The sequence below is a fragment of the Siphonobacter sp. SORGH_AS_0500 genome (assembly GCF_031453245.1).
Classification (GTDB): Bacteria; Bacteroidota; Bacteroidia; order Cytophagales; family Spirosomataceae; genus Siphonobacter.
In genome coordinates this window covers 4,756,200-4,813,870 of sequence record NZ_JAVIYT010000001.1, presented here as the reverse complement: position 1 = coordinate 4,813,870, position 57,671 = coordinate 4,756,200, and the positions used below count along the sequence as shown (strand labels likewise).

53 protein-coding genes and 1 tRNA gene (2 of these 54 cut by a window edge) are annotated in these 57,671 nt (G+C 44.6%); 23 read left to right on the top strand and 31 right to left on the bottom strand.

All coding sequences use genetic code 11. From position 1 onward, the window contains the following. Nucleotides 1-811: the 5' portion of a DUF3089 domain-containing protein gene (locus QE357_RS20200; RefSeq protein ID WP_309711269.1), read on the bottom strand. The gene continues 245 nt to the left of window position 1, outside the view; only the first 811 of its 1,056 coding nucleotides appear in the window; its start codon is at nt 809-811; its stop codon lies beyond the left edge, outside the window. A 162-nt stretch (nt 812-973) separates the two neighbouring features. Here QE357_RS20200 and QE357_RS20195 point away from each other — a divergent pair, with 162 nt between their 5' ends. Next, nucleotides 974-3,991 carry a TonB-dependent receptor gene (locus QE357_RS20195; protein WP_309711267.1) on the top strand — a complete coding sequence of 1,006 codons (3,018 nt, stop codon included), beginning with the start codon at nt 974-976 and terminating at the stop codon, nt 3,989-3,991. A 78-nt stretch (nt 3,992-4,069) separates the two neighbouring features. Here the strand turns inward: QE357_RS20195 and QE357_RS20190 are convergent, their stop codons facing one another. The 5 genes from QE357_RS20190 to QE357_RS20170 form a co-directional block, all read right to left on the bottom strand. After that, nucleotides 4,070-4,951, bottom strand: a complete 882-nt coding sequence (locus QE357_RS20190; protein ID WP_309711263.1) for a MerR family transcriptional regulator — start codon at nt 4,949-4,951, stop codon at nt 4,070-4,072. A 280-nt stretch (nt 4,952-5,231) separates the two neighbouring features. Next, nucleotides 5,232-5,307: transfer RNA gene (locus QE357_RS20185), tRNA-His, on the bottom strand. Between the two features lie 107 nt (nt 5,308-5,414). Beyond that, on the bottom strand, nt 5,415-6,023 hold the full coding sequence (locus tag QE357_RS20180; RefSeq protein ID WP_106637080.1) for a superoxide dismutase: 609 nt from the start codon (nt 6,021-6,023) through the stop codon (nt 5,415-5,417). Between the two features lie 112 nt (nt 6,024-6,135). Next, nucleotides 6,136-6,576: a nucleoside deaminase gene (locus QE357_RS20175; protein WP_369804162.1), complete on the bottom strand. Its 441-nt coding sequence runs from the start codon at nt 6,574-6,576 to the stop codon at nt 6,136-6,138. 11 nt (nt 6,577-6,587) lie between these two features. After that, on the bottom strand, nt 6,588-7,490 hold the full coding sequence (locus QE357_RS20170) for a hypothetical protein (RefSeq protein WP_309711260.1): 903 nt from the start codon (nt 7,488-7,490) through the stop codon (nt 6,588-6,590). A gap of 127 nt (nt 7,491-7,617) precedes the next feature. Between QE357_RS20170 and QE357_RS20165 the strand changes: the two genes are divergently transcribed. Next, nucleotides 7,618-9,114 (top strand): DUF4301 family protein, encoded by a 1,497-nt coding sequence (locus QE357_RS20165; protein ID WP_106637077.1) that lies wholly within the window; start codon nt 7,618-7,620, stop codon nt 9,112-9,114. 73 nt (nt 9,115-9,187) lie between these two features. Here QE357_RS20165 and QE357_RS20160 read toward each other — a convergent pair whose 3' ends face one another. The 13 genes from QE357_RS20160 to tilS all read right to left on the bottom strand — a co-directional run bounded on the left by QE357_RS20160 (nt 9,188) and on the right by tilS (nt 20,635). Then, nucleotides 9,188-9,574, bottom strand: coding sequence for a RidA family protein (locus tag QE357_RS20160; protein WP_106637076.1), 387 nt, complete (start codon nt 9,572-9,574; stop codon nt 9,188-9,190). A gap of 99 nt (nt 9,575-9,673) precedes the next feature. After that, complete coding sequence (locus tag QE357_RS20155; RefSeq protein ID WP_309711255.1) at nt 9,674-10,324, bottom strand: SCO family protein; 651 nt, start codon at nt 10,322-10,324, stop codon at nt 9,674-9,676. Between the two features lie 17 nt (nt 10,325-10,341). After that, a complete protein-coding gene (locus QE357_RS20150) occupies nt 10,342-10,740 on the bottom strand; it encodes a hypothetical protein (RefSeq protein WP_106637074.1) in 399 nt (132 codons plus the stop codon). 33 nt (nt 10,741-10,773) lie between these two features. Next, entirely contained in the window at nt 10,774-12,429 is a 1,656-nt protein-coding gene (gene recN, locus QE357_RS20145; protein ID WP_106637073.1) for a DNA repair protein RecN, read from the bottom strand. A 60-nt stretch (nt 12,430-12,489) separates the two neighbouring features. Beyond that, the gene (locus QE357_RS20140; protein ID WP_106637072.1) at nt 12,490-12,711 is read right to left on the bottom strand and encodes a hypothetical protein; all 222 of its coding nucleotides are present in this window, start codon (nt 12,709-12,711) and stop codon (nt 12,490-12,492) included. Next, entirely contained in the window at nt 12,692-13,141 is a 450-nt protein-coding gene (locus QE357_RS20135; RefSeq protein ID WP_106637071.1) for an N-acetyltransferase, read from the bottom strand. The genes QE357_RS20140 and QE357_RS20135 overlap by 20 nt, the downstream gene beginning before the upstream one ends. 33 nt (nt 13,142-13,174) lie before the next feature. Further along, nucleotides 13,175-14,098, bottom strand: coding sequence for a DUF4835 family protein (locus QE357_RS20130; protein WP_307141556.1), 924 nt, complete (start codon nt 14,096-14,098; stop codon nt 13,175-13,177). A gap of 22 nt (nt 14,099-14,120) precedes the next feature. Continuing rightward, the gene (coaBC, locus tag QE357_RS20125) at nt 14,121-15,320 is read right to left on the bottom strand and encodes a bifunctional phosphopantothenoylcysteine decarboxylase/phosphopantothenate--cysteine ligase CoaBC (RefSeq protein ID WP_309711246.1); all 1,200 of its coding nucleotides are present in this window, start codon (nt 15,318-15,320) and stop codon (nt 14,121-14,123) included. Between the two features lie 69 nt (nt 15,321-15,389). Next, on the bottom strand, nt 15,390-15,710 hold the full coding sequence (locus QE357_RS20120; protein ID WP_106637069.1) for a DNA-directed RNA polymerase subunit omega: 321 nt from the start codon (nt 15,708-15,710) through the stop codon (nt 15,390-15,392). A 54-nt stretch (nt 15,711-15,764) separates the two neighbouring features. Next, a complete protein-coding gene (locus QE357_RS20115) occupies nt 15,765-16,676 on the bottom strand; it encodes an outer membrane protein assembly factor BamD (RefSeq protein ID WP_106637068.1) in 912 nt (303 codons plus the stop codon). A gap of 304 nt (nt 16,677-16,980) precedes the next feature. After that, entirely contained in the window at nt 16,981-17,916 is a 936-nt protein-coding gene (locus QE357_RS20110) for a D-2-hydroxyacid dehydrogenase (protein WP_309711242.1), read from the bottom strand. Nucleotides 17,917-18,026: 110 nt separating this feature from the next. Beyond that, a complete protein-coding gene (locus QE357_RS20105) occupies nt 18,027-19,211 on the bottom strand; it encodes an aldose epimerase family protein (protein ID WP_106637065.1) in 1,185 nt (394 codons plus the stop codon). A gap of 98 nt (nt 19,212-19,309) precedes the next feature. Beyond that, a complete protein-coding gene (gene tilS, locus QE357_RS20100; protein ID WP_309711239.1) occupies nt 19,310-20,635 on the bottom strand; it encodes a tRNA lysidine(34) synthetase TilS in 1,326 nt (441 codons plus the stop codon). Between the two features lie 29 nt (nt 20,636-20,664). On the opposite strand from tilS, the gene QE357_RS20095 reads away from it, so the two are divergent. The 3 genes from QE357_RS20095 (at nt 20,665) to QE357_RS20085 (ending at nt 25,000) form a co-directional block, all read left to right on the top strand. Beyond that, the gene (locus QE357_RS20095; RefSeq protein WP_157830360.1) at nt 20,665-22,278 is read left to right on the top strand and encodes an OstA-like protein; all 1,614 of its coding nucleotides are present in this window, start codon (nt 20,665-20,667) and stop codon (nt 22,276-22,278) included. Between the two features lie 177 nt (nt 22,279-22,455). Continuing rightward, nucleotides 22,456-23,082: a T9SS type A sorting domain-containing protein gene (locus QE357_RS20090; RefSeq protein ID WP_106637062.1), complete on the top strand. Its 627-nt coding sequence runs from the start codon at nt 22,456-22,458 to the stop codon at nt 23,080-23,082. A 196-nt stretch (nt 23,083-23,278) separates the two neighbouring features. Then, nucleotides 23,279-25,000, top strand: a complete 1,722-nt coding sequence (locus QE357_RS20085) for a D-alanine--D-alanine ligase (RefSeq protein ID WP_309711234.1) — start codon at nt 23,279-23,281, stop codon at nt 24,998-25,000. Nucleotides 25,001-25,101: 101 nt separating this feature from the next. On the opposite strand, the gene QE357_RS20080 is transcribed toward QE357_RS20085, so the two are convergent. Beyond that, nucleotides 25,102-26,055, bottom strand: coding sequence for a hypothetical protein (locus QE357_RS20080; RefSeq protein WP_106637061.1), 954 nt, complete (start codon nt 26,053-26,055; stop codon nt 25,102-25,104). Nucleotides 26,056-26,467: 412 nt separating this feature from the next. On the opposite strand from QE357_RS20080, the gene QE357_RS20075 reads away from it, so the two are divergent. Continuing rightward, on the top strand, nt 26,468-28,225 hold the full coding sequence (locus QE357_RS20075) for a phospho-sugar mutase (protein WP_309711230.1): 1,758 nt from the start codon (nt 26,468-26,470) through the stop codon (nt 28,223-28,225). A gap of 70 nt (nt 28,226-28,295) precedes the next feature. Further along, a complete protein-coding gene (locus QE357_RS20070; protein ID WP_307141548.1) occupies nt 28,296-28,742 on the top strand; it encodes a transcription elongation factor in 447 nt (148 codons plus the stop codon). A 91-nt stretch (nt 28,743-28,833) separates the two neighbouring features. Here QE357_RS20070 and atpH read toward each other — a convergent pair whose 3' ends face one another. From atpH to QE357_RS20045, 5 genes are all read right to left on the bottom strand, one after another. Then, nucleotides 28,834-29,373 carry an ATP synthase F1 subunit delta gene (atpH, locus tag QE357_RS20065; RefSeq protein ID WP_307141547.1) on the bottom strand — a complete coding sequence of 180 codons (540 nt, stop codon included), beginning with the start codon at nt 29,371-29,373 and terminating at the stop codon, nt 28,834-28,836. 55 nt (nt 29,374-29,428) lie between these two features. Beyond that, nucleotides 29,429-29,923, bottom strand: coding sequence for a F0F1 ATP synthase subunit B (gene atpF, locus QE357_RS20060; protein ID WP_106637058.1), 495 nt, complete (start codon nt 29,921-29,923; stop codon nt 29,429-29,431). 169 nt (nt 29,924-30,092) lie between these two features. Next, the gene (gene atpE / locus QE357_RS20055) at nt 30,093-30,350 is read right to left on the bottom strand and encodes an ATP synthase F0 subunit C (RefSeq protein WP_106637057.1); all 258 of its coding nucleotides are present in this window, start codon (nt 30,348-30,350) and stop codon (nt 30,093-30,095) included. An 82-nt stretch (nt 30,351-30,432) separates the two neighbouring features. Beyond that, nucleotides 30,433-31,497, bottom strand: coding sequence for a F0F1 ATP synthase subunit A (gene atpB, locus QE357_RS20050; protein ID WP_309711225.1), 1,065 nt, complete (start codon nt 31,495-31,497; stop codon nt 30,433-30,435). Nucleotides 31,498-31,962: 465 nt separating this feature from the next. Further along, the gene (locus tag QE357_RS20045) at nt 31,963-32,172 is read right to left on the bottom strand and encodes an AtpZ/AtpI family protein (protein ID WP_106637054.1); all 210 of its coding nucleotides are present in this window, start codon (nt 32,170-32,172) and stop codon (nt 31,963-31,965) included. Nucleotides 32,173-32,278: 106 nt separating this feature from the next. Here QE357_RS20045 and QE357_RS20040 point away from each other — a divergent pair, with 106 nt between their 5' ends. The 3 genes from QE357_RS20040 to QE357_RS20030 all read left to right on the top strand — a co-directional run bounded on the left by QE357_RS20040 (nt 32,279) and on the right by QE357_RS20030 (nt 35,944). Further along, on the top strand, nt 32,279-34,447 hold the full coding sequence (locus QE357_RS20040) for a tetratricopeptide repeat protein (RefSeq protein WP_309711221.1): 2,169 nt from the start codon (nt 32,279-32,281) through the stop codon (nt 34,445-34,447). Between the two features lie 571 nt (nt 34,448-35,018). After that, on the top strand, nt 35,019-35,474 hold the full coding sequence (locus QE357_RS20035) for a hypothetical protein (protein ID WP_309711217.1): 456 nt from the start codon (nt 35,019-35,021) through the stop codon (nt 35,472-35,474). A 47-nt stretch (nt 35,475-35,521) separates the two neighbouring features. Next, complete coding sequence (locus tag QE357_RS20030) at nt 35,522-35,944, top strand: hypothetical protein (protein WP_309711214.1); 423 nt, start codon at nt 35,522-35,524, stop codon at nt 35,942-35,944. A 45-nt stretch (nt 35,945-35,989) separates the two neighbouring features. Here the strand turns inward: QE357_RS20030 and ettA are convergent, their stop codons facing one another. Then, nucleotides 35,990-37,657, bottom strand: a complete 1,668-nt coding sequence (ettA, locus tag QE357_RS20025) for an energy-dependent translational throttle protein EttA (RefSeq protein ID WP_309711212.1) — start codon at nt 37,655-37,657, stop codon at nt 35,990-35,992. Between the two features lie 86 nt (nt 37,658-37,743). Between ettA and QE357_RS20020 the strand changes: the two genes are divergently transcribed. Together QE357_RS20020 and QE357_RS20015 are read left to right on the top strand one after the other, a co-directional pair. After that, nucleotides 37,744-39,045, top strand: coding sequence for a DUF349 domain-containing protein (locus QE357_RS20020; RefSeq protein WP_106637050.1), 1,302 nt, complete (start codon nt 37,744-37,746; stop codon nt 39,043-39,045). Between the two features lie 151 nt (nt 39,046-39,196). Then, nucleotides 39,197-40,540: a S41 family peptidase gene (locus QE357_RS20015; RefSeq protein WP_309711209.1), complete on the top strand. Its 1,344-nt coding sequence runs from the start codon at nt 39,197-39,199 to the stop codon at nt 40,538-40,540. Nucleotides 40,541-40,618: 78 nt separating this feature from the next. On the opposite strand, the gene QE357_RS20010 is transcribed toward QE357_RS20015, so the two are convergent. Together QE357_RS20010 and QE357_RS20005 are read right to left on the bottom strand one after the other, a co-directional pair. After that, a complete protein-coding gene (locus QE357_RS20010) occupies nt 40,619-41,266 on the bottom strand; it encodes a porin family protein (RefSeq protein WP_307141539.1) in 648 nt (215 codons plus the stop codon). Between the two features lie 256 nt (nt 41,267-41,522). After that, entirely contained in the window at nt 41,523-42,464 is a 942-nt protein-coding gene (locus tag QE357_RS20005; protein WP_307141538.1) for a GDP-L-fucose synthase, read from the bottom strand. Nucleotides 42,465-42,624: 160 nt separating this feature from the next. Between QE357_RS20005 and QE357_RS20000 the strand changes: the two genes are divergently transcribed. The 10 genes from QE357_RS20000 to QE357_RS19955 all read left to right on the top strand — a co-directional run bounded on the left by QE357_RS20000 (nt 42,625) and on the right by QE357_RS19955 (nt 51,654). Further along, nucleotides 42,625-43,665 carry a toxin-antitoxin system YwqK family antitoxin gene (locus QE357_RS20000; RefSeq protein WP_307141537.1) on the top strand — a complete coding sequence of 347 codons (1,041 nt, stop codon included), beginning with the start codon at nt 42,625-42,627 and terminating at the stop codon, nt 43,663-43,665. 155 nt (nt 43,666-43,820) lie between these two features. After that, the gene (locus QE357_RS19995) at nt 43,821-44,375 is read left to right on the top strand and encodes a DUF177 domain-containing protein (RefSeq protein WP_309711204.1); all 555 of its coding nucleotides are present in this window, start codon (nt 43,821-43,823) and stop codon (nt 44,373-44,375) included. A 95-nt stretch (nt 44,376-44,470) separates the two neighbouring features. Next, entirely contained in the window at nt 44,471-44,665 is a 195-nt protein-coding gene (rpmF, locus tag QE357_RS19990; protein WP_106637043.1) for a 50S ribosomal protein L32, read from the top strand. Nucleotides 44,666-44,814: 149 nt separating this feature from the next. Further along, nucleotides 44,815-45,750 carry a phosphate acyltransferase PlsX gene (plsX, locus tag QE357_RS19985; protein WP_106637098.1) on the top strand — a complete coding sequence of 312 codons (936 nt, stop codon included), beginning with the start codon at nt 44,815-44,817 and terminating at the stop codon, nt 45,748-45,750. Nucleotides 45,751-45,812: 62 nt separating this feature from the next. Next, nucleotides 45,813-46,799, top strand: a complete 987-nt coding sequence (locus QE357_RS19980) for a beta-ketoacyl-ACP synthase III (protein WP_106637042.1) — start codon at nt 45,813-45,815, stop codon at nt 46,797-46,799. 148 nt (nt 46,800-46,947) lie between these two features. Continuing rightward, nucleotides 46,948-47,511 (top strand): elongation factor P, encoded by a 564-nt coding sequence (gene efp / locus QE357_RS19975; RefSeq protein WP_106637041.1) that lies wholly within the window; start codon nt 46,948-46,950, stop codon nt 47,509-47,511. A gap of 95 nt (nt 47,512-47,606) precedes the next feature. Beyond that, the gene (accB, locus tag QE357_RS19970) at nt 47,607-48,077 is read left to right on the top strand and encodes an acetyl-CoA carboxylase biotin carboxyl carrier protein (RefSeq protein ID WP_309711197.1); all 471 of its coding nucleotides are present in this window, start codon (nt 47,607-47,609) and stop codon (nt 48,075-48,077) included. A 70-nt stretch (nt 48,078-48,147) separates the two neighbouring features. After that, nucleotides 48,148-49,488 carry an acetyl-CoA carboxylase biotin carboxylase subunit gene (accC, locus tag QE357_RS19965; protein ID WP_106637039.1) on the top strand — a complete coding sequence of 447 codons (1,341 nt, stop codon included), beginning with the start codon at nt 48,148-48,150 and terminating at the stop codon, nt 49,486-49,488. Between the two features lie 183 nt (nt 49,489-49,671). Next, entirely contained in the window at nt 49,672-51,117 is a 1,446-nt protein-coding gene (locus QE357_RS19960; protein WP_309711193.1) for an amino acid permease, read from the top strand. 105 nt (nt 51,118-51,222) lie between these two features. Beyond that, nucleotides 51,223-51,654: a DUF2846 domain-containing protein gene (locus QE357_RS19955; protein WP_106637037.1), complete on the top strand. Its 432-nt coding sequence runs from the start codon at nt 51,223-51,225 to the stop codon at nt 51,652-51,654. A 461-nt stretch (nt 51,655-52,115) separates the two neighbouring features. Here the strand turns inward: QE357_RS19955 and QE357_RS19950 are convergent, their stop codons facing one another. From QE357_RS19950 to QE357_RS19940, 3 genes are all read right to left on the bottom strand, one after another. Beyond that, nucleotides 52,116-54,095, bottom strand: a complete 1,980-nt coding sequence (locus QE357_RS19950; RefSeq protein WP_309711188.1) for a T9SS type A sorting domain-containing protein — start codon at nt 54,093-54,095, stop codon at nt 52,116-52,118. A gap of 172 nt (nt 54,096-54,267) precedes the next feature. Continuing rightward, nucleotides 54,268-55,494, bottom strand: a complete 1,227-nt coding sequence (rocD, locus tag QE357_RS19945; protein WP_309711183.1) for an ornithine--oxo-acid transaminase — start codon at nt 55,492-55,494, stop codon at nt 54,268-54,270. A gap of 57 nt (nt 55,495-55,551) precedes the next feature. After that, entirely contained in the window at nt 55,552-55,725 is a 174-nt protein-coding gene (locus QE357_RS19940; RefSeq protein ID WP_157830358.1) for a hypothetical protein, read from the bottom strand. A 533-nt stretch (nt 55,726-56,258) separates the two neighbouring features. On the opposite strand from QE357_RS19940, the gene QE357_RS19935 reads away from it, so the two are divergent. Continuing rightward, nucleotides 56,259-57,671 carry the 5' portion of a TonB-dependent receptor gene (locus tag QE357_RS19935; RefSeq protein ID WP_309711180.1) on the top strand. The gene runs 927 nt beyond the window's last position, so the window shows 1,413 of its 2,340 coding nt (coding positions 1-1,413); its start codon is at nt 56,259-56,261; its stop codon lies off the right edge, out of view.

Here is a 57,671-nt window from a genome sequence, read left to right as displayed (position 1 = left end):
CAGATGTATTCCAGAGTAAAGGATTCGTTGAAATAATAGTTGGACCTTCCTGAAAGAAGCCTTTTTCGGGGTGATACCCTTTTTTAAAGGTGCACCAACTTGCAAAAGTCCCGGCCTGGCCTGGCGTTTCAATTGGAGAGATGTACTTGAAAGTTCCTTTGGAAATCGGGCGACCAATTAAGTACGCTGCCACTAATTGAGCTTGTAACTCTTTCCCATCAAAAAAATCCTGAATCAATCGAATCGCGTGAATAGAGCCCTGGCTATGCGAAGCAATAATAATAGGCCGATTCTTATTGTAGTGTCTCAAATAATATTCAAAAGCCTTTTTTACGTCTGAATAAGCTAATGCCAGAGCCTGGTCGCGGGCTGCTGTGTCTTTCGTTACAAAAACGGAATAATGAGCCTGACGGTAACGCGGACTATAAATACGTCCTGAACCATTGAAAACCGTGGCCTGATTAATAATCGAATTACTATCCACACGGGCGTTAATCCGAGCATCATTTACATCCGCATTCCAAGACTGATTACCTTCGGGTTTAGCCGCGTAAAGTGTTGGATGAATAAAGAATACGTCAACTTTAGAGGTGGACTGCTGATCGATATACGCGGATTTTCTGGGGATAAAATCCGCCGCATCCTGCCGATCCGGGAGCGTAGCCCAGTGAGCGGAATTGGAGTAATCAGGAGCGTTAGGTTGCTGATCCATGGAATAGGCTGATTCGATCAAGTAACGTTTAGGACGGAAACACCCGGTGAAAATCAATAGTAATGAGGGTATTAGGATGATCCGAATCAGTGCGTACATGATTGATTAACAATTTAGATTTAAAAGTGTTTCAGAGGGATTGCAACCCTTTCGGTAGTGGTAAATCTTTTAGAAGGAATCCATAAAAAAACGTAAGATTATCAGCTACTTTGTAGATACCTCAGCCTTATTTTATTCCTTCATTATGTATTCACCACTGGTATGAAGCATTTTTTTACGTATTCTTCTCCTATTCTATTTGGGCTAGGGCTTGCTTTGCTTCCTTTTTTCCTACAGGCTCAAATTCTCCTTTCTGGCCAGGTAATAGATTCGGTTACTAAAGAAGCCTTGGCCGGCGTTAGTATAACGATTGTTGGACAGGTAAATGGAACCATTACTAATACCAAAGGGGAGTTTCAGTTGGTGGCTAGTCAAAAGCCCCCCCTTCAACTGAAAGTTTCCAGCGTGGGTTACGCTACTCAGATTGTGGAAGTGAACCCTACGCAAACCTTTCTCCCTATTGCCTTACAAGAACAGGCCCTTTTGGGAGATGAAGTGATTGTTTCGGCTTTCCGAATAGAAGAAAATGTGTTAAAATCACCTGTGACGGTGGAAAAAATGGATATGCGAACGATTCAGTCCACGCCAGCCGCCAGCTTTTACGACGCTTTACGAAATTTGAAAGGAGTAGACATCTCTACGCAATCGCTTACGTTTAGCTCGATCAATACCCGTGGGTTTGCAGGAAATGGAAATACGCGGGTCGTTCAGATGGTAGATGGAATGGACAATCAGGCTCCCGGCCTTGGTTTCGCCGTCGGCAACATGGTGGGGCTATCAGAATTGGACGTTGAAAGCGTAGAGTTATTACCGGGAGCTGCTTCGGCCTTGTATGGCCCCAATGCAACGAATGGCTTATTGTTAATGAACAGTAAAAATCCCTTCACTTCTCAGGGAATCAGTGCTTCGGTAAAAACCGGAATTATGCACGCGGCTAACCGAACTATGGCTACAACGCCTTTTTATGATGTCTCGGTCCGTTACGCTAAGGTTATTCATCCTAAACTTGCCTTAAAACTCAATGTGAGTTACTTAACCGCTAAAGACTGGCAGGCTACGGATTACCGGGATCAAAGTTTTGGTTTAAGTCAGGATGATGCTCGATACCCTGGCTTCAATCGAACTGTTGCTGATAATCAGAATTATAATGGGGTTAATGTGTATGGGGATGAGAATTCTTCCAACGTCAATCTGGCCAGTTTTCGTCCGTATTTTGAAAGTTTCATGCAGTTACCCCAGGAGCAACTGGCCGCGATTGACCCCCGACTGGTAGGGGTAGTTAACGGCGTTCGAAACTTGGCAGCCCTTACCAACCAGTCTGCTTCAACGATTATTAATACCCTTATTTTACCCAATCAGCTTGTGGCTCGTACGGGTTATGCTGAAAAAGATCTGGTGGATTATCGTACTCAGAGTTTAAAAGTCGGCGGGGCTCTGCATTACCGGATTACTCCCAAACTGGAAGCCATTTTGCAGGGAAACTGGGGTTTGGGAACTACGGTTTATACTTCAACAGATCGGTATTACATCAAAGATTTTATTCTGGGACAGTATAAACTTGAGCTTAAAGGCGATGATTTTTTCATTCGAGGGTATACCACGCAGGAACGTTCGGGTAATGCTTATGCGGCGGGCGTGTTGGCGAGTTACCTCAATGAAGCTGGTAAACCCAGTCTGAACGCTGCCAATCTGGGCGGTTCCTGGTATCCCCAATACGCCTTTACCTACGGAGGTGGGGCGTTATCATTTTTCAATCAGGCTTTTCAGTCGGCTATTAATGCGGGTCAAGCTCCTCAGTCAGCTTATGAATCTGCTCTACAGGCGGTTCAGCTTAACAGCGGTTTTCTACAGAATCTGGCTCGTAGCACGGCGGATCAGGGAAGGTTAATGCCAGGAACACCGGAATTCAATGCTGCTGCCCAAGAGATAAAGTCCACGGCTATTCCCAGCGGAGCCAAGTTTATGGATCGGACGAATTTGTATCACGCCGAAGGTATGTATAATCTGAGAAAATGGATTGCTCCAGAGGTGCTTGAACTGTTAGTGGGCGGAAATTACCGAATCTATGATCTAAATTCTCAAGGTACTATCTTTCTGAAAAAGCCTAATTCCAATGCGGAGTATAACATTCAGGAGTGGGGCGGCTATGTACAGGCGTCCAGGTCATTTGCCAGTATTTTGAAACTAACGGCTTCTCTACGGCACGATAAGAATGAAAACTTCAAAGGCCAGTGGAGTCCACGACTTTCAGGCGTATTGACACTGGCCAAACAGCATAACCTTCGGGCTAGTTATCAGACGGGTTTCCGTATTCCCACCGCTCAGCATCAGTACATTAATTTAGAAACGCCCGTTTCATTATTGGTGGGTGGATTAGCCATTACCCGAGATCGGTACCATTTGAACAATTACGCTTTATACACCTATGATGATCGTTATTTAGCTCATCCAACGGACCCTTCCCAGTGGAACAGACTGCAACTCAATCCCCTGAAGCCGGAACGGGTATTAACTTATGAAGTGGGCTATAAAGGATTGGTGCTGAACCGTCTGGTGATTGATGCCTATTATTACCATAGTCTGCTACAGAATTACATTGGTGGTATGGTCTTTGTAACCCCAGAAAATCCATTGATTGGGACAAGAACGGTTTCGACCACAACAAACTATAACGAAGGCATTCGATACCAGGGTTTTGGCTTGGGCTTGGATTATCAGTTAATGAAAAACCTAGTGGTGAGTGGTAACCTTTCTAATACGACCTTACCAACAAAAAACGTAAGCTTATTCAACGGATCGCCTAATCATAATGTTCTGGACGATGGCTTTCAGGTGGGGTTCAACACGCCGAAGTATCGGTATAATCTTTCCCTGACGCGTGCTATTTCGGCTAATAGTGATTGGGGTTTTAACGTAACCTACCGCTACCAAACCAGATTTTATTGGAATGATCTGATTCTACCTGCTCAAGCCCGCACAGCGGTGAACAGCCAGCAAATTGTTATACCGGCTTATGGCACCCTGGATGCTCAGGTAAGCCTTAAAATGAAAAGCATTAAGTCCGTTCTTAAAGCAGGAGCTAATAATCTGCTTAATCAGGCGTATACCACGGCCTGGGCTAACCCGCAGATTGGAAGTATGTATTACGTCGGCTTGACTTTTGACGAATGGTTACGATAATAAAACACCAAAGATCGTTCAACTCGAACTAGTAGTGTAAAATTGAACAAGGCGTTCCTTTCGGGGAACGCCTTGTTTTTAGTATTCAGCAATGCTAATTAAATCCTGAATTCCTCCCACCAACTGAATATTGTCCGGGATGCGAATTCGGTTGTGAGAAGTATGAAGATTACAAATGATTAATATCTGGGCCTGGGGAAAATTCGCCGAAAGTCGTTCGAGATAAGCCTGAAACTCTCCACAGTCAAGAGCGGACTTAAAAATGGTTAGTAAGTAATTAGGCTTGTGCAGATTATAGGCAAACGATAGCTCTTCGAAGGGCAAACTTTGACCAAGATAGACTACCTTATTCTGACGCGAACGAATGACATAATCCGCAAAAAGTAAAATCAGCTCCTGAAGTTCACCTTCGGGTAAAAACAGAATGAATTTTTTAGAGCCTTCCCGCTGCTTATTTAACTGACCATCAATAGCTACAATGATCTTCTGACGAATGAGATTCGCAATGAAATGTTCCTGAGCGGGGCCGATGCTGCTCGTCATCCAAAGCGTACTGATGCGATTCAGAAAGGGATAGATGATATTGATAATCAGGGCTTCAAAACCCAGCTTGATGATATTGGTAGTAATAATTTTCTCGAACTGATCTTCATCAAGGTCGAGCATGGCGAAGGTAAGAGCGTGAATTTGTTCAGGGTAACTAATCTGACTTTCAGAAATGGCATTAACCCGCTGATGGATTTCTTCCGTCTTCATTTTAGCAATTTCTGAAATCTTCAGGCCATGCTCTTTCAGCAGGGCAATATTAAGTACCAGCTTTAATTCCTGTTCGTCATAAGTTCTAATATTGCTGAAGGTACGCTGGGGCTTTAGAATAGCGTATCGTTGCTCCCAAATGCGGAGCGTATGTGCTTTAATTCCTGATAATTGTTCTAAATCTTTAATCGAGTAGGTACTCATGGCTATAAATAGATCACGGAGGGCTGAAGCATACGTTCAAACTCAATACGCAACGTATCAATTAAGGGGGTGGACTTAGTTTATCGTACGGAGAGAGATAGTATAAACCCAATTTCATCCAGTCGGGCTGCTTTATTAAACCGTAGCCGTTTACTATTTGTTTAATAAAAAATACTTATCTCTGATTAATGACTCCTGAGTGCGATCTAATGAAAAAGAGGAAAGGAGAGGGAATAAAAGAAAAAAACCTGACAAGCGACGCTTATCAGGTTTGACAGGAGGGAGAAAGACGGGGTTCGAACCCGCGACCCCCAGAACCACAATCTGGTGCTCTAACCAGCTGAGCTACATCCTCCGTTTCGAGCTACAAATATACTGCAATCAGAAAGCAAAAAGCAAGTGCTTTTGAAAGAAGGGAAGAAGAAAAGTATAAAAAAGTCTTTACCTCTTCCCTGTTTTAACCTTACTTGGCTGATTGATAGTTGGTTTCAGCCACGTCCCAGCTTACTACATTCCAGAAGGCATCTACGTAATCAGGGCGTTTGTTCTGATACTTCAGGTAATAGGCGTGTTCCCACACATCAAGACCTAAAATAACCTTACCTTTTTTCTCGGCAACGTCCATTAAAGGGTTGTCCTGATTAGGCGTAGAGGAAATGGCTAATTCGCCATCTTCTCCTACAATTAACCAGGCCCAGCCTGAACCGAAACGAGCGGCGGCGGCTTTCTTGAATTCGTCTTTGAATGCATCGAATGAACCGAATTTGGCATCAATCGCAGCAGCTAAATCGCCTTTAGGAGCACCGCCTCCGCTGGGAGAAAGGATATTCCAGAAAAAAGTATGATTCCAGTGACCGCCACCGTTGTTACGAACGGCTACGGGCAATTGACCTACATTTTTGAGAAGATCTTCCAGTGTCTTTCCTTCGAGTTCGGTACCGGCAACGGCATTGTTCAAATTCGTTACGTAGGTTTGATGGTGACGGTCGTGGTGGATCGTCATAGTCTGAGCATCGAAGTGAGGCTCTAATGCATCTGCCGCATAGGGGAGAGGAGCAAGTTCAAAAGCCATAGCTGGTTGAATATTATAGAATTTAGAAATAGTAAATGAGTGACTACTCGTTTTAAAAAGGTGTTCCAAGGTCCAAAGGTTCCTTAAACCGATTGCAATATTAAAGAAAGGCTTAGTTCCGTCGTAATTTTCTGAAAAAATCGAGTAGCTGCTGCTCGGTTTCAGCGGCCATAATGCCCGAGGTAACCCGGGTTTTAGGGTGTAATAAAGAGCCCGATTGGGAAAACCCCCGTTTTAAATCACTGGCTCCGTAAACCAAACGCCCCAACTGAGCCCAGTATAAAGCTCCCGCACACATCACGCAGGGTTCAAGCGTGACGTAGAGGGTGCAATCGCGAAGGAATTTGGAGCCGAGGTAATGGCTAGCAGCCGTCAGGGCAATAATTTCGGCGTGGGCCGTTACGTCACGTAATTCTTCAGTCTGATTTCGACCTTTACCAATGATTCGGTTTTGGGATACCACCACGGCACCCACGGGAATTTCGCCCACTTCAGCGGCCTGCTGGGCCAGCTCGTAGGCTACGGCCATAAAGTATTCGTCACTTAACGTCACACGTGTTCGGGTTATCTGCGGGGGTAAAAATACAAATGTCCGCGAATACCGGAACGATCTTCACTAAGGGTAAAATAACCGGAGTTATCCGTAGCAAAGGCAATTGCCTCACCTTGAGGCTCTGGGAAATAGGGCATCACGCGGGGGGAACGTTTCATCATCTGGGCGATGCTCTCGCCGCTATTACGCTTCCAGTAAAAAACCGTTAGGTAATCTTTGATGAGTAACTCCTGCCCATTGGGTGAGAGATCTGCCGCTGTGATGGTAGTTTGGGCAAGGTCTTCTACTACTTCGGCGGTAATAACGCTCTGTGTTGATTGTGGATAAGGCAAACGATAGAGCTTGGTAGCAGAGCTAACTTTGGAAATGATGTAAATATCCTGCGTCTCGTGATCTATAAAGAAGCCCTCTGAATCCCATTGCCCATCGGGATAACGATAGGTAATCCGGTCAATAGCCGAGGATGCTACCGAAGTTTTTCCCGATAATTTGGTAGCGTCTGGTTCGGCAAAACGGTAAATAATATGCGTGGCATACTGGTTGAGGTTGTCTCCCGTATCGCCTACGTATAAAGTCGGAACGCCGTCGCGGATGGAGGCCGCCATGTCCTCCCAATCATTATTAACGGCTCCTTCAAGTACTAAGGTAGCTTTCCATTTTGCATTGGTATCATCGAGCAGATAAATCTCGTTGGGATTACCCGAGTCGTTGTGTGTCCATATAAGATTAGGGCTATAACGACTAACAGCCAGCCCCGACGCTTCAGTTATATCTGGGTTGTCAAGTACCCCTCGATTTTGGGCCGAGCCGAAAGAAGCCGTCTCCGGTTTCTCGGGAAATAGCTTATCACAGGCGGTGGCACCCGTGAGTAAACCTAAAAAAATAATCAATCGATAAGAAGTGTGATAGTTCATGGCTTTTTATAAACTTTAAGTAAAGATTGAAGTTAGTTCTTCTAGAAAATGCTCTAATTTTAAAACAGAATTAAAAACTAACTATCCACTTAACGAAGGAATTTCAGCCTCAACATTACTGTTTATTATGTTCTCTCAAAAGGATTTAGAACAAATTGAAGCCAAAGGTATTGAGATACAAACGGTCAAAGACCAGATTCAGTACTTTATTGATGGATTTCCATGGATGAACCTAACCCGTGCCGCTACGCCGGAGGATGGTATTCTTCAATTAACCGATGAGCAAATTCAGGAAGCTCTCGATACTTACGAAGAATACGTGCCAACGCTTCGGATCGTTAAGTTTGTTCCTGCTTCGGGAGCCGCCACCCGTATGTTTAAATCCTTATTTGCTTTTCTCGAAGCTGGAAAATCGGACTCATCCGTGGAGCAATTCTTCGAGAGAATCCGTGAATTTGCGTTTTATGATGACCTGAAAGCTGTTTTAGCTAAAGACGGATTTGACATCGAAACGGCTGACCGATTAACCATTGCTGAGTATTTTCTGACGGACAAAGGTCTGGGCTACGGTTCTTTACCCAAAGGTTTGCTGAAATTTCACCGTTACGAAAACGAAAATCGTACGCCTGTGGAAGAGCACCTGGTGGAAGGAGCCAGTTATGCCCGCTCGAAAGGCGAAGTCGCTATTCACTTTACCGTGTCGCCGGAGCATAAGGCTAAATTCACGGAATTAATCGAAGAAAAAGCGGCTGAGTACGCGGAGCGTCATAACCTCGGCTTCGGAATTGATTTCTCCGAACAAAAATCTTCAACGGATACAATCGCTGTAAACCTCGATAACACACCGTTCACTGACAAAAACGGTTCGCTGCTCTTCCGTCCTGCGGGTCACGGAGCTTTACTGGCTAACCTGAATGATGTAGAGGCTGATCTGGTGTTTATCAAGAATATTGATAACGTTGTTCCTGATCGTTTAAAGAACACGACAACGATTTACAAACGAGCCATCGCCGGAACGTTGCTGCAAACACGTCAACGGTTATTTGATTACCTCAAGCGGCTTGATAGCGGCGATACCAGTCAGGAATTAATGGCTGAAATCGACGAGTTTTTACGTCGCGTGCTGTGCGTAGAACCCGTTGAAGGTTTCTACGAATGGCCGGTAGAAAAAGTAGTTGAGTACTTCCGTACCAAACTCAATCGTCCAATTCGGGTGTGCGGAATGGTTAAAAACGTAGGTGAGCCAGGCGGCGGACCTTTCTGGGCGAAAAGTTCAGATGGCACGAGTCAGCTACAGGTGGTAGAATCCGCTCAGGTTGACATGGACGATCAGGTACAGAAAGACAAATTCCTGAAAGCTACCCACTTCAATCCCGTCGATTTAGTTTGTTCCTGGACGGACTACACGGGCAAAGCTTTTGACCTTTTGAAATTCCGCGATCCGCAGACGGGCTTTATTACCCAAAAATCCAAAGACGGAAAAGACCTGAAAGCTCAGGAATTACCCGGTCTCTGGAATGGCTCGATGTCGGATTGGAATACCTTATTCGTGGAAGTTCCCCTGATTACGTTTAATCCGGTAAAAACGGTTAATGATTTGCTTCGTGATGAACATAAAGGATAATCAGGAAGTGATTTTATAAAGAAAAAGTCCCGCTGTTTTGATTGACAGCGGGACTTTTTTATAGTACCAATGATTAAGCCAGAACGGCCGTAAATTCAATTTCAATCAGGTACTCTGGACTAACGAGTTTACTGATTTCGTAAATAGCCGTAACGGGTTTGATATCCTTGAAAAACTCACCGTGTGCCCGGCCAATTTCGTCAAACTTTGTTAGATCCGTGGTAAACATCCGCGTACGAACCACGTCTTTCAGGCTGGCTCCGGCTTCTTCAAGCACTTTTTCAATGCGTTCGATGATATTTTTGGTTTGAGCGTAGCCATCATCAGCCTTTACTTTTTCGCCGTCTACGATGGCTACTGTGCCAGCGACTTCAATCAAATTACCGATGCGTACGGCCCGGCAGTAACCTACTTTATCTTCCCAGGGCGAGCCCGAAAGGATGGTTTGACGTTGGGACATGATTTAATTACAGTTGTCAGGTTTACAGTTTTCAGTGAGGGGAACGGAAATACTTTACTAGGTAAGGATTGTCGAAAGTAACCTGGCCCTAAGTTTTGATTACTTTCCCGCCTCGTTCTTTAATAAGGTAATGGCTTCACTTACTTCGCCTACTACTTCATCCCGTGTGCCGTCGTAAATGCCACGGATGTGTTTCTGAGGGTCAATGATAATGAAAGCTCCGCTGTGGAGAATACCGCCGGGCTCGTCGCTGTCTTCCTTAGCAGAAACAAAGTAGGCATTCTGTCCAATATCAAAAATTTCCTTGCGATCACCCGTTACAAAGTACCAGCTCTTTTGCCCAAATACGCCCAAATCAGTTGCGTATTGCTTCAAACGTCCCACACTATCGCGTTTGGGATCAATCGAGTGGGAGAGAAACATGACCTGCGGATCGTCCTTGTATTTCTCGTATAACTTCCGCATTTCCATCGTCATTTTAGGACAGATGGTGGGACAAGTCGTAAAGAAAAAGTCAGCGACGTAGATCTTCCCTTCGAAATTTTTCTGGGTAATGGTATCGCCGTACTGACTGGCAAAAGCAAAATCCGGAATCTGATGATAAAGGGTATCAGTTACTTCTTTCCCGTCTACTACTTTCGTTGAAACCCCCTGCCGTGGCCCCAAAATGGGCAAACGAGCTGGTTCTGATTCACAGGCAGATAAGCCTACCAGTGAAAGTAATAGTACAGATAGTTTTATTATTTTCATGGAAATTTCAATCAGTATTATTTCTTCAAAAAGGCCTTGGCGGCGGCTACACTGCTGCTGGTTTGTTGCTCAACAGCGGTAACTTTTGCTTTCTCAGCTTCTAAATACGCCTTGCCTTTTTCGGGAGATAAATCCAGCAGGGTATCGCCGTTGTAGCTACCCATCCATTCGTCCATTCCTTTTTCGGCTTTCCCCAGAGCTTCAATCAAACTATCGCCCTGAGCTCGTTGTGTGGTATCCTTGGCTATTTGCTGACGGATTTCTTCCTGTAAATCGGCAATCTGCATGTAAGGACCCATGATTTTGTCGTGCATTCCTTCTACTTCTTTCTGAAATTTAGTCAAATCTTCTTTGGGAGGATTCTGACAAGCAGTTAATGCAGCAATGAATAAAAGGGGTAAGCAACCTGTTTTCATAACTATTGGGGGTTTATTAGGAATGAAGCGAATTTAGGACTGACTCAGTAATTCCCGGGCGTTTTCAATCACAGCCGAAGAGGGCTTGGCTCCTCCAATCATTTGAGCAATCTCAAGCACCCGTTCTTCCGTTGAAAGCTGCCTGATGCGGGAAACCGTTCGGTCGGAAGAATGATCTTTATAAACAAAATAATGAGCATCGCCTTTGGCGGCAATCTGATGAAGGTGACTAATTGCAATGAGCTGATGGCCCTGAGCCATGTCTTTCATCATGTTCCCCACCTTAATGGCGATTTCGCCGGAGATACCCGTATCAATTTCGTCAAAGACAATCGTCGGCAACGACCGCTTATTAGCCAGAATGTATTTCACCGCCAGCATTAAGCGACTGAATTCTCCGCCGGAAGCTACTTCCCGAAGCTGCCGGGGTTGAATGCCTTTGTTCGCCGAAAAGAGAAAATTAACCGTATCAATGCCCTGACTGCTAGGTTTGCCCAGTTGCATGTCCACGACTAAACGGCCATTGGGAATACCCAGATCGCTTAACAAGCCCGATACCAGATCTTCAATTTCCGAAAGAACGGCCTTGCGGGAATCTGAAAGTTTGCGAGCTACTTGTTCGAGTTTTTCCCAGGATTTATGAGCGGCTTTTTCAGCCGCAGCCAGATCATCATCCAGATTGAGAACTTTGGATACTTTCGTTTCCAACTCAGCCTGAATACCTAATAATTCGGCTACGGTGGTGACATTATGCTTTTTCTGTAAATTATAAAGCATACTTAACCGCTCCTGAAGCAAAACAATTTTCTCGTCGTCCAGCTCCACGGAATCGCCTTCCGACTCCAGTTCCACGACGACATCTTTAAGCTCAATCAAGCAGCTTTGCACGCGATCCCGCAGGGAAGCGTAAACGGAGTTATAGCCACTGATGGTATTGAGATGGCCAACTACGCTCTGCATCCAACCCAGAATGCTTTGCTCGGGATCGTTGAGGTAACCAGTGGCCGCAATTAACTTTTGCTTGATTTCTTCGGCGTTTTCCAGCGTGGTTAACTCTTTCTCTAGTTCACTCTGTTCGTTTTCCTGAAAACGGGCTTTGGAAAGCTCTTCCAGCAAAAAGGAGTTATAGTCAAATTCTCTCCGAATATCCTTAGCTTCTGCCTGAAGCCGATCGTAGGCTTCGCGTTTTTTTCGGAAATCGCTGAATTGCGTTTTGTAAGCCTCTAGCAAAGAACTGTTCTGAGCGTAGGTATCTACCAGTTGTAGCTGATATTCCTGCGAACCCAGCAAAATAGAATCGTGCTGCGAGTGAACGTCCATTAACTCCGAGCCAATCCGGCGGAGGGTTTCCAGGTTAACGGGCGTATCATTGACAAAAGCCCGGGATTTACCCGAAGGACTAATCTCCCGGCGAATGATGCACGTAGTGTCGTAATCGATTTCTTCTTCTTCAAAAATCGACTTAATAAAGTAACCCGAAATATCAAATTGACCTTCAATGATACATTTCTGGTTGGGATCCCAGAGCACTTTCGTGTCGGCCCGATTGCCCCGAAGCATGCCAATGGCTCCCAGTAAAATGGACTTTCCCGCTCCGGTTTCACCAGTAATGATATTTAAACCTCCGCTGGGCGAAAGTTCAAGGGTTTCAATAAGTGCGTAATTCTGTATAAGCAGATTGGAAAGCATGAGTAGGAATAAGGGTCACCTTCAAAGGTACAAAAGGATACGAGGCGGCGTATGCCAAAATTAAAAGGCAGCGTTTATATCGTAAACAATTTCCTCAATCTGCTGTAGCGGATAGCGGCGTTCACGCTGTAAACCATCTTCCAGAGTAATCACCTGATTTTCTTCCGAAATGAAGCGACCAAAATAAGTAACGCCGTTTCGCAACACCAGGTTGAGATGAATGCCTTTCAGGCCCGAAAGGGCTTCTGACGTAGCCGGAATTCTAACGATTCTTTTCCCCATGATAGGTCATAACGTAATGATGCTTAATCTCGCCCGTACAGCTTAGGCCGTGGCGTTCGTAAAAACGGCGGGCGGCTTGATTAACCTGTAAAACGGTAAGTTGCAAAGGTAAGTTCTGTTGCTGAGCTTCGGTCTTTAATTCTTCCAATAATAAAGACCCAATGCCTCGATTCTGGAAGGGGGGCAAGATATAAATTTCCGAAAGAAATATTTCCTGATCCCGCCGTTCTACGCGGAGTATGCCAGCGGGTTGCTCGTCATAATAGATGATCTGAATGACGGATTCCTGAAAAGTCTCATCAAAGAAGTTTCGCTGGACTTTTTCGTACCAAGCTCCCCAGGTAGCCACTACGTACGAACCCAGCGTTTTTTTCTTAACCCAATAGATCCAATCTCGGTCTTTAGTGGTGGCAGGGCGTAGCGAAATCATAACTAAAAGGTCTAAAAGCTTTATTCCAGAAGCTTACTTGACGAGTTGTCGGTATGAATCGGCTTTGGTTGGATCGAGTTGGGAAAGAACCTGATAGACCTGATTTTTCTCGGCAGCCGTTCCGCGGGAAAAGACCTGGATTAACTCGTTGGATTTGGCATCAAAAAAGCTGTTAATTACTAACGAAGAAGGCTTGAGCTGAACAACCTGACGAATGTTATTTAAAACGCCGAGGATATTTTTACGGGCCTCATCGGGCTGATCACCAAAGGTATCCAGGGCCAGACGGTGATACGTATAAAGGCCCTCACGGAAAGGAATCAACTGCTGATTCTGAAGATTTTCCACCAGCCAATACCGGCTCCGTTGGTCGCCACGTTGATCCCAGCCGATAAAACCGCCCGTCGAAGCCAAATTGGCTACGTTATACGCCCGCTGAATCCACTGTTCGCCGCCGCGTTTTCCGAAAGAATCATAATCCAGAGCCAGAGCGATGTAACTGTAATAAGCCAGGAGCGATGTCAGGTTATCTGAAAAGACATTATCATTAAAATTCAGCGGATTTTCGGGTAAATACCTGAAAGAAAAGGACCGGTCTACGTACCGCAGCAGTACGCTTTCATAACTGGAATTATAAATGGGACGATAGACCTGAATAACGGCCTGAGCGTCGTAATCGCCCTGAGCGGTGGCCTTCTGAAAGGTTAATGAAATATCCAGTCGAATTTTTTCTTCTTCCCGAAACTGATCGTTTGTCCAGCGACGACCATTTACAAATTCGGTCATCACCCGTTGCAGCTCTCCAAAAACCTGCTGCCCATTATTAGATTGCTGATTTACCCGCATCTGATCGGTCCGCAGCGTGACGGTGCAGGCAATTTCCTGAGCTTTAATGACTGGGTTAATCAGCAAAAGGCAGGAAAAGCATAACCCAAGTTTCTGTAAAAAGCTTTTCATAACGTATCGGGGATGGATGGCATTATAAATACGCGGCAATAGCTTCGAGAATATCCGTTGCCACTGCCGTTTTCGATTTTAATTCATAAGAAAGCAAACGCTGCTGCCGATCAATAATACTGATCTGGTTGGTATCGTGTCCAAAGCCTGCTCCGGCGTTTTGAAGCGAATTAAGAACAATCAAATCCAGGTTTTTCTTCAGAAGCTTCTGCGTCGCATTTTCTACTTCATTATTGGTTTCCAGGGCAAAGCCAATCAATAATTGACCAGGTTTTTTCTGACTGCCCAGGGTCGCTGCTATATCAACGGTTTTCCGAAGTTCAATATTGAAAATGGCTTCCTTCTTCTTGATTTTTTCCGAAGCTACCACGCTGGGGGTATAATCAGCAACGGCGGCGGCTAGGATGGTAACATCCTGTTCAGGAAAAGCCCGTTGAGCCGCCTCATACATTTGCCCGGCTGAACGAACATCAATTTTTCGGATAGTTGGATTTTTAATGAGCAGGTGTGTGGGGCCACTTACTAGGGTTACCAGAGCTCCCGCTTCTGCCAGAGCCTCTGCCAGGGCGTAACCCATCTTTCCGGTAGAATGATTGGAAATATACCGAACGGGATCAATAGCCTCCTGAGTAGGGCCAGCAGTTAGTAATACTTTTTTGCCTTTCCAGGGACTATCCTGCTGAAAGTGTTTTTCTAAAATACTCAGTAATTCTTCGGGCTCCGCCATACGGCCTTCGCCGGTTAATCCGCTGGCGAGTTCTCCGTATCCAGCCTGAATCATGCGATTACCAAAGCTTTCCAGCCGTCGCAGGTTTTCTTTCGTCGCCGGGTGCTGATACATATCCAGATCCATCGCCGGAGCCCAGTAAACCGGACAGCGAGCGGATAAATAAACGGCTGAAAGCAGATCATCCGCCTGGGCATGAGCGGCTTTGGCGAGGGTATGTGCCGTGGCAGGAGCAATCAGCATCACATCTGCCCAAAGGCCTAAATCCACGTGATTCGTCCAGGTACCTGTTTCTGGATTACTAACAAACTGACTGTAAACAGGACGCTTGGAAAGCGTCGAAAGCGTTAATGGGGTAATAAACTCGGTAGCCGCCTGGGTCATGACGACCTGTACTTCGGCCCCGGCTTTGATAAGTAAGCGAACCAGACTGGCAATTTTATAGGCAGCGATACTACCGGAAACGCCCAGTAACACCCGTTTTCCTGCAAGCATAAGATCGGTATTATATGAAAAAACCTCCGTATCGGCGAAGATACGGAGGTTTTTTCGAAGGGCTAGTGATTAATCTTCACTGGGTAAATCGGTGCGGTAACGCCAGTTTACTTTCTCTTCGATATATTCTTCGATGGCCAGAGAAGAAGGCTTCGGCTGACGCTCGTAATGCTTTGAAATTTCGATTTGTTCGCGGTTTTCAAAGATTTCTTCCAGGTTATCTACCGTTGAGGCAAACTCCGAAAGTTTCTGGTTAAGCTCTTCCTTTTGTTTAACGGAAAGTTGCTTGGCACGAGAGGCCATAATGGCCACGGCTTCATAAATATTGCCGTTCGTCTTAGCGGCCAGTTTGTCTGTGTCGCGGGTGACGATAGAAGGATTGGCAGGCATATCTCTGATCTTTATTGTTTACGATTTGAATGGAATCACTCACCCCAGGTGAGCTTATTTATTAGTCGAGCCACCTACGCGTCCGGTCGAAGCGGGTTCAGCAGCTTTTTCTTTTGCTTTTTCCTGAGCAGCTTTCGCGATTCGCTCTTCTTCAGCCAGTCTGCTCGATTGTTTCACGGAATCTTCGTAGAACCGCTCGGCTTTCTTGGTGAATTTTCCCTGCGGAAAAGCATCAACGAAATCCTGGTAATATTTTACAGTTTCGTCGTAACGCTCTTTTTGCTTATTGTAAATACTGTTCTGAGCAAATTCGTACTGAGCCTGAACCTGTAAGAAGGCTAACTCTTCGTTGTAATCAGAGTCTGGAAATTCTTTCTTAAAGTTGTTAATGGCGTAAACGGCAGAGCGGAAATTCTGGAGGTTCGCCGGGCTGGTTTTAAAGTACAGCTTGGCCCGTTCGTACGCTTTCTTTTCCAGCTTCCTGCGAGACTCCTTGATAATTTTGGAAGCTTCGTCTACGAATTTACTCTGAGGATACGTGTTAATAAAGCTTTGCATGTTATCCATAGCCGTCAAGGTACTAGCCTGATCCAGGTAATAGGGCATGGAGGCCCGGTACGAGGCATAGGAACTCATGTAAAGAGCTTCTTCGGCGTAGTCACTTCGGCCAAAGGTTTCGTAAAACCGTTTGAACTGGAAGGAAGCTACTTCATACTGCGAAAGGTGATAATTACAGTAGGCTTCATAAAACGTAGCCAGCTCCTGTTGATCCGAACCTTTCAAGATAGGTTTAAGCTCTTCGAAGAGTAAAACGGCTTTATCGTAGTCGCCTTTTTTGTAATATGTCAAAGCAGCCTGATACTTCTGCTCGTCCGTACCTTTCTTGCGAAGTTTCTCAAAACTTCCGCAGGAAGTCAAAAGGGCGGTAAGGCCCAGAAATAGAACAAAATACCGAATAGTCTGCATAAGTCCGCAAAGATACGTCTTTCCTTTTAGAGTTAACAATGGTTCCGTAGGCTTTTTAAGTAAGATGGCAGCCCTGTTAACGTAAAAAGATGCAAAACTATTCGGTTGAGGTTGCTTTATTATCAGATTTTCCTAAAAACAGGATCTAAAAGTCTCGTTATGAAAGGGTTTGATTCGTGTTTGAGGTGGTTTGAAAGGAGTTTGATCATTGAAAAGGTTGGAGACTTTTCAAGTTCCGTCTACGTGCGAAACGAAATCAAACCTCTCAACCCTTATTAACCTTTTCAAACAGCGTCAAACCCACCTAATACCCTTTTTTCGGATCAATGATGTTTTCCAACGGCTGGTTAGCCAAAAAACGATCCAGGTTTTCCAGAAAAATATCTGATAAATCCCGGAATTCTTCGCGGTAACCACCGCCGGAATGCTGGGAAAGAATAACGTTGGGGCAATCCCAGAGCGGATGTTTTTCGGGAAGGGGTTCTTCCTGGGTTACGTCCAGTACGGCTCCGGCGATATCCCCGTTCAGTAAGGCATGGGTGAGAGCTTCTTCGTCGACGGTAGTACCCCGGCCTACGTTAGCAAATACGGCATTACCGTTCAAACGGCTAATCATCTCAGCTGATACAAATTTGCGGGTTTCTTCCGTCCCAGGCAGGGTATTAATGATCACGTCAAACTCCTGAATGCCGTTTATGAGCTCTTCTGGGGTACGAAAACGGGCTTCGGGACTACTGCGACCAAAAAAGTCGATGGGGCAATCAAAACCGCTGAGAATTTTCTTACAGGCTTGTCCAATACTGCCCGTGCCGATGATGAGCACTTTTTTCTTTCGCAGTAAGCTCATCTCGCATCGCATGGATTGCCCCACCCATTTATTCTGACTGCGAAGAATGCCGAAAACGTCCATTTTTCGGTAAAAAGCCAAGATTCCGCCCACCGCCGTTTCGGCACAGGGTTGGGCATAAAAGCCTTTCATGTTCGTTAACGTGGCCTTGGTTTTTAAATCCTGGTATTTATCAAATCCAACGGAATGTAACTGCACCCAGCGAAGATTTTTGGCGTTTTCGAGCCACTCTGCCGGTACATTACCAAAAATGATATCCGCCTTCTCGACGTTTTCCCGACGGGTAGATTCGGATAAGTCGGATTCAAAAACTGCCTGAACGGACTCGGGAAGTTTGCTGGTAAAGTATTCTTTTTCGGAATTGCCTAAGGGCGTTTGTACGTATACATTCATGAGTATGCTCTGGTTTGTATGCCCGAAAAGGTCTAAAAATTCTAAACCAAACAGCAGAGCCGGCCCGAAAAGATTTCCTTTCCAAGCCGGCTCCTGCCAGATTAAACGATTTATTTTTTAACCGAGAAACGATATTCCGTAGTCGATTTGTAGGTCTGACCGGGTTTCAATACCGTTGAAGGAAATGACGGCTGATTAGGGGAATCAGGGTAATGCTCTGTTTCCAGACAGAAGCCCCAGCGTTTTTTATAGTTGGTGTTGCCTTTCCCCGTCAGTTTACCGTCGAGGAAGTTACCACTATAAAACTGTACAGCGGGTTCGGTGGTTAATAACTCGATGGTACGGCCCGTCGTTGGTTCGTAAGCAGAACCTTGCGAGATCAGACCAGTACCAGATTGGTCGAATACCCAGCAGTGGTCATAACCGCCGCCATTTTTAATCTGCTCGTCTTTAGTGTCATTAATACGCTTGCCAATGACCGTCGAGCTGGTGAAATCAAAGGGAGTACCTTTCACATCCTGAAGCTTACCCGTTGGAATAAGCGTAGCATCCACAGGAACAATCTTACTCGCTTTCAACTCCACTTCGTGATCGAGAATATCGCGTTTTCCGCCTGTCAGGTTAAAGTAGGTGTGATTGGTTAGGTTAATCACCGTAGACTTATCTGTTGTCGCTTCATAATCAATCCGAAGGGCATTGTCGTTGGTTAGGGTGTACGTAACCGTTACATGGAGCGTTCCGGGGTAACCTTGATCGCCGTCGGGGCTCACCAAGTTGAGTTTCAGACCTACGGTCGAATCCGTTTTTACTTCTTCTGCCGTCCAGACCTTTTTATCAAAACCTACCTTGCCACCGTGCAGGGAGTTGGGGCCATTGTTGATGGGCAGTTTGTAGGTTTTTCCTTCCAGATTAAAGGTGCCCTTAGCAATACGGTTGCCGAAACGGCCAATCAAAGCTCCGAAGTAAGGAACATCCTGACGGTAACCGGCTAACGAATCAAATCCAAGCACAATGTCATCGAAATGGCCGTCTTTGTCGGGCGTGTGTAACTCGGTAATGATTCCACCGTAGTTAGTGATTTTCACGATCATGCCCTTACTGTTGGTGAGCGTGTATAAATCAACGGCCTGGCCTTCGAGTGTTCCGAAAGGAGCTTTGGTAATAGTTGAAGTTTGGGAGGTCATGGTGGAATCTTCTTGAGATTGAGCAGATTTTTCGCTGGAGGACTGGCAGGAAGCTATGGCCAGGCCCAGAGTCAGAGCGAGTCCTCCGGTTTTGAGAAATGATAAAGACATGAGAGTAAGGTTTAAGAGTACGGCCTATGGCTTAGAGCTTTTGCCCTGACAAATCTATACACTTGCCGGAAATGTCCACTACCTCAAAGCAGTGAAGATTAATGGATAGACGAAATTGGTCGTAATTCAACCCGTAAAATCTGCGTAGTGTTTTCAGTAATTTTATAACGGTCGTCGAGGCGTTTGCCCGTTACCCAGACAATATTACCCTTTGATTCAAGAAGATACAGGCTTTCTTTTTCCAGCACTGATACTTTTTGATTAATTAAAAAATCGCTGATTTTCTGCTTTTTACCCTTCATTCCCAGCGGACAAAACCAATCTCCTGATTCCCATAAACGCAATTGTAACGGAAAATCGAGCAGAGATGCATCCAGAAACACGACTTGGGCATCTGAGGAAAAAGAAAAATTTTCAACCCATTGCAACGTCAGGCTGAAAAATGGGGTATTCATAGAAAAAGGAACCGTACTGATTTCGTAGCTGTGCAAGGCCCGGTCTGAATTCGACTGAAGAATCCATTGCTGACGGTCCAGTACGAGTAAGTGGGAGGGGGAGCTATACCGCTTTCCGGTCTGAGCAAAGCGGTTTTCGTAAATGGCTTTACTCTGCTGATACGTAAAATGATACGCCTTGAGCGTTTCGCTGAGAACCAACAAGGGTTCTGGAAAAGCTTCAAGGGCTGTAAAAGGAATAACGGAATTTTGGGTGACGTTTTGTTTAAACGTACCTAGTTGCTGATCAATGAAACGCTCGGCTGCCTGCAAACGATCCAGCGTATGCCGAAGGGTTTGGGTCAAACTAGGATTGAGCTCTTCCAGTAGCGGAACGACATGGTGACGAAGCTGATTTCGCTGATAGGCATCTTTTTCATTACTAGAATCCTCCACCCAACTTAAGCCCTGTTCCTGTGCATATTGATGTAACTGAGTACGATTAAAGCCTAGAAGCGGACGGGTGATAAACCCATTTTTTTCGGGAATCCCGCGAATGCCGGAAAGCCCCGTCCCACGAGTTAGATTCATCAGTAGGGTTTCGAGCGAATCATTCAAATGGTGAGCCGTAAGAATCCAATCAAAATGTTCTTTGACACGAATTTTCTCAAACCAGTCATACCGGAGATTTCGGGCGGTGAGCTGCGTGGAAAGTCCGCTTTGTAGGGCGATAGTTTTGGTATCAAAACGTTCGATATACAAAGGAACCTGATACGATTCGGCCAATGTTTGTACAAAAAACTCATCTCGGAAAGATTCCTGACCTCGTAATTGAAAATTAACGTGGGCGATGGCAAAAGAGAAGCCGGCTTGCTGGAGCAGTTTTGTTAGCACCACCGAATCGAGTCCACCACTCACGGCCACTAACAGGCGGTGGGTTGATGAAAAAAGTTTTCTCTCGTTAATGAATGCTAAAAAATCAGTCAGCACGGATCGGAATAGTTAATTTTGCCAAAGCAATGAAATACTGGCAAATATATATTCTCGGCTTATTACTCGGTCTTCCTTTTTTAGGAGCCGCTCAAAACCCTGCTCCAACAGGAAAAATTGTTGACGTCGATTATTCGGATACACTATGGGTGGATCAGACGGCGGGTAACACCTTTCTACGTGGCAATGTGCGGATGCGGCAGGGTAATATCGTTTTGCTTTGTAATCTAGCTAAGAAGAACGATCTCATTAACGTAGTAGAAGCCTACGGAAATGTAAGAATTATTCAGGGGGACAGTTTGACCCTTACCGGAGATACGGCCATGTATTTTGGTAATACCCGTCAATCGAAAATGCTGGGGCGTGTCGTTACGCTCAACGATAAAACGGCTACGCTAAAAACCCGCAAGCTGGATTATGACATGAACACCCGCATTGCCAGTTATAATACGGGCGGTACGCTGGTGGATAAAACCAGTACGCTGACGAGTAAGGAAGGTTATTACAATACGTTGACGAAGCTGTCACTCTTTAAGAAAAACGTAAAAATGATTAGTCCTGAAACGGACCTGTTTGCTGATTCCCTAAGGTACAGTACCCTTTCCAAAGACGCCTATTTCATTGCTCCGACGAAGATTATTTCAAAAAAGAAAAAATCGCAGGCGGAAAACGATACCCTTTTTACGAGTTCGGGTTCTTATAACTTAAATACACGAATATCGAATTTTAGGGGGCGTTCAACGGTGCGAATGCCTAATAACGAACTCACCGGAGACAGTCTGTTTTACGATCCGATTACTCAGATCGGTATCGCCCGGGGAAACGTGGTGATGATTGCTAAAAAAGATAGTGCGATTTTGACGGGGCAAATCGGAAGGTATTTTGGCAAAACGGGCATTTCCCGGGTGTACGGAGAAGCTCTATTGCGTAAATTCTTTTCCAAGGACACGTTGTTACTCTCGGCGGATACCTTGATTTCACAGGAAATCAGGGGTGTAAAAGACACGACTCGTCGTTTGATTGCGGATCGAAATGTCTTGGTATTCAGGCGGGATTTGCAGGCCAAATGTGATTCATTGATTTATAATATGGCGGATTCACTGATTTCTTTCTTTAAGAAGCCCATTCTCTGGAATGGTCAGAATCAGTCGGAAGCTGATACCATTCTGGTGAGACTGGTGGATAATAAGATGCGGACGATGTATCTCAAACGCCGGGCTTTTATCATTGCCCGAGATACGCTGATGCAATTTAATCAGGTAAAAGGCAGGCGAATAACGGCCTATTTTAATGCCAAATCGGAGCTCGATCATACGCTGGTGGAGGGGAACGGAGAAAGTATTTACTTCGCCAAGAAAGATGATAATAAACCCATTGGCATGAATTATGTCCAATCAGGGCGGATGCGATTACATTTTAAAGAAGGACAGGTTAAACGCATCGCTTTCCTGGGAACGCCAGATGGGGTTTTACATCCCCCAAAAGAAGTAACCAGTGAGAACCGGGAGCTGGATGGTTTTAACTGGCGAGAGAAAGATCGACCGACCCGAGACATGGTTAAACGGGTTAAAAAAACGGTTACTCCACCTGCTAATCCTGTGAGTACGAAGAAAGTACCGACGACGGCTTCGACGAAAAAATGAGAAAATTTGGGGAATTGTTCACAGAAAAGCTTTGGTATATCTTTTTCTGCAAACGATTTCAAAACAAGTAGTAATGCCTAAGGTTACTTTTGTTAATACATGTTAAAAACTTGGCTATCAATATAATATAGCTACATTTGCTTAGGCATTTGGTAGCTTTAGTAGTTTAGATGATTTATGAAACACACTTTACTCTTTCTGTACGGACTTTTAATCGTTTTCCTGTTAGGGAATCCGATTAGCACCTATGCCCAGGGAGAGCCTAAACGCAGTCGATTAGATATTAAGCCTAAAGCAAAATCAACGACCGCCTCGACGCAGATTAATCCTTATTTTTACCCAAAGGCAGAAATTGCCCGCGAAGTAAGACCAAATCGCTCGACGGCTGTCAATGAGTATTACCGGACGCTTTTACGGAATCGACCTAAGTCTAACGGTTCTTCTAAAACGGAACAACCCCTGGCTCCGCTAGCGGTTGTCGCTTCTGAAAGCTCCCGCGATTTTGACGAATCTTCTTCGTCAGAGAAACTGTTTGTTAACGATAAAATCAGCGTTTCCAACCCTTATCCCAATCCTGCGAACGATCATATCGAAGTAGAATATGCCGTAGCAGCTAATGCAGGAGAAGCAAAAATTACGCTGTATAGCCCCCTAGGCATGCAAATGGGAGGGGTGGTATTAGAACCTGGCGAGCGTAAACAACGCATTTCAACCAGTCATTTACCCAACAATATTTACTTTTATCAATTGTCCTTAGAGGGTAAAACCCTAATTACAAAGAAGTTACTGGTTAGGCATCAATAGATTTCCTTTAGTCTGCTTATACGACAAAATCCCGAAGTATGCTCAATAGCATTACTTCGGGATTTTGCGTATGGGGGATATTTTATGGTATTTATAAGAATATCATCGTTAAGCTCGTGACAATCTATGCTGTGCACTGTAAATTCGAAAGTCAAAGGACGGTTTTGGTTTTGTACATATTTAAAAGCTTACGCTCTTGTTTAAAGTTGGTATATTCTTCGGCGGCCCGGCTCGTGAACGGGAGATTTCTTTTCTGGGAGGTAAAACGACTTATACGGGTCTGGATCGCTACCTCTTTGAGCCTATCCCCGTCTTTATTGACGGACGTGGTAACTTTATCCTGATCGATCCGGCGTACATGGAATCGGCGTCCATCCGCGATTTTTACCCTCCTCAGGCCTTTGTTTCTTCAGACAAATATCCTTTCCGGGTCTACGAAGAGTCGCTGAGCTTAAGTCCTGATCAGGAAGAGGCGATGATTGCCAGCGTGGGTAAGCGTCTGTTACCCCATGAGTTTAGGGCCTATTTTGACTTTGCTTTTCTGGCGGTGCACGGCCCGCAACTGGAAGATGGAGCCATTCAGGGTTTACTGGAATGGTACGGTATTCCTTATTACGGTTCCGGCCTTATGGGATCGGGCATTGGTATTGATAAAATCGCTCAGAACGAGCTCATTCAACGAACGGTCGGTTTGCCTAAACGCCTCTTTTCGTTGAGTAAAAGCGAATGGGATCGCTTTGATAAAGAAGTATTATTCGAACAGGTAAAAGCTCGGGTAGGATTACCTTTTGTTTGTAAAGCTCCCCATCAGGGCTCATCCATTGGGGTATCCTTCGTTAAAACCGACGATATAAAGGCATTTGAAGCGGGTGTGCTTCAAAGCTTCTTCCAGAAAACGATTACCCCTCAGGAATGGGTGACGCTTTCTTACGAAGAAAAAGGAGCGTTATTACAGCAAATCACTAATCTGGATGAGGGAATTGCTTTTCCTTTGTTTATCAACGAAGAAAAACTTTGTAAGCACCCTGCTGAGCTTTGGGAAGAATTAGACACCCGTTTCGCCGAGCAATACGAACCCGTTCAGCTCAGTTCGATTCATTCGGAAGATGCCGTCTTATTCGAAAGCTTCGTGAAAGGCCAGGAATTTAGTTGTGGGGTTATTCAGGACTTTGACGGAAAACCGCTGGCTTTACCTCCTTCCGAAGTCATCAAAGATGATGAGGACATTGTTTTTGACTTTAAAACCAAGTATTTAACCTCAGTAGTTCGTAAAGGAATTCCAATCCGTACGAGCTTAGAGAATAATGAAAAAGTCCACGCGTACGTAAAGGAAACGTTCCGTTTGTTTGCTTTCGGAGCCTGTGCCCGCATTGATGGGTTCTTAAGCCCGGAGGGAGAAGTGCTTTTGCACGATCCTAATACCTTACCTGGCATGTCACCGTCTTCGTTTATTTTCAAACAAATGGCAGAAATTGGCTTGAATGTAACGGACTCGCTGACTTATTTCATTCGATTCTCCTTACGCGAACGCATTCGCACGGGTAAGTTCACTGGTATTTACCGCAAAGAATTAGCCAAACTCGATGCTCTTATCAAGGATCGTACGGCTCATTTAGCCAGTCGACCCACAAAATTAATAGCCTTTGAAGCGACGGATGAATCCTATGAAATTGCTAAAAAACTTTACAATGTCCTGACAGCCTCAGCCGAATGGCGACCTCTGTTGGTGTATAAGCACCCAGCGTTAGGCGAGGTAGTAATCAATGCAGCCTATATGGCTAAGCCCGGTATCGTGGATTTGAATGCTTCTCTTACTGAACCTTTGCATCCGCTCATTGCCGCTTGCCGGGAAAATGCTCTGGAAGTTACCCGCTTTATTACGGGCGATTCTGTTCCAGAAGTCATTGCCTATCAATAAAATTCATTCATTAATACAGCAAAAAAAGAACCGCCCTAATAGGAGCGGTTCTTTTTTATTACAGCTATGATAATTACTAAACTAAACTAGTCTTTATTCTATTAACGTACTACGAACTCGCCCTGGCCAATTTTGAACCCTTCGGCGTAAAGTTCTACGTTATATTTACCTTTTTTGTACTCTTGACCGCGAGTGTACAGCATTTCTACCTGAGGACGGTTATTGTTGAACTGCACGGACTGCTTATAGGTGTATTGCATGTCACGACCCTGGAAAGAGAAGATGCCTGAACCCGTTTCGGTATCTGATAATACGGCACCCTGAGGATCAACCACGCGAAGCATGATGTCTTTCGATTCTTCTTTCGTTAAAGGGTTAGGAGCCAGCGTAAAGGCTACTTTGATTTTATCTACTCTTCTACCTTTATACTCGTTGTCATCGTTTTCACGCGTTTTACCTCTTTTATTTACAGCCAGTACCCGAACGCCTTCCGCACGCAGAGCTGAACCAATGGTTACTTTATCAGCCAGTTCCTGGTTAGAAGTACGCAAATTACTTACCGAGTCACTATAGGAACGCCGCGTATTGTCCAAGTCGGTACGGATCGTTGTGTTTTCCTGGGTTAACTGTTGGTTCTGCGTATTCAACTGACCATTTTCTTCTTGTAAACGAGCAATTTCTTCGTCTTTCTGGGTCAGGATAGCTTCGTATTCTTTAATTTTCTTAGTGTACTTGGCAATGGATACATTTTTAGACTTCAACAAAGAAGATTTATCTGCTTCTAATTGTGCTTTTAACTTTTGCAGCTCTTCGATGTTACCACCTAATTGCTGAACCTGAGCAATTTTGGCGTCTAACTCCCGAGAAATCGAGTCGAGTCGGCTGTGGGTAATAGCTAAGTCCCGGGCTTTCACACTGATTTCAGTGGATTGCTTATCCGTTTCCGATTTTTCTTGGAAGAGCAAGAAGCCTAGTACACCAGAGATGGCAAGCATTACTGCAAACGCAGCTCCCCAAATTCCACTTGATTGTTTGTTTTGATTCGTAGTTTCCATAATAATCAATTATTAACTGGATAAAGGGTTACACAAGAAAGTGAGTTACCACTAAAGAAGAATAATAATTAGAATTGAGTTAATGATCCGGTTACTAACTGGCCCTGGCTGAATGAAAAATTCACTTAACATTTTCAGACCGTCCTTAGTTATGGTAAGGGGTTGATTTGTAATTGGTTCTCAAATCATATTAACGAGATTTTAAGGATGTGTGGATTTATAAGTTTTAAATTTTTTAGATAAAATGTTCAAATTCACTTTTCCTGGATTTGAGCCAAAACTTAAGAAAAGATATAAAAATGGAATAAAAGGCAAGGAATGGTTTGTCATTTGAATCCACTTCTTATAATTGCAGACCTTTTTATAAAATCATAGCTTCAATCTAATATTTACTAACAATTCATAACATATTATGTCAACCGGTCTCGACGCAATTATCCGCCAGAAAGTACAAAATTGGGTTTCAGGAAATTATGATGAAACAACAAAGTCAGCTGTTCAAAAGCTGATTGATGAGGGAAATGACACAGAATTGACCGATGCTTTCTATAAAGAGCTGGAGTTTGGTACGGGCGGTCTTCGCGGATTAATCGGCGTAGGTTCTAATCGCATGAACCGCTATACAGTAGGAGCTGCTACGCAGGGTCTGGCCAATTATTTAAAGAAAAGCTTTCCCAATCAGGAGATTAAAGTGGCCATCGCTCACGATAGCCGCAACATGTCACCCGAGTTTGCTCAAGTAGCGGCTGACATTTTCTCTGCCAATGGTATCAAGGTATATCTGTTTAGTGAACTGCGTCCTACTCCTGAGCTTTCCTTCACAATTCGTCTGCTGGGTTGTCAGAGTGGCGTAGTGATCACCGCTTCGCATAACCCTAAAGAATACAACGGTTATAAAGCTTACTGGAACGATGGAGCTCAGGTAGTAGCTCCACACGATAAAAATATCATTACCGAAGTAAATGCCATTCAGTCAATTGATGACATCAACTTTGAAGGAAACCCTGATCTGATTGAAAGCATTGGCGAAGAGGTGGATGCCAAATACCTGGAGCAGGTGATTACCAAGAACGTGGTTAATCCCGCGGTTATTGAGCGTCAGAAAGACCTGAAAATTGTCTACACTCCAATTCACGGAACTGGAATTACGCTGGTACCAAAAGCTCTGGAGAAAATTGGCTTTACCAATGTAACCATCGTTGAAAAACAGGCTACGCCCGATGGTAACTTCCCAACGGTAGTTTACCCGAACCCGGAAGAAACCGAGGCGATGACGCTGGCGATGAATCAGGCCAAAGAAATTGATGCAGATTTAGTAATGGCAACAGACCCCGATGCCGACCGCGTGGGTTCTGCCGTAAAGAATGCCGATGGCGAATGGCAGCTTTTAAACGGTAACCAGATGGCCAGTCTGATTATCTTCTATCTGTTGAGAGCCTGGAAGGAAGCCGGTAAATTAACCGGAAAAGAATTCGTCGCCAAAACTATTGTAACGACGGATCTGATCGATAAAATGTGTGATAGTTACGGGGTAAATTGTTACAATACCCTCACAGGCTTCAAATACATTGCGGGTGTTATTCGCGATCTGGAAGGTAAAGAGCAGTTCATTGGTGGTGGGGAAGAAAGTTATGGTTATCTGATTGGTGACGCTGTTCGCGACAAAGATGCGATTGCCTCCTGTGCCATGATTGCGGAGCTAACGGCCTATGCCAAAGATAACGGCCAGAGTCTGTTTGATATGCTTACAGAGATGTACATGGAAAACGGTTTCTATTACGAAGGACTGATTTCACTGACGAAAAAAGGCAAAGAAGGAGCCGAAGAGATTCAGCGAATGATGAGCGACATGCGTAATAACCCACCTGCGGAAGTAGCTGGTTCGAAGCCTGTCACGATTCTGGATTACCAAAATCTGGTTTCAAAGGATGTGGCAACGGGTCAGCAAACGTCGATTCCTGCCGAGATGGGTATCGAGAAGTCAAACGTAATTCAACTGATTCTGGCGGATGGTTCGAAGGTATCCGCTCGTCCTTCGGGCACCGAACCTAAAATTAAATTCTACGTATCGGTAAATGCTCCTCTGGAGAAGGCAGAAGATTTCAACGCTACTTACGATGCCTTAAAAGCGAAAGTAAAACAGATTCAGGAAGATCTGGGCTTGAAATAATCGGCTTCCGATTTTATCTTAGCACAAGGGCTGGTGAGTGTTCATCAGCCCTTCTTTTATGAATGAATGTATGACTAAAGAATTTTTGCTGGAGCGGCTCAAAGCTATCGTTGACGAAAAAGTAAGCATTGCCTGGAACGCCATGCAGGCGGCTCAGGCTTCGGCTAATGAAGAGAGTAAAAGCTCTGCTGGCGATAAATACGAAACGGGCCGGGCCATGGCTCAAAACGAACGCGATCGATACGCTCAGCAATACGAGTTACTGCGTCAGGAGCGTTTACAACTCGAACGCAAGGAGTTAGCCATGCCCTGCCAGAAAGGAGAATTGGGAGCTTTGATTCAGGCGAATGACGAATGGTTTTTCATTGCCATTAGTATAGGAGCTTTGGAGATAGAGGAGACTAAAGTATTCGTGATCTCACCCGGATCTCCCATTGGAAATCAGTTACTTCACAAACGAGTAGGAGATACCTTTTTCTTTAATCGGAAAACCTATCAGATTACCAGTGTAAGTTAGGCACAAAAAAAACCCGCCAATCTGGTGGGTTTTTTCTAACTGTATGCAAACAGGTAAAAAATCAGAAATAAAAGGGATACTCTATACTAAACTAATCTTGAGCGAACTGAACTTTCAAATAGTTCAGACGACTCTTAATGGAATTATCAATCTGATTATCTCCTACCCGCAGTAAATAACCCCCGATGAGTTGAGGATCTACGGTCTCCGACAGCTCGATACTCTTACCCGTCTGTTTGGCAATCATTGCTTTAAATTCGCTACGTTGCGTTTCAGTCAGGGCAGAAGCCGTCGTAATATGGGCTACCTCGATGCCTTTGAGCTGCTGGTATTGCCGATTAAATTCTTTGGCAACCGCAGGCAGCAGGGCTTCACGGTTTTTCTTAGTAATAATTTCAAAAATGCTGAAAGTAATCGGATTCACCCGTGCTTCGAACAGGGCTTTTAAGATTTCCAGTTTCTTCCAGTGCTTAACGATAGGGCTTTTCAGCGTAAGAGCAAGCGAACGGTTTTGCTGGCAGGTTTCTGCAAACAACTGCATATCGTTATAAACCGTATCCAGTACTGCTTTTTCCTGAGCAAGCCCGATCAATGACTTTGCATATCGAAACGCTACGCTTTGTTCAGACATAGTGGGATGCATATTTGCGAACACAAGCATTGGAGCTCGTTTTCGCCGTGCGGAATTAGTTCAGTTTTGCGTCTTGGAGCCAATCGTTTACTAAAGCTTCCTGAGCATTTTTGTCGGATAATTCACGACGAAGTACTTTCTCAGCAATTTCAACGGCAATTTTAGCTGTTTCATTTTTCAGCTTAGAAACGGCAGCAGCCTGTTCTTCACGGAATGCTTTACGAGCTTTCTCAATTTCAGCTTTGGCTTCCTGAGCGGCTTCGTTTTTAGCAGTCGCGATCATTTTTTCTGCCGTTTGACGAGCTTGTTTGAGGATGGCATCCCGCTCAATCAAAGCATCTGCTTTGGCTCTATCGTTGTCAGCCTTAAGCTGAGCCATTTCATTACGAGTGTTTTTTGCTAATTCAATAGCATCCTCGATTGATTTTTCACGCTCACTCAGACTTGATAAAATAGGTCTCCAGGCGTACTTACCCAGTACAAATACTAACAGCAGAAAGAATACTAACTGCCAGAAAATAAGACCAAGACTTGGGGTAATTAAGTCCATGTTAGTGGGAACTATTTGGGTGTTGGAAATTGAAAACCAGGTTAATACTAACCCTGCGTTTTAATATTCTCTTTCTTGTTTCACTAAGATTGATACCAGGTCTGGTCACCTAATGCAAGCCAGACCTGATACCTAATAACTCTACGTACGTTCGTACTTGAAGCGTAACTTATTTTACGGCAACAAGCAGACAGATTACTGCACCGAACAGAGCAACGGCTTCCACGAAGGCAGCTACGATCAACATCGCACCCTGAACTTTACCAGATGCTTCTGGCTGACGAGCGATTGCTTCCATAGCCGTACCACCGATACGACCGATACCCAGACCTGCTCCAATAGCAACCAGACCAGCACCGATAGCAGCACCTAAGTAAGCTAATGAAAGTCCACCTTCTTGAGCAGCTTGTAAGAGAATAGTCAACATGACTGTTTGTAATTATAAGAGTGAAACAAAAAATGTATAAAAAGCCTCAGGCCAAATCAGCCCTTGGGTACAAATTCAAAGATTAATGATGATCGTCGTGGTGATGTTCTTCCACGGCAGCTCCGATGTAACTAGCGGTTAACACGGTGAAGATGTAGGCCTGAAGTACGGCTACTAAAAGCTCAATCATCGTCATAAACACGGTGAAAGGACCTACAATCACACTTAAAGCAGCTGACTTGAAAATAAAGATCAAGCTCAGTAAGCTCAAGAGGATAATGTGACCTGCCGTAACGTTGGCAAAAAGACGAACCATCAATGAGAAAGGCTTCATCATCATACCCACGATCTCTACGGGAGTCATCACAATAAGCATCCATTTGGGTACACCAGGCATGGCAAAAATGTGCGTCCAGTAGGTTTTGCGACCGTTGAAGTTCACAATGATGAACGTTAAAACGGCGAGGGTCAACGTAACGGCGATGTTACCTGTTACGTTAGCTGCTCCTGGAAGCAGGCCAAGCAGGTTGTTAATCCAGATGAAGAAGAATACCGTCAGCAGGTAAGGAAGGAAGCGGCGGTAATGTTTTTCACCAATATAATTCTTTGCTACTTCGTCACGAATAAAGATGACGAAAGGCTCCATCGCAGACTGAATTCCTTTGGGAGCTTTACCCTGACGTTTCGCGTAACCATTGCGAACGGCAAAGAAAATCGTAATTAAAAGAATGACACTAATGATCAGAGAAGCTACGTTCTTGGTAATGGAAAAATCATAAACGGTAGATTCATCCTCTGATGTGAAATGTTCGTGATGTAAAGTAAATCCATCATGCTCACCTGACCCGTGATAGAATTCCTTTGAAGAGTATACATGAACCCCCCGGGTTGGCGTATACAGGATCACAGGTAGAGGAATAGCCAGGTGCGATTCGCCAATAGTTGCTAAATGCCACTGGTGTTCATCGGCTACGTGATGAAGAATAGTTTGACCAGGATTAAATTCTTCCGCTTCTCCATGGCTATGGGTGGCTTCCGCATGCCCTTCGTGCTCATGTTGAGCAAAAGTAGCTGGCGAGCTAAAAACGGAAAATACTAGAGTTAGAATACTGATAGCAAGTGCTTTATACGAACGATTGCGGCTCATCACGTCTGGATTTCAGGGCTTTTTCTCCGAAAAGTGCCGCAAGTTACTATACACTCCGGCAATTTCAAAACCTGTGAAAAATAAATAGAGTACAAAAAATTGAATTATGAAGTGCTTGATAGCAAGCGTGCCTAGAAAAAAGTAGACTATCAGGAATACAAAACTCAATACAAGCCGTAAAACCATGCTCGCCATGTAAAAAGTAACGAACTTGTCGCCGTTTTGGGCCATGCCCCTTTCCACCAGCCGATGGTTTAAAAATCCGAGGCCCCCAAAGAAGGCTAACATTTCCCAGCTTTGCGGATGAATCCAAGACTGGAGGCCTAGCACTGGAGCTAGAAAAAATACAATTCCTACGAGAATGATAGGGATAATTAACCGCCACATATCAGCTATTCTTAATAGATCAGGCTGTAAAGGTAGGAACGAAATAAGGACGTAGATGCAGGAGAACCTCCCTGCGTGCTAGGTTTTAGGTAAACTACGGATCAAAGAAATTAGAGCGGCCATAATGAAAAATAACGAACAGCCAATGGTAAACCAGGGTGTTTTGGTTTCCATCCACTCGTCGAGTTTAAGGCCTAAAAACACGCCTACGCCGATGGTAACCAGCATCTGCATGGCAATACCCGTGTAGCGAATGTAGGGATTAGATTGGGGATCCTGGCCTGCCATAGGTGTTAAGGTAAAAAGGTTTTGAATTCATATTTGGTAAGAATTTACGAACTTGGCATAAAAAATAAGCCAGCCCCTACGTTTTAGAATCGATGTAATTATTTCCATGCCAACTCCCTTGTATCGATATTCTTTTATTGCCCTTTTTCTTCTGACTGGTCTGTTTAGCTGCACGCAACACTCAACGGCTCCGGCAAATGTGGCTTTCCATAATGTTACTTCCAAGTATAATGCCTTATTGCAGGCTCGGGAAATAATGGGAGAAGCCGAAAAAACGCTTTTTGCTAATCGTCAGGATAACTATGCCATTCTATTACCTGTGTTAATGCCCATCGATTCGATGGAAACCAAACAGGTAGAAAAAGATTTAACGGCAATTATTAAAAAGTCTTCTCTGGTAGCCGAGCGTCACCAGAATGCTAAATATTTGCCCGATGCCTACGTGTTGCTGGGGAAAGCCCGCCTGCTTCAGGGAGATTTTAAAAATGCCATCGAAACCTTTAAGTACGTTAATACGAATTATCCCGAGTCGAATGCCCGACCGGATGCTTTGATTGGATTGATGCGAGCCTATACCGAGCAGGATGAATACCGCTCGGCTCTGCGAGTAGCTGAGGTAGTGCGGAATTTACCCTTATCCAAGGAACAAACCCTGACGTATTACTTAACGAAAGCTTACCTGCATGAGCTTAATCGGGAATACGCCATTGCAGCGGCCATTTTGGAAGAAAGCCTTCCGTTAATGAAGAAAAACGAAAAGAAAGCCCGGGTGTATTACGCTCTCGGACAACTTTACGAATTAACTTCTAAGCCCGAAAAAGCTCTCGAGAAATACGCTTCGGTTCAGAGAAGCCGTCCGAACTATGATCTTTCTTTTTATGCCCGCCTGAACGCGTTGCTCAATGAGCCCAATACCGATCCCAAAGTAAGCTTTAACAAGATGCTTAAAGATCGTAAGAATGCTGATTTACAAGATCAGATTTACTTCGCTATGGGCTCATTTGAAGAACGCCGGGGTCGCATTCGCGAGGCTTTGCCTTTTTACAAGCAGGCCGCCTCCAGAGCCACAGAGCGGCCTGAGCAGCTTTCTGCTATTTATCTACGAATTGCGGATTTGAGCTATGAGCCTTTGCAGGAATACGAAGCAGCTAAAATGTATTATGACAGTACAATTGCATTGAATCCGCGGAGCCTGCCTAACCTGGCTCAAATCACGGAGAAAAAGAAAGTGCTTGACGCTTTTGTAGAGCATTGGAAAGTCATAAAAACCGAAGATAGTTTACAGCGATTGGCGGCTATGAATCCGACTCAGTTGGATAAATATCTGGAAACGTACGTAAAGCAGAAAAAAGAGAAAGAAGCCCGCGAAAAACAGATCGCCGAAGAAAAAGCTGCTCGGGCTCAGCAGGAGCAGATTCTGGCTTCTTCGGGGATGCAGCCGGATAATGTGCAGGCGTCGAATGCCTGGTATTTCTATAATCCAGCTTCGGTACAACGCGGTCGGCAGGAATTTCAGGAAAAGTGGGGGACGCGTACGCTGGAGGATAACTGGCGAAGGGCAACCAAGGAAACGTCTTTAAACCCCGAAGCGGTGGCTGCGGCCCGCAATGCCAACAGTACTCAGTCTGGGTCAGGTAATGTGACGGAGGTAAAGCTTTCTCCGCTGCAACAGGAAGTAGAAACGCTCAAGAAGACGATTCCGTTTGGGCCGGATGCGTTGGTAGAATCGAAGAAAAAGCAGGAGTACGCGTATTATGAATTAGGAAAAATTTACCGACTTGGGTTGGGAGAAAACGACAAAGCCATTGCCACGTTTGAAAAATTACTAGCCCTTTTTCCAGCTACGCAATACGAAGCCGAAACCCTGTATTTATCTTACCTGGCTAGCGAAGGGACACCCCGCCAGAATGAATTCAAAAACCGCTTGTTCCAGAAGTTTCCTGAATCCTATTACGTCAGACTCATCAATCGCAGCAGCTTAACGCCCCTGACAGCCGGAGCAGAAGCCGCCGCTCAGAACCTGTACGCCCAAGCTTACGAAGCGTATCAGAAGGGAGAATATGCCAATGCTCTCACGCAGACCGAGCAGGGATTAAAGCAATATGCCGGCAATGCACTCGAAGATAAATTTGCTCTGTTGAAAACTATGCTGGTAGCTAAAACCGAAAATGCCGAGGCCTATCGAAAAGCTCTGACGGTTTTCATTGATAATTATCCTTCGAGTAACTTGGTTAATATGGCGAAAGAGATGTTAACAGCTGCCAAGGGTAAATAAGCTAAAATAGATTACTGGTATCATCTCGACGTTGTTTCGTGAAAAGGATTTACCTAAAAGGTATGCTTCTCTATTGATTTTTTAACATTTGTAAAAGGATGGCTTGTTCTGAGAATAGAGTTTTGTTTTTGTAAACAAAACAGTTCTACCTATGAGCGTTATGCCTCCTTATCTTCTGTGCTTACTCTATTTTTTGGCCTATCTTATCGGCTGTCCATTGAACTATTAGACGCTTTAGATTAATCTACTTCTGTTAGCGAAGCGGAGAATGGTTTGTTAGAGAATGGTTTGTTAGTAATCTGAAACATACGAAGAACGGTCTATACCGTATCAATTCAGGATAAGATGAATCTGAGTAAGAAAACAAGCGTTTAACGGCTGGATTATTTACATTTCTCAGGACTATTTAAGTCCTTCTTTAGAGAGCTATTATAGTTTTCATTAGGTAACTAGCAGAGGCTTTCAGGGAAGCTCATCATCAAAATAGGGAAGGATTGCGTGCTATTAGCAAGAAAATGATAGTGCCTTATTCAAGGCAGGAATTAGTATTAACTATTGAATCATTTCTGAAATGAAAACTTTACTGTTCGTGCCGCTTCTATGGGGAATAAGGGCTGTTGATACGAAACCAATCGCTAGCAACGAAAGAGAAATGGCTGTGTCCTTTGTTAAAGCTATTCATGAAGCAGATTTTAATAAGCAAGAAATTTTAGAAGCTTACTTTAGCAACGGTACTAACAAAGAAGATGACAGCATTCAAATAAAAAGGAAAGAACTTATAGGAATGGTATTAGAAAGTGTTCATCAAAAGATAGCTCCCAAAGACCTGCGTACGTTTCAATATGTCCCTTACGAAAAATTACCTAAGGAAGAGCAAAACCTATTGCATAAGCAAAAACATGATGAAAGAGTTTTCTGCGTTAAATCAAATAATGAGACGTTGTTAAATCTTTTAATAAAAGACAAAAAGATTCTATCTTTTATAACCATGGATAAAGGCGGTACTAGATTTTGGGTAATGTTATGATTATAGGCTAAATGCAGGTTTGAAAAGCTAAATAATAGGGGATAAATATGGAAAATGTAGATTACTTTTTAACGTGGATGCAATTACTATGTGCACTGCTTTGTCAGGTATTTAATTGTTATGGAGAAATGGCCTATTATCCGTTGTGGTATAATGAAACAGGATTTCCTTTATATTACCTGGTGTCGTATTTTTCTACAAAATGGCCCGAAATTCTTTTGGAAACCTTCTTATATCTGGCAATGATTGGAATCCAAATTTCATTAGTAAAAAAAGGAGTTTTAACCAAAAAGAGAGTTATGTGGGCTTTGGGGTTTCCTGTGCTGTATGTTTTATATACGGTAGTTTTTACGAAAAGTTTCGCCTGTTTTACGGCTTTAACTTGGCTAGTTTTAGTAGGCCCTGTAGCCGCGTATGTAGGAATTTTAGCCTTAAGAATTCAGCTACAATATCAGTATCACAAGCCCTGAAGAAATGAGAGGAATACGCCTAGACGTATTCCTCTTTCAATCTATTTACATCAGCTTTTTATACTTAATCCGCTTAGGTGTAGCATCCGTACCCAGACGTTTGCGGCGGTTTTCTTCGTATTCACTGAAGTTACCTTCAAACCAGTATACCTGTGAATCCCCTTCAAAAGCCAGAATGTGTGTAGCAATCCGGTCAAGGAACCAGCGGTCGTGGGAAATGATTACGGCACAACCCGCGAAGTTTTCCAGCCCTTCTTCCAGTGCCCGGAGCGTGTTAATGTCCAGGTCGTTGGTTGGCTCATCCAACAGGAGCAGGTTAGAACCTTCCTTAAGCATCATGGCCAGGTGAACGCGGTTACGCTCGCCACCGGAAAGATTCGAAATTTTCTTTTCCTGATCCGAACCACTAAAGTTAAAGCGGCTGACGTAAGCCCGGGCATTCACCATTTTTCCACCAATCAGCATGGGGTCATTGCCGCCCGAGATGGTTTCGTAAACGGATTTGTCGGCTTTTAAGCTGTCGTGTAACTGATCTACGTAAGCCAGTTGAACGGTTTCACCCACTTCTACCGACCCTGTATCGGGCTTTTCGTTATTCGTTAATAACTTGAAAAGGGTAGATTTACCCGCACCGTTGGGCCCAATGACGCCGACAATACCAGCCGGAGGTAAAGAAAATGTCAGATTTTCGAAAAGAATCTTATCGCCGTAAGCTTTTGAAACATTTTCGATCTCAATGACCTTACTTCCCAGACGCGGACCCGCCGGGATGAAGATTTCCAACTTCTCTTCCCGCTCTTTTATGTCCTCATTTAACAGACGTTCGTAAGCACCCAGACGGGCTTTGGATTTAGCCTGACGAGCCTTGGGAGCCATGCGTACCCAGTCAAGCTCGCGTTGCAGGGTTTTCTGGCGTTTGGACTCCTGCTTCTCTTCCTGAGCCAAGCGGTTTTGTTTTTGCTCCAGCCAGGACGTGTAATTGCCCTTCCAGGGGATGCCTTCGCCGCGATCCAGCTCCAGAATCCAGCCCGCTACGTTATCCAGGAAGTAACGGTCGTGGGTAACGGCAATGACGGTTCCTTTATAAAGACGTAAGTGTTCTTCCAGCCAGAGTACCGACTCTGCATCCAGGTGGTTGGTTGGCTCATCAAGTAACAGAACGTCAGGCTGTTGGAGTAGCAGACGGCACAGAGCTACCCGGCGACGTTCCCCACCAGAAAGGTTCGCAATTTTAGCATCTTCGGGTGGGCAACGCAGAGCGTCCATGGCCCGTTCCAGACGTGTATCCAGCTCCCAGGCGTCCAGAGCGTCCAGTTTTTCCTGAACTTCTCCCTGACGAGCTAACAGTTTATCAAAATCAGCATCAGGTTCTCCGAAGGCCTCATTGATCGCATCAAATTCTTTGAGTAAGTTTACAACCTCAGCGACGCCTTCTTCTACGACCTCACGAACGGTTTTTTCGGGGTCCAGTTGGGGCTCCTGTTCCAGCATGCCCACGGAGTATCCGGGTGAAAAAACCACGTCACCCTGGTAACTTTTATCAATGCCGGCAATGATTCGCATTAAGGTAGATTTACCAGAACCATTTAACCCTAGAATTCCGATTTTTGCCCCGTAAAAAAAGGAAAGAGAAATGTTTTTGATGATCGTTCGGCTGGGTGGAATTACTTTACTCACCCGAGACATCGAAAAGATTATGGTTTCGTTACTCATTTTTTGTTTTATTTGTTGCTTGAATACCAGCACTGGCAAAAGTAGGCGTTCAGAACCATTTGTCCAGTCTCAGCCCTCAAAAACCCATGGAGACCACGATCACACCCAACCGCTACGTCGAAGATACCCACGGTTACACAAAAGAAGGAAAAGTTTATCTCAAAGGCTACAATGGTTACGCAGATCGCGAGATCGGTTATGTGCGTAATACGGAAGAAGAAGCTTTAGAGTACTTTAGAACTCGCTTTCAACTCGCTCAACAGAAGGTTATTCAACTACATCAGGATGTTCAGGAGGCCCAAAACAAGGGTTCTTACTTAACAAAACTGCTGCAACTGAGAAAAAATCTCATTGAGTTTGATGGCCTGGGTGATTTCCCTCCTTTGTTGGCCATGTTGGAAAAGCTGGAAGGCTATCTTCGCGAGCTTATTTCGTCCAATCAGGTAAAGAACCTGGAAATCAAACGAGCCTTGCTGGAGGAAGTTCAGCAGGCCGCTACGGCTATTCCTGACTGGAATGAAGCCACGGATAAAATTCAGGAAATTAAAACGAAATGGCTGAAAACAGGCCCCGTTGACAAAGAATACCTCGATGAGATCGAAGGAGGCTTTGATCGGATTTCTGATGATTTCTTCCAGCGTCGCCGTGAATATTATGCCGAACAGAATCGCATCATCGACGAACGTTTCGATAAACTTGAAGCTATCGTTGCGGAATCCGAAAAACTGATGCGAAGCACGGAGTTTGATGAAGCCTTTGGTCGGGTTCGTCAACTTCAAAATGAATGGAAAACGGTTGGTCCCGTTCCTCCCAAACGTCAAAGCAAATTATGGAAACGCTTTAAGAAGGCCACTACCATTTTCTTTGATCGTTATAACGCTATTAAAGGCATTACGCCCCGTCCTCGCGTAGACCCTCGTTTGGCAGAGTTACAAGCCATTGCCGCAGAAGCAGAAACGCTGACTGCTTCAGTTCATCAGGACGTTATCGCCAGAGCAGCCGATCGGGCCAAAGAGTTACTGGTGAAGTGGAAAGATTTAGCTCCTAAAGTAAAAACGCTGGATCGTAACGTAGCCGAGAAGTTCCGTCTAGCCTGTGATAAAGTGTTTGAGTTAAATTATCTGCGTCGGGTAATTGGGTATCGTTACCCCGATTTTGATGAAAAACCCAAACGCGATCAACTCAAAATCCAGATTTATCAGATGGAATATCTGGTACGTAAGGAAAAAGGTGATCTGGAACAATACCTGGAATTTGACGGTCGGATTCGAGCCTACGTCGCGGCAGATAAAGTTCTCTTTCAAAAAGTAAATACTCAAAAGCGGAAAGTGGCCGTGAAAGAAATGTTACTCGTTGAGTTCAAACGTGATCTGGAAACCGTTTTATAAGCTTTTAATTTTTTAGTTTTAGAAGCCAGACTATTCGTAGTCTGGCTTTTTTATTGACCAATAAAAAAGAAAACTAGTAATAAAATATTTCGTAGTATTTTAGGTTATCAATTGAATCAAATGCAATCCTTGCCAAAATCGAAATATTGAAATGAAAATTTTTCACCATTTTCTAATTTACTTAACCGTCGTTTTGCTGGCTGCTTCCTGTAAAAAAGATGAGAAAGCAATTACGCCAACGCCAACCCCTACTACTAAAACGGCAGATGTTCGGGACAGTGTGTATTTCCTCTCTCAGGAACTTTACCTGTGGTCGGATAAACTACCTTCTCTAACTAGCTTCAATCCGACGAGTTATGCCACCCCTCAGGATGTAATGAAGAAGGTTCGAACGTACAGTCCGCTTGGTACGAAAGGCACGAATCTGGATCGCTGGAGTTTTGCCATCCTTAAATCCGACTGGGATAATGTTGCCTCAGGAACTGAGGGCGATATCGGTGTAGGGTTTCGATTTGCTGCTGCGAACGACCTGCGTATTGCGTACGTATACGCTAACTCAAGTGCGGGTAAACAGGGCGTACAACGGGGCTGGCAGGTCGTGTCTATCAATAACGTGGCTGCTACTACGGCGAACGTAGACGCCCTGAACACAGAATTAGCTAAGGCTTCGATTTCAGTAGCTTTCAAAAAGCTTGACGGCTCGTCAACGACCTTAAATCTTACCAGTGGGAGTTATCAAACCAATCCGGTATTAACCCGCAGTGTAATTGAGCAGAATGGTAAAAAGATCGGTTACATCGCTTTTAATAGCTTTTTAGGGTCAACAGCTTCCGCCGATCTGGATGAAGCTTTTAGTTATTTAAAAAGCAACCAGGTAACCGAACTCATTTTTGATGAACGTTACAACGGCGGGGGTTACGTAAACCTAGCAGTAAAGATTGCGAACCTGATTGCTCCCAGCACCGCCGCGGGCAAGTTAATGTATAAGGACACGCATAACTCCAAGTACGCAAGCTGGAACAAAACGGTTAATTTTGAAAGTACGCTGCCTGCCTCTAATCTGAATTTGAGTAAGGTAGTTTTTATTACCACGAATAATACGGCATCTGCTAGTGAATTACTAATCAATGCATTAAAGCCTTACATGACGGTAAAGCTGGTAGGAGGAACGACGTACGGAAAACCGGCGGGGTATTATGGTCTTCCCACTATGGATTATTACGCATTCCCACTGGCAGTGAAGCAGGTAAATGCAAACAATTATGGTGATTATTACGATGGCTTGACGGTAGATCGTGAACAGGCCGATGACGTGAGTCATAACTGGGGCGACCCACAGGAAAGGTGCATCAAAGACGCGGTAACGTACTTAACCACGGGACAATTCCCGACTTCAAGTGGTCGGATTGCCAATTTTGATAAGTATAACGAACGTTTGCAAACCGAGCTTACCCTACCGGGCGTCTTGTTGACTTTACCTAAAAAGTCATTATAAGTAATCCCACAAAAAACCTCCAGACAGCGTCCGGAGGTTTTTTCTTTCACCTTAATGATTAAATGGGGGAAATGTCTATTAAAACTTATAACCTACCGAAAGCTGTACCGTTGAGTTACGAACCTGCAAAAGATTATTCAGAGAAAATCGATCAAGTAAGGTAAAGTCTTTGTTGACGTTATTTAAACCGTAATTATAACGACCTCCAATGACAAAATCGCCAGCTTCAAATTCAAGCCCTGCTACGGCATCTACGCCCACTTTCTGAAAAGCATTGTTATAATTAAAGGCAAACCAGTTATTAAGTCCGATACGGGCATTGGCCAGATAACTTACCTGCGGTCCTACCACCAGCGACACGTTAGGTGTCATGTGAATTTTAGCTAACAAAGGGACACTAATGGTATTTAGTGACACATTGCCGAATCCATTAATTAGGCGAAAGCCCTGACGGGAATACAAAAGTTCGGGCTGAAAACTGACCTTTTCGCTAATGGGCACTTCCACGAATAACCCCGCATGAAAATCAGTCCGTCCACTGATGAGATTACCCGGGCGGGGCGACACAATGACGTTTGCCAGGTTAACCCCTGCTTTGAGTCCAAAGCGAACTTCACTTGGGTCCGTGCTGGAATAATACTGCTTACTGGGATGGTAACGATTGGCCTGAGCCTGGGCAAAAATGATAGAGAAAACAAAGGCTGAAGTGAAGAGTAATTTTTTCATGGCTTATAGGGAAATACCCGCTTGAATCGATGACAATGTTCTGTTTGGTGATTCAAAAGTGCTTTAGTTTTGAATATTTAAAGAATTTGTTGAGTTAAAGAGTGTTAAGGATTTTCTGAAAAAAAGTTAAAAATCCAACTGTTAATTGATAATGAGGCGGATAGAAAGGGGTAAAATACCCTGTGAAAGGGTGAAAAAAAGAAAAGGGTCTGAATCGATACCGATCCAGACCCTTTAACCGAGGACACTAGCGTACTTACATCACTCGAATATCTTCGCGTTCCTTGAATTTCTCGTATACCTGACGAATGCCCTCAGGGAGTTCAATTTTATGTTTCCAGCCCAAGCCATGAAGTTTACTTACGTCCATGAGTTTGCGGGGGGTACCATCGGGTTTAGACGTATTCCAGACGAGTTCACCTTCGTAGCCTACGGTTTCTTTGACCAGTTCAGCTAACGCTTTGATGGACAAATCAACGCCCGTTCCGACGTTTACAAATTCTTCACCATCGTATTCCTGCATTAAGAAATAACAAGCTTCGGCTAAATCGTCTGCGTGCAAAAATTCCCGCAGGGGAGAACCCGTCCCCCAAACTTCAACGCTTGGCGAACCATTGGCTTTAGCTTCGTGAAATTTGCGAATCAGAGCTGGTAATACGTGCGAATTCTGAAGGTCGTAATTATCATTAGGCCCGTAGAGATTCGTAGGCATCACCGAGATAAAATTTTTCCCGTACTGACGACGATACGATTCACACATTTTAATACCCGCGATCTTCGCAATGGCGTAAGGCTCGTTGGTAGATTCAAGAAAACCCGTTAATAAGTATTCCTCCTTTAAGGGCTGGGGAGCGAGCTTGGGATAGATGCAGGAAGAACCCAGAAACATCAGCTTTTTTACGTCCGTTAGGTGAGCCGAGTGAATAACGTTATTCTGTATCATGAGATTCTCATACAGAAAATCAGCCCGGTACGTGTTATTGGCTACGATGCCTCCTACTTTTGCTGCTGCCAGAAAAACATAATCGGGACGTTCTTCTTCAAAAAAGGCCTGAACCTCTGCCTGATCGCGTAGATCCAGTTCCTTTGAGCTGCGTAAAGCAAAATTAGTAAATCCTTCCTGTTGTAGTTTTCGATGAATAGCGGAGCCTACCATGCCCCGGTGCCCGGCAATATAAATTTTAGCGTTTTTTTCCACGATTTTTGAACGATTATATGAGATAGGTGGGTTTAAATGTGAATAGGTTTACCTTAGAATAAAATAACTCTTCGCAATTTTGCACTTAGAATAAGAGACTTCGGAAAATAATTAGCATTTTTTTACCGTTCCACCCGCGAGTACTTACCAGAAGCAATCCATGAACAAATCTTTTCTCAGTGTATTGGGAGGATTTATCCTGCTGATTTGTGCCCAACAAACGCAGGCTCAAACAGATTCCTTATTAACTACATCCAAGGCTCCTCTCATTAACAAGAGCGGCCAGAAAACAGTACTGGATGAGCTCAATGAGAAAAAAAATAAAATAAAGGAAGCCTTTAGTAGTAAAGAAAACCTAAAAAAAGCGGCGTTGAGCGGTGTTTCTGCCGGTGCTGGTCTTTCTTCTCCGCTGGGAGACTTGAACACCGATGGCTTACCTTCTGATTTGGGTCTGAAAGTCCTTAAATCTCGCAAGAAGAACAAAAAGACCGTTAATAAGTTTTCGCGGAATGAATACGAAGGTATTGCGGTGACTAGAATAGCTAATCGCTTAGGCTCGGGCGATAAAGTGACGGTTGAAGAGTTTTATGTATTAAAAGCCTATCAGGCCCCCAGCGTGTATGTGCGGGATATTCACTGGTTTGATTACCGGGCCCATCGCATTTTGGTCACACCCATTAAGGATAAAGATTACGCTCAGATTCTTCACGGCCCTTACCGCCGATTCAAAGGTGAACATCTGGAGGAAGAAGGATATTACTATATGGGAACCAAACACGGTCGCTGGGAAAAATATGGTCGGGATGTGGACGGAGACGAAGGCTTAATGGATAAGCAGAGTTACGATAAGGGATTTCCGGCTGAATCAGAGATTACGTATTACGACGCAGCGAAAACCAAAATCAAAGAAGTAATTCCCCGCATGCATGGTCATTATACGGGTCTATACCGCTCTTTTTACGAAGGCGGGCAGTTGAAGGAAGAGGGCAACATGGATGATTCGGTTCGGGTGAAACTCTGGCGGGAATACCATCAGTTTGGCAGTGGTAGTCGTACCAAACGGGATATTCAGTATGGAGCGGATAAATACGAAGCCGTAGAAGGAGTGGTATTGCGGGAGTACGACAATCGTGGTAAGCTTATTTACGAGAACAAGAACAAAGGAAAAAAAGAAGAAGAGCAGACTACCGAGCGTTTTTAAAGAATCAATGCCTGAGTAAGGGCAGGGTAATAAGCTTAAGTTTTAGGTTTTTAACGGAAAATATTCACGAAAGTGGGCCCTTCTGTAAAAAATGATTTTTATACCGTTGTAAAAATCAGCAGATTGGCCTAACTTTGCGAGCCTTTTTGACAGAGATGACTAATTCGAAGGAAATCCGAAAGTATGATGTCGATATTCTTCAGTTGGAGAATAAACATTATGACTTTGAGTTTGAGGGAGGAGAAGAGTTTTTTAAAGCTCTGGAGCAGGATTTAATTGATAAAGGAGAGTTTAAGGCGAAAGTAGGGCTGGATAAGTCCTCTACCATGCTTCAGCTGAGCTTCGATATTCAGGGTTCCTACGAGCTGGTATGCGATCGTAGTCTGGATTCATTTCAGGAGCCTTTTTATACGAAAGAGAAGCAGATTCTCAAGTTTGGAGATAAAGCTGAACAGATTTCTGATGAAATTGAACTCATCCCCTGGGATACGGCAACCATTAATGTAGCCCGGTATTTATTCGATTTTATCGGATTAACCGTTCCCATGAAGAAACTTCATCCCCGTTTTCGTACGGAATCCAGTGAAGACGAGGAGGATGAAACCAATGAAACTTTGATTTATACGTCTATTCCGGCGGATGAAGAGAAGGAACCCGAAGTAGACCCTCGCTGGGAAGCTTTGAAAAAACTGAAAAATGGATCGAAGTAATCCAGCTTCAGTACGAGAGAAAGAGTATTCAAAATCGATCACATAGATAACAACGGCCCGACGCTACTGGCGAAAGGCTCATAATTGAGAACAAAATGGCACACCCTAAACGCCGTCACTCCAGCACCCGCCGTGACAAACGCCGGACACACGATAACCTGACCCCTATGCAATTAGCAACTGATTCTGCTACGGGCGAAGTTCACCTTTACCACCGTGCACACGTACACGAAGGAAATCTGTACTACCGTGGTAAAGTAGTAGTAGAAAACTACAAAGCAAACGCCTAGTTTATAGCGTTTAAAATGGTTAATTGTTGGTTAACTAATTATGAATTCGTAATTAAAAGCGAGTTCTAATTAGGAACAATCAGCAATTAACCATTTATTTTTTTGGCGAAACGCTTATTTTTGCCCGCCACCAAATATTGGTTACCTGGATGAAGATTGCAGTAGACGCTATGGGGGGCGACTTTGCCCCAAAAGCAGTTGTTGAGGGAGCCTTACTGGCTGCACCGGAACTACCCGAATCGGTTCGGATCGTACTTATCGGTGATCAGGCGGCTATCCAGGATATTCTGGGTGATCGCACTCTTCCTGCTTCGATTGAAATTGTACACACCACTGAGGTGATCTCCATGGGAGAACATCCTACGAAAGCTTTGTCTCAAAAGCCCAATTCCAGCATTAGCGTAGGATTCAAGCTTTTGAAAGAACGCGTAGTGGATGCTTTCTGCTCGGCTGGAAATACGGGAGCAATGCACGTAGGTGCTTTATTTAGCGTCAAAGCAGTAGAAGGGCTGGTTCGTCCGGCTATTGTGGGTTTTGCTCCGCAGGTTTCTGGAAAAATGGCCGTGTTACTCGACATTGGTGCCAATGCCGACTGTAAGCCCGAAACACTTGAACAATTTGGTGAAATTGGTTCTTTATATGCCCAGTATACGCATGGAGTAGAAAACCCTCGCGTAGCTCTGGTTAACATTGGCGAAGAAGAACAGAAAGGATCCCTTGTTGCTCAGGCGGCCTATCAGTTAATGAAGGCGAATAAGAAGTATAACTTCATTGGAAATATCGAAGGAAAAGACCTTTTCACCGATAAAGCAGACGTGATTGTTTGCGACGGATTTACAGGTAACGTAATTCTGAAAATGGGTGAATCGATTTACGATATTTTGAGTAGCCGGAAAGTGGATGACGCTTTTGTTAACCACATGAATTATGAATCAGCCGGCGGAAGTCCCATTTTAGGGGTCAATGGTAATGTGATTATTGCTCACGGGATTTCATCTCCTTTAGCAATTAAAAATATGATTCATTTGGCAAAGCGACAGATTGAATCAGAAGTCTCTACTAAGATTAAGCAAGCGTTAAGTTAGCCAGAAGGCATGGGTCGCGTCTGTAAGCGTATGACTCATGCTTTTTTGCTTTATAAGATCCTATGAAAATCACTGCAGCGATCACGGGCGTTCAGGGTTACGTGCCTGATTACGTACTGACGAACGAAGAGCTTTCTACCTTGGTTGATACCTCGGACGAATGGATTACCAGCCGTACCGGAATCAAAGAACGCCGAATTCTTAAGGGCGAAGGGCAGGGAACTTCCGTAATGGCCATTGAAGCAGTGAAAGGCTTGCTGGCAAAAACTCAGACCAGTCCCGAAGAAGTCGATTTACTGCTTTGTGCTACCGTTACGCCGGATTACGTATTTCCATCAACAGCCAATCTCATTGCTGCCGGCAGTGGATTGGGGAATATTCCCAGCTTCGATTTAGGAGCGGCCTGTTCCGGTTTTTTGTACGCACTAACGGTCGGTTCTCAGTTTATTGAAACGGGGAAATATCGCAAAGTTATTGTAGTCGGAGCCGATAAAATGTCCTCCATTGTTGATTACACGGATCGGACCACCTGCGTTCTTTTCGGAGACGGAGCCGGAGCTGTATTACTCGAACCGAGCACCTCTGGAAATGGAATTATTGATTCTCAGGTTTATTCGGATGGGAGTGGCGTTTCGCACTTGTTTCAAAAAGCAGGGGGAAGTAAATATCCTCCCACGCTGGAAACGGTTCAGAATCGTGAGCACTTCGCACGTCAGGAAGGACAGGCTGTCTTTAAATTTGCGGTCGTACGCATGGCTGAAGTTGCGGCTGAAATCATGGAGCGAAACAACCTGACGGGTAATGACGTAGCCTGGCTGGTGCCGCATCAGGCCAACAAGCGGATCATTGATGCCACTGCTCAGCGAATGGGTATTGGACCAGAAAAGGTCATGCTTAACATTCATCGCTACGGCAACACCACAGCAGCGACTATCCCGCTGTGTTTATGGGATTACGAAAGTCAATTAAAACCCGGAGATAATCTGGTTCTGGCTGCCTTTGGGGGCGGATTTACCTGGGGCTCGGTCTATCTCAAATGGGGTAAATAATACTAAATGAATTCAGGATACGATTGAAGGTACTGAATTCATTTTCTGATGTTTAAACAAACTGTTCATGCATTTTAAACGTAAGAACAGAATAAATGCCTTATCAACTGGATCGGGTATTTCACGATTATAACTGATAACTATTTTCATGGCAACGACCGCAGACATTAAGAACGGCCTGGTCATTAATTACAATAACGACCTGTTCCAAATTGTTGAATTCTTACACGTAAAGCCAGGTAAAGGGCCTGCTTTCGTACGTACGAAACTTCGCAACTTAACCACAGGCCGGGTTATTGATAACACGTTTAACTCAGGCGTAGCCATTTATCCGGTTCGGGTAGAACGCCGTACGTTCCAGTTCCTGTATAAAGATGAAGTAGGATTCAACTTTATGGATACGGAAACATTCGATCAGATTACGCTGGATGATAAAATCGTCCAGGGGGCTGATTTGATGAAAGAAGGACAAAGCGTGGAGGTTCTGATTAACACGGAAAATGAGGCTCCTCTGACGATGGAAATGCCTCCTTTCGTAGAACTGGAAGTAACTTACGCCGAACCTGGTATTCGCGGGGATACGGCTAACTCCCCTAAGAAACCCGTTGAAGTAGAAACCGGAGCAAAAATCATGGTTCCTTTATTCATCGAGCAGGGTGAAAAAATCAAAATTGATACCCGTACTTACGATTACGTAGAACGCGTCAAGTAACAGTTGTTTAATCATCAAAAGTGCTTGATGATTGAGGTATTACCATTCAGCTGAATTTTATTTAACGATTAAAAAGTTCTTCAAAAACACCCGAAATGGAAACTAAAGACATACAGCACCTGCTCGATTTTATCGCTCAGTCTAACCTCGATGAAGTAAACATCGAAACCAATGAGCTGAAAATCAGTGTGAAACGGTACGGTTCAGTTGCCCCCGTGGCAGCACCCGTTCATGTAGTAGCTGCGGCCCCCGTGGCAGCTCCTGCCCCCTTAGCCGCTGCTCCAGCTGCCGCCGCCCCCGTAGCTGCCGAAGCTCCTTCTTCTAACCTGATTACCGTTAAATCTCCAATGATCGGAACATTCTACCGTTCAGGTAGCCCTGATGCTCCTTCATTTGTAGAAGTAGGTACTGAAATCAAACCCGGAAAAGTAGTATGTATCATTGAAGCCATGAAGCTTTTCAACGAAATCGAATCTGAGGTATCAGGTCGTATCGTGAAAGTACTGGTTGAAAATGCTACACCGGTAGAATTTGATCAGCCTTTATTCTTAGTTGAGCCAGTTTAGGTAATAGCCGGGTTTAACCCCATTTGTACGTTAATAACCTGATTATTAATCTAAGCATTCTCTTAACTGTATGTTTAAAAAGATATTAGTTGCCAACCGTGGTGAGATTGCCCTTCGTATTATCCGCACTTGTCGGGAAATGGGAATCAAAACGGTGGCGGTGTATTCGACGGCTGATCGTGAGAGTCTGCACGTTCGTTTTGCGGATGAGGCTGTGTGTATCGGTCCTCCAGCGAGCCGTCAGTCGTATCTGAACATTCCTAATTTGATCTCCGCAGCGGAAGTAACGGGAGCAGATGCCATTCACCCCGGTTACGGCTTTTTATCGGAAAATGCTGAGTTTTCTCAGATTTGCCGTGAATACGGAATCAAATTCATCGGAGCTACCCCCGAACAGATCAACTCCATGGGAGATAAGGCTACGGCCAAAGCTACCATGAAGGCTGCGGGTGTTCCCGTTATTCCCGGTTCTGATGGCTTATTGGAATCGCTGGAACAAGGAATTGAATTAGCTCGTGATATTTACCCAGTAATCATCAAAGCTACTGCCGGTGGTGGTGGTCGCGGGATGCGGGTAATTCGCGAAGAAGCAGAATTTGAAAAAGCCTGGAACGATGCTCGTACGGAATCACTGGCGGCTTTCGGTAATGATGGAATGTACATGGAGAAATTCGTGGAAGATCCCCGTCACATCGAAATCCAGATCGTTGGTGATCAGTTTGGAAAAGTATGTCACCTCTCGGAGCGTGATTGTTCCATCCAGCGTCGTCACCAGAAACTGGTAGAAGAAACGCCTTCTCCTGTGATTACGCCTGAACTTCGGGCTCAAATGGGTGAAGCAGCCATCAAAGGAGCTGCTGCCATTGGTTACGAAGGTGCAGGTACAATTGAATTCCTGCTAGATAAGCACGGCAAGTTCTATTTCATGGAGATGAATACGCGTATCCAGGTAGAACACCCAATTACGGAGCAGGTAACGAATTTTGATTTGATTAAAGAACAGATCAAAGTTGCTGCGGGTGTACCTATTTCGGGCCAGAACTATACGCCTCAGTTATATTCCATGGAATGCCGGATTAACGCGGAAGATTCAGGAAATGGATTCCGTCCTTCGCCCGGTAAAATCACGACGCTGCATATTCCCGGTGGGATTGGCGTACGCGTTGACAGCCACGTGTATACGGGTTACACCATTCCTCCGAACTATGACTCCATGATCGCCAAGCTGATCGTGACGGGACAGAGCCGCGAAGAGGTAATTACCCGCATGAAACGTGCCTTGTCTGAATTCGTGATCGAAGGCGTGAAGACGACGATTCCATTCCACCTTCGTTTGATGGATGATGCAGGTTTCCAATCTGGAAACTTTACGACTCAGTACCTGAATGATTTTGATTTCAGCGGATTATAAGTCGATACAACAGTATTACCTGTGAGTGAAAGGCCGGAATTTTCCGGCCTTTTTTCTTTTGGAAGAATGAATACACAAATCTGACGCATTCAGAAGCTTTTTTGTCCTGTTTTCAAGCCATTGATCGCTCTGCTGAGCTTCCTTGCTTTATCTTTACGTTTTCCCTATAAAACAAGTAGATTAATGAGCCGGATTAAATCCATTACTTCTCTACAAACGGAAGCTGCTGAGCAGGGCAGTCATACTTTAAAACGCAGCCTGGGGTCCTGGAACCTCATTGCCATTGGCATCGGGGTTATTATTGGGGCGGGATTATTTTCTTTAACGGGAATTGCTGCGGCCAATAACACGGGACCAGCAGTGGTGTTATCCTTTTTGCTGGCAGCCGTGGGCTGTGCGTTCAGTGCTCTGTGTTATGCCGAGTTTGCCTCTATGGTACCCGTCGCCGGTAGTGCCTATACCTATGCCTACGCTACAATGGGCGAACTTTTTGCCTGGATTATTGGCTGGGATTTGATTCTGGAATATTCCGTCGGAGCGGCTACGGTTGCCATCAGCTGGTCGCAATACCTAATTAAATTTCTCTCTTCCTACGGCATTCATTTGCCCGCTCAACTGGTCATGGGGCCTTTTGAAGAAGCGACCATGGCTAATGGCGAAGTTATTCACGGTTGGGTTAACCTGCCTTCGCTGTTGATTCTCTGGATCATTACGGCCATCATTATTCGCGGCATTCAGGGATCGGCCTTAATCAACGGTATTATTGTAGCCATTAAACTTCTGGTAGTGGTGGTATTCATTGCTCTGGGCATCCAATACATTAATCCCGAAAATTATCATCCTTTTATTCCTGAGAACACAGGTACCTTTGGCGAATTTGGGTATAGTGGTATTCTTCGGGGAGCTGGCGTTATATTCTTTGTCTTTATTGGTTTCGACATTGTCGCAGCAATGGCTCAGGAAGCCCGCAATCCGCAGAAAACCATGCCGGTAGGGATTATCGGCTCATTATTAATCTGTACGTTACTTTTTATCGTTTTTGGTTTCGTGCTTACGGGCATGGCTAATTATACCGAGTTCAAGAATAGTGCCGCTCCCATTGCCGTAGCCATCGCTAAAACACCCTATCAATGGCTTCAAAAACTGATTCTGGTGGGTATTATGATCGGTTACACTTCCGTGATTATGGTGGATTTACTCGGTCAATCCCGGGTTTTTTATACCATGAGCAAAGACGGACTACTACCTAAAGTATTCTCCAGCCTCCATCCCCGTTTTCAAACGCCTTATCAATCGAATCTGTTACTCTGCACCTTTATTAGTCTTTTTGCAGGATTCATGCCGATCCACATTGTGGGTGAAATGGTAAGTATCGGTACATTACTGGCCTTCGTGATGGTATGCCTGGGCGTGATTGTCATGCGAAAAAAAATGCCGGATGCTCCGCGTCCTTTTCGTACGCCCTGGGTTCCTCTGGTTCCCATTCTGGGCATTCTGACCTGTTTATTAATGATGTTTTCGCTGCCCCTGGATACCTGGATTCGTTTGATTGTCTGGTTAATAATCGGCTTTGCTATTTATTTCTTATATGGTAAAAAACGCAGCAAGCTGAATGAAGAAATAAAGTAGCAGAAGTCAGAAAAATATTTTGAGTGAGTAAAGCTGAAGCAGGGAAGAGTTGGTTACTTTCGTCCAAACCAAAACCTCCATTTTAACTATAACCTGTTCAAACGTATGTATCCCAAAATTCTTTTTCTGGCGGCCTTTTGTTTAGGTGTTTTCAACAGTCAGGCTCAAACTATCTCGGCTTCAGCTGATTCGGCCAAAGTGGTATTCTACCGGGGAAGCCAGATGTATCGGGCGGCTATGAATTTTACGATTCGGGCGAATGGCGAAGAACAGTGCCGCATTAGTAACAAACGCTATTTCGTTTATAGCTGCTTGCCTAATACCGTAAAATTTACCTCAGTGATTGGTGGCTTGAACATACCAGACAAAGAAGTACTGGAATTAACGCTTGAAAAAGGCAAAGTATATTACGTTCAGTGTGATATTAAATCCAGCTTTCTAGCGGATCGTATAGAAATGACTGAAGTTACGGAATCGACGGCTAAGAAGAAAATGGTAAATCTGAAACCGGATAACTGTATGACTTCTAGACAATAACCCATTTCCATAAAAAAGGCAAGACTTAAGAAACTGTCTAAAAATAAGCTTTTACTAAAAGTGCCCCCGGATTTCATCCGGGGGCACTTTTAGTAAAAGCTTATTTTCCGCAGTCGCTCGGCTCTGGCCGAGTGACTAACTAGCTCTAGGCCTCTGTCCGGTAGACTACGAACTAGTAGGGAGGCAGAGAACAACTTTTCTCTAACCAAAACAGGCTTGCTAACATCGGCCAGAGCCTAGCGACTGCGAGGGAATCTGTAATGTATTAAACGTAGTTTGGCCCAAAATTTTGGTTTTGAAAAGGTAGAGACGCGATAAAGCCTCGTCTGGAGCAGAGGCCGTTTTGGTTGTTCCCGCCTTGGTTGGTGAGGACACCAACCAGGGCGGAAGAAAGAACCATTCTCAGTAAAAAAGACAAGACTTAAGCGAGTCTTGTCTTTTTTATGGCGTAGCACAAACTACTAGAACTTCATAAACCGCTTGCTGACTTTAATTCCTTCAGGGGTTAAAATAGAAAGAATGTAAGTACCGGGTTGTAACAGCGAGAGATTCAGCTCGTCGGTTTTCTGTTCAGAAAAATGCTGTTGATGCACTAAGCTTCCCTGAAGTGTATACACTTGAAGGGTTCCGGTAAGGGTAGGACCAAAATTGACAAATAACCGATCTGAAACCGGGTTGGGACCTAGCGTGAGGCTTTGGCTTAAGTATTCTTCAGAAATCGAGGAAGTCTGCACGGATGCCTGAGCATAAGCCGATTCAGAGAGACGAGTCACGGCTTTTAAGCGGTAGGTATACGCTTGCTGCGGCTCGAAGGTCAAATCCCGAAACTGGTTTTTATCCACAGTTGCCAAGTATTCAAAAGAATCCGAACCGCTCAATCGTCTTTCAAGGATATACGCTTCGGCTCCGCTAATAGCAGGCCAGGAAAGCACAACGATTCCATTTTGCAGGCGGGCTTCCAGTGTAGGCGTAGAAAGGGCATTTCCCACCGGGAATCGATGAAACGTAAAGGCTGCCAGTCCCCGCGAATTTTTAATGTAAGGACCGATGAAGGGAGAAATGGGAAGATTCGCTGAATGAGAAGGTAGATACGTCAGGGAATTCAGCGAGACCGATCGGCTAAGTTTTAAATGGACCGTATTCCCCTGTGCCGTAGCTGAGCTGATGGGTAACACGCTGGATTCATTGCCGTTGATGTAAAGAAAGTTTCTGAAACTTAATAGATAAAACCCAATCACCGAATCGGCTGGTAACTGAACGGGCTGGTCGAACTGAAGGGCCAGTTGCGTGGCAGCCTCGTCTTCGTAATAAACCTTTTGAATATCGGGTGCCCGAAGACCAGCCGTTTGCGGAACGCCATAATGCTTGGGCGAAAGGTAATTTACTAAACGAGTGGCCAGCGTTCCATAGCCCAAACTGCTGTAATGCACCCCGTCGTAGCCCGGCTGGCCCACGGTAGCAAAAGAATTCATTTTAGGATACAAGGCTGAAACCGTCCGCTGCGATTCTCGAATTGCACTACCTGTATTAGAAGCAATGGAAGGCACATCCATTTGCATGATCACAAACTCATCCACTACGGGGTAATAATCTTTCTCCCAAAGCTTTTGCAGTTTATCGAACAGTTCCGGGTAGTTAGGCGTGTGAGTAAACGCATCGTTTTCGCCGTGGTAGAAGAAAAAAGCCCTGATTCTACTGGCGTGTGATTTAGAAATGCGAAGTTTTAAGTGCTTGTAATAGTTGGATGGCTGTCCCTGAAAATACGTTAACTCGTCAATGGAGCGTCCGGGAAAAGCTCCGTTAATTACGCAGGTTGGAATCCCATATTTCTGTAAAATCTGGTTTTGAAGCTCTAGCCCCCAATATCCGACTGGTGAAACGGTCCAGGCCGCATTGATCCAGTTCGTATCCGCATCACTTACACCAGGATTAGTAAGATCCGGTGTTCTGGAAAAGGTACGAATGTACTTGTCACCAACGGGCGAGCTCATAATAGCATTGGCGTTCGACTGGCCGTAAATGACATAGATATCGCCCGCTACAATGTCCTGGCAATGGGTTAGGTGAATAGAATCAGTGGCTGTACAGCAGTAGATATCAAAGGAATAGTCGGCTTTTTCGGCTTTGATGGTGGGGTACATCTCAAAAGCAGCCTGCGTACTAGTCAGTGGTTTGAAAGAGGAACGGTGATAGGAGAAAGGCTGGCCGTTTCGATAAGTAACCACGGACACATAATTCCAGTTTTTCCAATCAGCCGTTCTGCCCGTGATGGGCACCTGAGCCATATTATCATTGCCCCGGGCGTAAAGCTGGTAATTTTTAGGAAGCTGATCATAAACGATCCAGCCTACATGTTGAGATTGAGCGTTACTTTTAAGTACGAGGCTGAAGGTCAGAACGGTAAGTAACAAAAAAGATAAAGCAGGTAAAATTTTCTTCATTTATGAAAGGGTTGACGGATTTGACTGACAATTCAGTTCCAAAAATACACCCCAAAAATCAGCCATACGCTGGAATGACCCAATCGAAGAAAATTTAATTCCAATTTTCTCATTACTTCAAATAGAAAAGAAGGTTAAAGTACTGCTACCTTAACCTTCTTTTCTATACGTCTTAAAAAGTAAGTACTACTTGTTCAATACGATCACAAGCCTTTTGCATTTGAGCTTCGGTAATAACCAAAGGCGGAGCAAAACGGATTTTATTACCATGCGTAGGTTTCGCCAGTAGCCCTTTCTCTTTCAGCCTGAGGCAAAGCTCCCAGGCCGTGCCGCTTTCTTCGGTATCATGAATGACAATGGCATTTAGTAAACCTTTACCGCGAACCTGCGTAATAAGATTCGTTTTCTTAATGAGAGCGTTCATGCGACTGCGAAAAAGCTCACCCATCCTTTCCGAATTTTCGGCTAGTCTTTCTTCACGTAATACATCTAAAGCAGCCATGGTAACGGCACAGGCCAGAGGGTTACCACCATAGGTACTGCCATGTTCGCCGGGACGGATGGTTAGCATGATTTCATCATTGGCCAGAACGCAGGAAACGGGATAAACCCCGCCGGAAAGGGCTTTTCCTAAAATGAGTATATCGGGTCGAACGTTTTCGTGGTCGCAGGCGAGCCGCTTGCCCGTGCGAGCCAGACCCGTTTGTACTTCATCAGCAATAAAGAGAACGTTGTATTTCGTACATAACTCCCGAACACCTGTTAAGTACCCTTCGTCGGGGACCACTACGCCCGCTTCCCCCTGGATGGGTTCTACCATGAAACCCGCAATGTTGGGATCGGCAGCCAGTGTTTGCTCCAGAGCCTGTAAATCATTGTAGGGAATAATAACGTAACCGGGTAAAAAGGGACCATAATCATTCGTACTAGAGGGATCGGTGGAAGCAGAAATGGCTGCCAGCGTGCGTCCCCAGAAGTTGCCCGATGCGTACACGGTTTTAGCTTCATTCGCTGGAATGCCCTTGACTTTATAGGCCCATTTACGGGTGAGTTTCAGAGCGGTTTCGCCGCCTTCTACGCCCGAATTCATCATCAGGACTTTATCATAACCGAAGTACTCGCAAAGGTATTTTTCGCATTCGCCGAGCTTGTCGGAATAAAAGGCCCGTGACGTTAGCGTCAGGGTTTGGGCCTGCCGGGTCAGGGCTTCAATGATGCGGGGGTGACAATGTCCCTGATTAACCGCTGAATAGGCCGAAAGAAAATCCAGATACTCCCGTCCTTCGGCATCATATACGTAAACACCTTGTCCACGACTGAGGACAACGGGTAAGGGGTGATAATTATGAGCACCATATTGCTCTTCGAGAGCCATCGCTCGCTGCGTTGCTGTTTCCATGAATATGAGTAGGTTAACTAGTAAATACCAACAAAAAATGAGGGAAGTTGTGGTTTACTAGAAAGCCGGGATTTCACTGGAAGTCGCAATGACGTAAAGCAGTTGATCGGAAGAAGTACGGATGCGATGAAGTTTACAGAAATGACCGTACAAAGCTCCCGCCGTTGCCGACCGCCGAAGCTTGGTCGGACAAAGAACAAACGTTGCTTTTTTGAAGAGAAAGTCGGCCATGTTAATTCATTACAGGTATAGCTAAGGTACTTAAAAATGAGCAGATCCCCAATTCTGAAGCAAAGCTGGCTGCAAAGCAGTAGCCTTATACAGGCTTAATACATTCAAGAAGGCAACGATAAGCGGGTTAATAGCTGGCTCTTCCTATTCAGATTGTGGAAATGATGCCTTCTATGACTGGAGTGATTGAATAAAAAAGAGCATGCGTCTACCGAAGACGAGAGAAGCATAAAAAAGCCTGTTCGAATCAATTCAAAACCTGCTGGATTTAGTAGTTAATGGATTGATTTTCAATAGTTAAAAGTAGAACCTTCTCCCATATTCAACGCCTAAGTAACCCTACCGTAAGTAGAAATTAAGATCTGTTCGAAAGGGGACCGATCTTAATAAAATCAGAAATTATGTTCTTAAATTATATTTGGACTTAATCTAAATAAATTATATTTGTGCCACTCGAAAGGCTAAATATCAGGAAATGCCTGTCTCTGAATGCTTTACAAAAGAGATGCTAGCTTTTTAAACGGAATTGACCAATGTATTTTAGATCCCTTTTGTTGGTGTGCTTATGCACCTTCGCTTTATCTTCCCAAGCTCAGCGTTCAGGCATTATTCGGGGAGTAGTACGTAGCTACTCGGGTTCCCCACTTCAGGCTATTACGGTTAAAATCGCTGAACTCAATAAAATCACTACTACTAATCCTGAAGGAGAGTATCAGTTTTCGAATGTGGCTTCGGGTAAGTATACGCTCGTTTTTACGGGTGTAGGCTTGAAAAAGCTGGAAGAGAAAATGGAGGTAAAGGCTGGGGAGGAAAGTTTCTTAGAAGTGATCCTTCACGACCATTCAGTTGACTTGAATACGGTAACCGTCGTAGGGCGTACGGAAGTTCAGGAGGTCAACCGACAGGCCTTCAACGTGGCGGCCATTGATGCTAAACAACTGTATAACTCCACGCTGGACCTAAGTAGTGCTCTGGATCGGGTTTCCGGGGTACGGGTTCGGGAGTCTGGTGGCGTAGGGTCCAATTTCAACCTTTCTTTGAACGGTTTTTCCGGTAACCGCATCCGTTATTTTATTGACGGAGTCCCCATGGACAATTTCGGATCTTCTTTTCAGATCAATAATATTCCCATAAATATTGCTGATCGACTGGAAGTCTATAAAGGTGTAGTGCCCATTTGGCTGGGTTCAGACGCTTTAGGAGGTGCCATTAATATTGTGACGGGTGATCGATACCGGAATTACGTCGATGCTTCTTATTCTTATGGTTCCTTTAACACCCATCGTAGCGTAGTAAACGCTGCTTTCACCACCAAAGGCGGATTTACGTTTCGATTAAACGCCTTCCAGAATTATTCAGACAACAACTATAAAGTAACCCTTGACGTAGCCGACATCTATACGGGGGCTTTCAAGCCTAATACGGTCGTACGACGCTTCCACGATACCTATCATAATGAAACGCTGGTGGCCAATGTAGGGGTAGTTGGTAAAAAATTCGCAGACCAGCTTCTTTTCGGGATTACCCTTGGTAAAAATTATAAAGAGCTTCAAACGGGGGCTCGAATGGTCGCTGTTTTTGGCGGCTGGCACCGACGCGGCAACATTGTAATGCCGACTTTGAAATATCGTAAAACGGACCTCATCAAAGGCCTTGATCTGACCGTAAATGCCAATTATAACCTGGGTAAAGAGCAAAATATTGATACACTATCCGCACGTTTTGACTGGTATGGCAATTCAAAACCGCATCCCAGTGGTGAAGGCCGGGGAAAGAGTCTAGCAAAATACGGTAATAATAACGGACTGGTAACGGCTACTGCCAACTACAAGCTAACGGATCAGCAGTCCATTGCTTTAAGTAACGCTTTTAGTACGTTTAATCGCCAGGGTTCAGATGCTTTTAATGAAAACTTTACCAGGGGGGATGTTCGTCCCCGGCTTAAT

Coding starts and splice junctions, on each gene's coding strand:
- QE357_RS20195 (WP_309711267.1), top strand. CDS start 974: ATGAAGCATTTTTTTACGTATTCTTCTCCTATTCTATTTGGGCTAGGG.
- QE357_RS20190 (WP_309711263.1), bottom strand. CDS start 4,951: ATGAGTACCTACTCGATTAAAGATTTAGAACAATTATCAGGAATTAAA.
- QE357_RS20180 (WP_106637080.1), bottom strand. CDS start 6,023: ATGGCTTTTGAACTTGCTCCTCTCCCCTATGCGGCAGATGCATTAGAG.
- QE357_RS20170 (WP_309711260.1), bottom strand. CDS start 7,490: ATGAACTATCACACTTCTTATCGATTGATTATTTTTTTAGGTTTACTC.
- QE357_RS20165 (WP_106637077.1), top strand. CDS start 7,618: ATGTTCTCTCAAAAGGATTTAGAACAAATTGAAGCCAAAGGTATTGAG.
- QE357_RS20160 (WP_106637076.1), bottom strand. CDS start 9,574: ATGTCCCAACGTCAAACCATCCTTTCGGGCTCGCCCTGGGAAGATAAA.
- QE357_RS20155 (WP_309711255.1), bottom strand. CDS start 10,324: ATGAAAATAATAAAACTATCTGTACTATTACTTTCACTGGTAGGCTTA.
- QE357_RS20150 (WP_106637074.1), bottom strand. CDS start 10,740: ATGAAAACAGGTTGCTTACCCCTTTTATTCATTGCTGCATTAACTGCT.
- recN (WP_106637073.1), bottom strand. CDS start 12,429: ATGCTTTCCAATCTGCTTATACAGAATTACGCACTTATTGAAACCCTT.
- QE357_RS20140 (WP_106637072.1), bottom strand. CDS start 12,711: ATGGGGAAAAGAATCGTTAGAATTCCGGCTACGTCAGAAGCCCTTTCG.
- QE357_RS20135 (WP_106637071.1), bottom strand. CDS start 13,141: ATGATTTCGCTACGCCCTGCCACCACTAAAGACCGAGATTGGATCTAT.
- QE357_RS20130 (WP_307141556.1), bottom strand. CDS start 14,098: ATGAAAAGCTTTTTACAGAAACTTGGGTTATGCTTTTCCTGCCTTTTG.
- coaBC (WP_309711246.1), bottom strand. CDS start 15,320: ATGCTTGCAGGAAAACGGGTGTTACTGGGCGTTTCCGGTAGTATCGCT.
- QE357_RS20120 (WP_106637069.1), bottom strand. CDS start 15,710: ATGCCTGCCAATCCTTCTATCGTCACCCGCGACACAGACAAACTGGCC.
- QE357_RS20115 (WP_106637068.1), bottom strand. CDS start 16,676: ATGCAGACTATTCGGTATTTTGTTCTATTTCTGGGCCTTACCGCCCTT.
- QE357_RS20110 (WP_309711242.1), bottom strand. CDS start 17,916: ATGAATGTATACGTACAAACGCCCTTAGGCAATTCCGAAAAAGAATAC.
- QE357_RS20105 (WP_106637065.1), bottom strand. CDS start 19,211: ATGTCTTTATCATTTCTCAAAACCGGAGGACTCGCTCTGACTCTGGGC.
- QE357_RS20095 (WP_157830360.1), top strand. CDS start 20,665: ATGAAATACTGGCAAATATATATTCTCGGCTTATTACTCGGTCTTCCT.
- QE357_RS20090 (WP_106637062.1), top strand. CDS start 22,456: ATGAAACACACTTTACTCTTTCTGTACGGACTTTTAATCGTTTTCCTG.
- QE357_RS20080 (WP_106637061.1), bottom strand. CDS start 26,055: ATGGAAACTACGAATCAAAACAAACAATCAAGTGGAATTTGGGGAGCT.
- QE357_RS20075 (WP_309711230.1), top strand. CDS start 26,468: ATGTCAACCGGTCTCGACGCAATTATCCGCCAGAAAGTACAAAATTGG.
- QE357_RS20070 (WP_307141548.1), top strand. CDS start 28,296: ATGACTAAAGAATTTTTGCTGGAGCGGCTCAAAGCTATCGTTGACGAA.
- atpH (WP_307141547.1), bottom strand. CDS start 29,373: ATGTCTGAACAAAGCGTAGCGTTTCGATATGCAAAGTCATTGATCGGG.
- atpF (WP_106637058.1), bottom strand. CDS start 29,923: ATGGACTTAATTACCCCAAGTCTTGGTCTTATTTTCTGGCAGTTAGTA.
- atpE (WP_106637057.1), bottom strand. CDS start 30,350: ATGTTGACTATTCTCTTACAAGCTGCTCAAGAAGGTGGACTTTCATTA.
- atpB (WP_309711225.1), bottom strand. CDS start 31,497: ATGAGCCGCAATCGTTCGTATAAAGCACTTGCTATCAGTATTCTAACT.
- QE357_RS20045 (WP_106637054.1), bottom strand. CDS start 32,172: ATGGCAGGCCAGGATCCCCAATCTAATCCCTACATTCGCTACACGGGT.
- QE357_RS20040 (WP_309711221.1), top strand. CDS start 32,279: ATGCCAACTCCCTTGTATCGATATTCTTTTATTGCCCTTTTTCTTCTG.
- QE357_RS20035 (WP_309711217.1), top strand. CDS start 35,019: ATGAAAACTTTACTGTTCGTGCCGCTTCTATGGGGAATAAGGGCTGTT.
- QE357_RS20030 (WP_309711214.1), top strand. CDS start 35,522: ATGGAAAATGTAGATTACTTTTTAACGTGGATGCAATTACTATGTGCA.
- ettA (WP_309711212.1), bottom strand. CDS start 37,657: ATGAGTAACGAAACCATAATCTTTTCGATGTCTCGGGTGAGTAAAGTA.
- QE357_RS20020 (WP_106637050.1), top strand. CDS start 37,744: ATGGAGACCACGATCACACCCAACCGCTACGTCGAAGATACCCACGGT.
- QE357_RS20015 (WP_309711209.1), top strand. CDS start 39,197: ATGAAAATTTTTCACCATTTTCTAATTTACTTAACCGTCGTTTTGCTG.
- QE357_RS20010 (WP_307141539.1), bottom strand. CDS start 41,266: ATGAAAAAATTACTCTTCACTTCAGCCTTTGTTTTCTCTATCATTTTT.
- QE357_RS20000 (WP_307141537.1), top strand. CDS start 42,625: ATGAACAAATCTTTTCTCAGTGTATTGGGAGGATTTATCCTGCTGATT.
- QE357_RS19995 (WP_309711204.1), top strand. CDS start 43,821: ATGACTAATTCGAAGGAAATCCGAAAGTATGATGTCGATATTCTTCAG.
- rpmF (WP_106637043.1), top strand. CDS start 44,471: ATGGCACACCCTAAACGCCGTCACTCCAGCACCCGCCGTGACAAACGC.
- plsX (WP_106637098.1), top strand. CDS start 44,815: ATGAAGATTGCAGTAGACGCTATGGGGGGCGACTTTGCCCCAAAAGCA.
- QE357_RS19980 (WP_106637042.1), top strand. CDS start 45,813: ATGAAAATCACTGCAGCGATCACGGGCGTTCAGGGTTACGTGCCTGAT.
- efp (WP_106637041.1), top strand. CDS start 46,948: ATGGCAACGACCGCAGACATTAAGAACGGCCTGGTCATTAATTACAAT.
- accB (WP_309711197.1), top strand. CDS start 47,607: ATGGAAACTAAAGACATACAGCACCTGCTCGATTTTATCGCTCAGTCT.
- accC (WP_106637039.1), top strand. CDS start 48,148: ATGTTTAAAAAGATATTAGTTGCCAACCGTGGTGAGATTGCCCTTCGT.
- QE357_RS19960 (WP_309711193.1), top strand. CDS start 49,672: ATGAGCCGGATTAAATCCATTACTTCTCTACAAACGGAAGCTGCTGAG.
- QE357_RS19955 (WP_106637037.1), top strand. CDS start 51,223: ATGTATCCCAAAATTCTTTTTCTGGCGGCCTTTTGTTTAGGTGTTTTC.
- QE357_RS19950 (WP_309711188.1), bottom strand. CDS start 54,095: ATGAAGAAAATTTTACCTGCTTTATCTTTTTTGTTACTTACCGTTCTG.
- rocD (WP_309711183.1), bottom strand. CDS start 55,494: ATGGAAACAGCAACGCAGCGAGCGATGGCTCTCGAAGAGCAATATGGT.
- QE357_RS19940 (WP_157830358.1), bottom strand. CDS start 55,725: ATGGCCGACTTTCTCTTCAAAAAAGCAACGTTTGTTCTTTGTCCGACC.